Source organism: Streptomyces sp. 8N706 (assembly GCF_052245415.1).
GTDB lineage: Bacteria > Actinomycetota > Actinomycetes > Streptomycetales > Streptomycetaceae > Streptomyces.
In genome coordinates this window covers 1-57,671 of sequence record NZ_JBQQBW010000025.1, presented here as the reverse complement: position 1 = coordinate 57,671, position 57,671 = coordinate 1, and the positions used below count along the sequence as shown (strand labels likewise).

Genomic DNA, 57,671 nt, shown 5'->3' with positions numbered 1-57,671 from the left:
ACGGCGAGGCGGATGGGACGGAAGCGGTCCAGGCGGCGACGGAGGGGACGGATGCCGAGGGGGCGGTGCCGGGCCCTGCCGCGGTGGTCGCCGCCGTCGCGGACCTGCCCGGTGCGACCGTACGCCTCGCCGGCTGTTGTACGCCGGTGCCGCCCGACGCGGTCACCGGGTTCGCCGTCCGGGGCGGCGCCGTCACCGTGCACCGGGCGCAGTGTCCGGCGGTCACTCGCATGACGGTGGCCGGACGGCACCCGGTCGGGGTGCGGTGGCGCGGCCGGGGAGAGGGTTCCGCCGGCGACTGCCGGGTCACGCTCCTGGCTGAGGCGTTCGGCCGCCCGCACCTCCTCGCCGACCTCACCGAAGCCATCGCGCTGGAAGGCGCGGCCATCGTCTCCGCCGCCGTCGAGCCACCCCACGAACAGCGCGTCCGCCACACCTACACCCTCCAACTCCCCGACGCGGCGGACCTCCCCGCCCTGATGCGCGCCATGCTCAGAGTGCCGGGGGTCTTCGATGTGAGCCGTGCCCACTCTCCGGGCGTAGTCGTGCCCCCGGTGGGCGACACCGTGACCAGGCGAGGCCGGCAGAGGACGTGAGCAGCGGGCCGGCGGAGGACATCAGCACAAGGAGGCGAGCAGATGACATCGGCAGACGAGAGCAGCGGTCTGCGGAACTCATAGGCAGCGGTCTGCGGAACTCATAGGCGGGGGTGCCTCTATGTCCTTCGTCAAGCCTGTGTGGGTCATGCGGGGGCCGCTTCCGGGGTGCGTGACTCGTAGAAGGTGCCGTCGCGGAGTATGGCGAACAGGACACTGATGCGGTGGCGGGCGAGGCGGAGGGCTGCCGTTCGAGTGGGTGGGGGCGCGCGGCTCCGCCGGAGGCTTGCACGGCGCTGATAGCCGTAAGGGCATGATCCGCTCACGGCACCGCAGGGCGGCCTTCGCGGCTGCCGCCATGGCCACCCTCGTCGCTGCCGGTACGCCGTCACCGGCGGCGGCGGGGATCGGCGACCGCCTCTTCCCCCATCTCGGGAATCCGGGCTACGACGTCCTGGCGTACGACATCGCCTTCGAGTACTCCGGCAGCAACAGCAAGCCCCTGCGGGCGGTCACGGTGATCGAGGCCCGCGCCACAGCCCCACTGGCCGGGTTCCATCTGGACTTCGCTCGGGGCACGGTCACATCCGTCGAGGTGAACGGCCGTCCGGCCCGGTTCGAGTCCGTCGGCGAGGACCTCGCCCTCACTCCGGCCCGGCCCGTCCGGGCAGGAGCCCCGTTCCGGATCGGCGTCGTGCACACCAGTGACCCGAACGCGACGGACGGCGGCTGGGTGCGGACGGACGACGGTCTGGCGATGGCCAACCAGGCCGATGCCGCACACCGGGTCTTCCCGTGCAACGACCACCCCTCCGACAAGGCCCGGTTCACCTTCCGCGTCACCGCACCGAAGGGGATCACGGTCGTCGCGGGCGGGCTCCCCCTGTTCCGTGAGCCGGGGGATGCCACGACCACATGGGCGTATCGCACGGCCCACCCGATGGCCACCGAGCTGGCGCAGGTCTCCATCGGACGCTCCGCGGTGCTGCGGCGCACCGGACCGCACGGTCTGCCCGTACGGGACGTCGTGCCCGCGGCCGACCGCGAACGGTTGGCGAGGTGGACGGCCCGCACCCCCGGGCAGATCGCCTGGATGGAGAGGAAAGTCGGCCCGTACCCCTTCGAGACGTACGGCGTGCTGATCGCCGGGGCCCGGACCGGGTTCGAACTGGAGACCCAGACGCTCTCACTCTTCGAGCGCGGACTGTTCACGGACCCGCGCTTCGCCGAGCCGTATGTCGAATCGGTCATGGTGCACGAGCTGGCCCATCAGTGGTTCGGCAACAGCGTCAGCCCCGTGCGGTGGTCGGACGTCTGGCTCAGCGAGAGCCACGCCACCTGGTACGAAGCCCTCTACGCCGAGGAGCGCTCAGGGGCCCGGCTCTCCGAGCGGATGCGCCGGGCGTACGGCCTGTCCGACGCCTGGCGCGCCGTCGGCGGTCCGCCTGCCGCGCCCGCGCCGCCGGCTCCCGGACGGAAGACCGACATCTTCCGGCCGGTCATCTACGACGGCGGCGCGCTGGTGCTCTACGCGCTGCGCGAGCGGATCGGCGCAGCGGCCTTCGACCGTCTGGAGCGGACCTGGGCGGCACGCCACCGGTACGGCCATGCCTCCACCGCCGACTTCATCGCGCTGGCCTCCGAGGTCTCCGGGCAGGACCAGACGGCCTTTCTGCGGTCGTGGCTGTACGACGCCAGGACGCCGGCCATGCCCGGTCACCCCGACTGGAAGGCCGACGGGGCCGTACCGCAACCGGCTGCTGCCGCACCACAGCAGGGTGGGAGGGATCCCCACCGGCACGGAAAACCCGCGTGACGGCCGCCCGCGGGCATGGGACCATTTTCGGGTCGGCAGATCGGCGGGATTTCAGGCCGGCAGGCCGGCACGGTGGCAGGGCGGCCCGGGCAGGGGAATCCTCCGGAGTCCCCCGGTGTTGTCACCGATGAGAGTTTCCATCGACGTAAGGATCAAATGACCTCCTCTTCTTCCCCTTCCCAGGATGCCCAGAGCTTTTCGACAAGCCTTCGGGCCGACGCCCTGATGGAAGAGGACGTCGCCTGGAGTTACGAGATCGACGAGGAGCGTGACGGCGACCAGTACGACCGCTCCGACCGGGCGGCACTGCGTCGTGTCACGGGCCTGTCCACCGAGCTCGAGGACGTCACCGAGGTCGAGTACCGGCAGCTGCGCCTGGAGCGCGTGGTGCTGGTCGGCGTCTGGACGTCCGGCACGGTGGATGACGCGGAGAACTCCCTCGCCGAACTGGCCGCACTGGCCGAGACGGCCGGCGCGGTGGTCCTCGACGGAGTGATCCAGCGCCGCGACAAGCCCGACCCGGCCACGTACATCGGCTCGGGCAAGGCTCAGGAGCTGCGGGAGATCGTGCTCGAGAGCGGAGCCGACACCGTCGTCTGCGACGGTGAGCTCACCCCGGGGCAGCTCATCCACCTCGAGGACGTCGTCAAGGTGAAGGTGGTCGATCGCACTGCCCTGATCCTCGACATCTTCGCCCAGCACGCCAAGTCCCGAGAGGGCAAGGCGCAGGTCTCGCTGGCCCAGATGCAGTACATGCTGCCGCGGCTGCGTGGCTGGGGTCAGTCGCTGTCCCGGCAGATGGGTGGCGGTGGCTCCGGTTCGTCGGGCGGCGGTATGGCCACCCGCGGCCCCGGTGAGACCAAGATCGAGACGGACCGGCGGCGCATCCGCGAGAAGATGGCGAAGATGCGCCGGGAGATCGCGGACATGAAGACCGGCCGTGACATCAAGCGGCAGGAGCGCCGTCGGAACAAGGTACCTTCGGTCGCCATCGCCGGATACACCAACGCGGGTAAGTCCTCGCTCCTGAACCGGCTGACGGGTGCGGGCGTCCTGGTGGAGAACGCGCTGTTCGCCACCCTCGACCCCACCGTGCGCCGGGCCGAGACGCCCAGCGGCCGGCTCTACACCCTGGCCGACACCGTCGGCTTCGTCCGGCACCTGCCGCATCACCTGGTGGAGGCGTTCCGCTCCACGATGGAGGAGGTCGGGGACTCCGATCTGATCCTTCACGTGGTGGACGGTTCACACCCGGTGCCCGAGGAGCAGCTGGCGGCAGTGCGCGAAGTGATCCGCGACGTGGGCGCGGTGGACGTGCCCGAGATCGTGGTGATCAACAAGGCGGACGCCGCCGACCCGCTCGTACTGCAGCGGCTGCTGCGGATCGAGAAGCACGCCATCGCGGTGTCCGCCCGTACGGGCCAGGGCATCGACGAGCTGCTGGCCATGATCGACGAGGAGCTGCCGCGGCCGCGGGTCGAGATCGAGGCGCTGGTGCCGTACACGCACGGTCAGTTGGTCTCGCGGGCGCACGCCGACGGCGAGGTGATCTCCGAGGAGCACATCCCGGAGGGCACGGTGCTCAAGGCGCGGGTCCATGAGGAGCTGGCGGCCGAGCTGCAGCCCTATGCACTGGCCGGGCAGCGCTGACCCCGGAGCCCCACATGCGGCGCTGCGGCTGAACGTCGGCAGTTGAACGACCACAGAGGGCCCGCCCCACCGGTTGGTGGGGCGGGCCCTCTGCTACGGACGCGGCAGCTGCTACGGACACCTCGGCTGCTACTGGCCGGCGAACTTCCTGCTGACGGTCTCGTACAGGCTCTTCGCCTCAAGACCCAGATGCGGACCGGCGAGCCATGTGGCCGTCGCCGGGCCGATGGAGGTGTTGGACACCAGTGCCGGCTTGCCGTCGGCTCCGTTGGCGAACCAGCCTCCGCCGGACGAACCGCCTGTCATCGTGCAGCCGATGCGGTACATCGTCGGCTGCGACGAGGCCACCGAAAGGCGGCCGGGCTTGTCGACGCAGGAGAACATCCTGCTGCCGTCGAACGGCGGGGCGGCGGGGTAGCCCCAGGCTCCCATGTTCTCGATGGTCTTGACCGCGGGGGCGTTGAAGTCGACCGGCAGGGCCGCGCCGACGGTCTCCTCCAGGGAGGTGCCCTCGCTGCCCTTCACCGGCTTCACATGGAGCACGGCGAAGTCGTACGGAGCACCGCTGCCGCCCGTGGCGGCACCCTGGGAGATCCACTGGTCGGAGGTGGAGGCCCAGTCGGCCCACCAGACGCCGTACGGGGCGACCTGCTCACGGGGGGCGCTGTTCAACTGGTCGGCGGAGGCCCCGTTGTCGTTGAAGGACGGGACGAAGGCGATGTTGCGGTACCAGCCGCCGTTCTTGCCCGCGTGGACACAGTGACCCGCCGTCCAGACCATGTTGGACTTCCCCGGGTTCGCCGGGTCCTTCACGACGGTGGCGGAGCAGACCATGGAGCCCTCGGGGCCGTCGAAGAAGACCTTGCCGACGGGAGCCGCGTTGTCGTGGTACGGCGTCTCGACCGCCCCGGCCTCCACGGGTGCCGGCTCGGGATCGGTGACCCCTTGATCAGCGGAGACGTCGGCGGGGACCGTCTTCTGCGGGTCCTCGGCGCCCTTCATGCGCTCCGGCTTCCAGAGGTCCTCGATGATCGGGTTGACGAAGTCCCCGGCCTCCCGCAGCCAGTCGTCCTTGTTCCAGTTCTTCCACTCGCCGTTCTTCCACTTGTCCAGGTCCAGACCCAGCTCCCTCAGCCGCTCCTTGATGTCCTCGGGCGCGGTGGCGTCGTTCTGTCCCTGCTGGCCCGCGGAGACGCCGGACTGGTCGCTCGCACTGTCGTCCGTCGGGCCGCACGCGGTCGCGGTCACCGCGAGCACAGCGGCGAGCGCGGCCGCGGCGAGGGCAGGCCGTCGTATGGATGGCATGGGTGGAACTCCCCCTGGATGTCTACGAACGTGCGATGGACTTGTCATGCGAGAGGCGCAAGGCCCCACTATGCCCGTGCCGTTGGGGACGGCCACGCGCGGGGCCGCGGTTCCCGATCGCACGCGGGCAGGGCGGCCAAGGATCTTGCGGGTGCCCGTGATCCGCTGCGCGCGGCGTCGTTGGTACGTACGGCGGGCAGCCGAGCAGCGTTCACCAGGAGGCAGGAAGAGCCGGGGGCCGCCTCCGAAGAGGCCCGGCCGGGTACCCACCGGCGCTCCCCGCCGGAGCACCCGTGCACCGGGCCCCGGCCCCGCCGAGCAACGGTGAGCCAGGAGCACACCGACCGCGGCAGGTATGCCCAGTCCAGCGAACCGACAAAGGAGGGAGGCGCCCGCTTCACGGCCAGATCGCCGGGATCACGGCGCCGACGAGACCATGAACGCATACTCCGGCCACGACGCCACAGCGACCACCGTCGAGCACGCCGTGCCCCCGCAGGCCGGCCCTGCCGGTGCCGCCTCGACCAGTCCTGACCCGCTGGATCACCCCGATCCTCGTATCGCTGCCGACGCGGCGGGCGTCGAGAATCTGTTGCGTTGCTGGACGCGGGAGACGGGCACTCCACCGCCGTGCGGTGACACGCTTCGTATCGCCCTCACCGCGAGCGGCACCGCCCTGCTGGTCCCCATCCGCTACTGGTCGGCCACCGGGTGGCACCGGTTCGGCAGCCCCGCCCTGGAGAGCGCGCCGGCCGGCGCCCCCGCCGTGGACGCCGTCACCCTTGCCGCCCTCCTCGGCCGCGAGACGGCCCAGGCCGCCCCCGGGACGGGGGAGAGCGGAGCCGAGCTCGTCGGCCGCGTGGCCGACTCCGTGCACCGCACCACCGCGTTCATCGCGGGCCGACGGGCCCACCCGGCCGTGCCGCTCGCTGGAGATCTGTTCCTCGACGGGGAGCAGTCACTCATTCTCGGCCATCCGCTCCATCCCACTCCCAAGAGCCGTGAGGGGCTCTCCGACGCTGAAACCCAGGCCTACTCGCCCGAGCTGAGGGGCTCCTTTCCCCTGCACTGGCTGGCTGTCGATCGTGCTGTGCTGGCCACCGACTCCGCCTGGACCGAGCGGGGCCGCCCTGTGCACGCCGAGCAGTTGGCCACCGAGCTGGCGGGGGCCGGTCTCGAATTGCCGGACGGAACCGTGCCGCTGCCCCTCCACCCGTGGCAGGCGCGCGAGATCCGGCACCGTCCGGCAGTGGCGGAGCTCCTGGACGCCCGGCTGCTGCACGATCTGGGGCCGTACGGCGACCTTTGGCACCCCACCTCCTCCGTACGAACCGTGCACCGGCCCGGTGCGGCCGCCATGCTCAAGCTCTCCCTCGGCCTGCGGATCACCAACTCCCGTCGTGAGAACCTCCGTAAGGAACTCCAGCGCGGTGTCGAGGTGCACCGACTGCTGCGCAGCGGCCTCGCCGAGCAGTGGCAGAGCGTTCACCCCTGCTTCGACATCGTCCGTGACCCGGCCTGGCTCGCCGTGTCCGGACGGGACGGTCAGCCGATTCCCGGCCTCGACGTCGTCGTCAGGCACAACCCGTTCGCCCTCGGCGACGATGCCGTCTGCATCGCCGGACTGACCTCACCCCGTCCCTTCCCGGGCACTCAAGCATCCGGCCACCCCCTGATGCGGTCCCGGCTCGCCGCCCTCGTGGCCCGGCTCGCCACACACACCGGGCGTCCCCTCGGCGCCGTATCCACCGAGTGGTTCCTGCGCTACCTCCAAGCTGTGGTACGACCCGTACTGTGGCTCGATGGCGAAGCCGGGATCGCGCTCGAGGCACACCAACAGAACACCCTGGTGCTTCTTGATGCCGATGGCTGGCCGGCCGGCGGCCGCTACCGCGACAACCAGGGCTACTACTTCCGCGAGTCGCACAGGACCGGCCTCGAACGTCGGCTGCCCGGCATCGGTGGTGAGAGCGACACGTTCGTCTCCGACGAGGTCACCGACGAACGTCTCGCCTACTACCTCGGCATCAACAACGTGCTCGGCCTCATCGGAGCGTTCGGTGCCCAGGGACTCGCCGACGAACGCGTCCTCCTGGCCGCCTTCCGGCGTTTCCTCAGAGAAGCCGCGTCGGGCCCCGCGAAGCTCCGCTCCTCGCTACCCGGCCGCCTCCTCGACACCACCACACTGCGCTGCAAGGCGAATCTGCTCACCCGGCTGCACGGCCTCGACGAGCTGGTCGGCCCGGTCGACACCCAGTCCGTCTATGTCACCATCCCCAACCCCCTTGCCACTTCCGCGGGATGACCTCCTGGACCCATGGGACGCAACAGAATCCAGCGGACTCACCGGGCTCCGGAGAGGAGAGCGCCGAAGTGCCGTCGACCGAATCCAGCACCAGCTCCAGTACCGACGACACCCTCGACCTGCAGCTGTCGGACGAGCTCACCGCCCTGGTCGCCGAAGAGCGGGTCCTCCTCGCTCGCACGGCTGCCAAGACCCGCGCCCCCGGCCGTCCGGACCTGACGACCGGCCACGACCTGCTCGACGCCGTCGCCACATGGGGCCCCGCCACCACCTCCTCAGGAGCCTTCCAGCTCGTCCCCGTCGACATCGGCCGCGACCTGCCGCTGGTCTCCTGCTGGATGAACGACCCGGCCGTCGCCGCCTTCTGGGACCTCGCGGGCCCGGATGAGACAGCAGCGGCCCATCTGCGTACCCAACTCCAGGGCGACGGACGCAGCGTGCCCTGTCTCGGCGTCCTGAACGGCACGCCGATGAGCTATTGGGAGGTCTACCGCGCCGATCTCGATCCCCTGGCCCGCCACTATCCCGCGCGGCCGCATGACACCGGCCTCCATCTGCTCATCGGTGCCGTCGGCGACCGTGGCCGGGGAGTCGGGACATCGCTGCTCCGCGCCGTCTCCGATCTCGTCCTCGACCACCGCCCCTCCTGCGGCCGGGTCATCGCGGAGCCCGACCTCCGCAACACCCCGTCCGTAGCAGCCTTCCTCGGCGCCGGCTTCCGCCTCACCGCCGAGGTTGACCTGCCCGACAAGCGAGCAGCTCTGATGATGCGCGACCGTGCTCATCGCCACCTCCTGTGATCAGGCCCTCTGGCACCGCTGATCTCTCCACTGCTTTCCTTACACCGCTCGGCCCGTCCCCGTTCCCGTTCCGAGGAGCCCAGACTTTTGCGCCCGTCACCGCAGCAGCGTCAAGCCGCCTGGAACCAAGCAGCCCGCCGCCTGCTCGCCAAGATGCTCGCGGAATTCGCGTATGAAGAAGTGATCACCCCTGAGCCCGAGGGAGGCGACCCGCAGGCGTACCGGCTCACGGTGACCGACAGCACCACCTATCGCTTCCGTGCCCGCCGCAGCGCATACGGGCACTGGCGGGTGGACCCGGAGTCGATCACCCCGTCCGGGGATCCGCTGCGGTTCATCGCCCTCGCCCACGACACCGTTCTCGGGCTGACCGGCGACACGACCGGACACCTCGTCCGGGAGCTCACCGCCACTCTTGCGGCCGATGCCTGCCTCGGCTCGACCCCGCACAGCGCCGCGGACCTCGCCGACCTCGGCTATGCCGAGCTGGAAGGCCACCAGACCGGTCACCCCTGGATCGTGGTCAACAAGGGGCGGCTCGGGTTCTCCGCCGCCGACACGGCCCAGTGGGCTCCGGAGGCGCGCATGGCGCAGCGCCTTCCCTGGCTCGCCGTCCACCGCGACCTCGCGCAGTACCGCGGCGTCCCCGCGCTCGGCACCCCCGACCGGCTCTACGCCGAGGAACTCACCCCCGAGACCCGCGCGGCCTTCGCCCGCACGGTCGCCGACCAGGACCGTGACCCCGCCGACTACCTGTGGCTCCCAGTACACCCCTGGCAGTGGGACGAAAGCGTGGCGCCGCTCTTCGCACCACAGGTGGCCGACGGAACGATAATCCCGCTCCCGGCGGACGAGGACCTCCGGCTTCCCCAGCAGTCGATCCGTACCTTTTTGAACACGAGCCGTCCGGGCGCGCGCACAGTCAAACTCCCGCTCTCCATTCTCAACACCCTGGTGTGGCGAGGACTCCCCACCGAGCGCACCATCGCCGCACCGGCCGTCACCAGCTGGGTGCACGCGCTGCGCGACGGCGACCCCTTCCTCCGGGACGAGGCCCGTGTCGTTCTGCTCGGTGAGACGGCCTCCGTCGCGGTCGAGCACCCGCTCTACGACCGGCTTCCCGGCGTCCCGTACCAGTACCGGGAACTGCTGGGCTGCATCTGGCGCGAGCCCGTCTCCCAGTACCTCGACCCCGGGGAGCGCGCGCGTACTCTGGCAGCCCTCCTCCTCACGGATCCGCAGGGCCGCTCCTTCACGGCGGAGATCGTCCGGCGTTCCGGCCTCGATCCGGCGGACTGGCTGAGCCGTCTCTTCGCTGCCCTGCTACCGCCTCTGCTGCACTTCCTCTACCAGTACGGCACGGTCTTCTCGCCGCACGGAGAGAACGCCATCGTCGTCTTCGACGACCGGGACGTGCCCGTCCGCCTGGCGGTGAAGGACTTCGTCGACGATGTGAACGTCAGCGCCGAGCCGCTGCCCGAGCACGACACCATGCCCGACGAGGTACGTGAGGTCCTGCTCACCGAGCCGCCGGGCTTTCTCACCCAGTTCATCCACTCCGGCCTCTTCGTGGGCGTCTTCCGCTACCTCGCGCCGCTCTGCGAGGAGCAGCTCGGAGTGCCCGAGAACGAGTTCTGGTCGCTGGTCCGGGCCGAGATCGTCCGGCACCAGGCGCGGTTCCCCGAACTCAAGGACCGGTTCGAGACCTTCGACCTGCTCACACCGCGTATCGAGAGGCTGTGCCTCAACCGCAACCGCCTCCATATGGACGGCTACCGCGACCGCCCGGACCGGCCCCACGCGGCCGTCCACGGTACGGTCCCGAACCCCCTCCACCAGCCGTGACGGCGGTCGATGTCAGTGGAGCCCCGTAGGGTGGTGGCGCTATGACGAAGCCCTCCCTTCCCGAGCTGCTGCACGCCGCCGTCACCGCCGTCGGCGGCACGGAGCGCCCTGGTCAGGTCACCATGGCCGAAGCCGTCGCCGAAGCCGTCGACGACGGCTCCCACCTGCTGGTCCAGGCGGGCACTGGTACCGGCAAGTCCCTCGGGTATCTGGTGCCGGCGCTGGCTCACGGCGAGCGCGTCGTCGTGGCCACCGCGACCCTCGCGTTGCAGCGGCAGCTCGTCGAGCGCGATCTGCCGCGCACGGTCGACGCTCTGCACCCGCTCCTGCGGCGCCGCCCCGAGTTCGCCATGCTCAAGGGGCGCTCCAACTACCTGTGTCTGCACCGTCTGCACGAGGGAGTGCCGCAGGAGGAGGAAGACGGGCTGTTCGATCCCTTCGAAGCCGCGATGCCGGCCAGCAAGCTCGGCAAGGATCTCCTGCGGATGCGGGACTGGGCGGACGAGACGGAGACCGGCGACCGGGACGATCTCACCCCCGGCGTCTCGGACCGGGCCTGGTCCCAGGTGTCCGTCTCCTCCCGCGAGTGCCTGGGCGCGTCGAAGTGCGCGTACGGCGCGGACTGCTTCGCCGAGGCCGCACGCGAGCGTGCCAAGCTCGCCGATGTCGTCGTCACCAACCACGCCCTGCTGGCGATCGACGCGATCGAAGGTGCGCCCGTACTCCCCAGCCATGAGGTGCTGGTCATCGATGAGGCCCACGAGCTGGTCTCCCGGGTCACCGGCGCCGCCACCGGTGAGCTCACCCCCGGATCGGTGAACCGCGCGGTGCGCCGCGCCGCCAAGCTGGTCGACGAGAAGGCGGCGGACTCCCTGCAGACCGCGGCCGAGACCTTCGAACGGCTGATGGAGCTGGCCCTGCCCGGTCGCATCGAGGAGATTCCGGAGGATCTCGGCTACGCCCTGATGGCGCTCCGTGACGCGGCCCGCACGGTCATCACGGCCCTGGGAAACACCCGTGACAAATCAGTTCAGGACGAGGACGCGGTACGCAAGCAGGCCCTCGCCTCCATCGAGAATGTCCACGCGGTGGCGGAGCGCATCGCGAACGGCTCGGAATACGACGTCGTCTGGTACGAACGCCACGACCGTTTCGGCGCCTCGCTGCGTGTCGCGCCGCTTTCGGTGGCCGGCCTGCTCCGCGACAAGCTCTTCACCGAGCGTTCCGTGGTGCTGACCTCGGCGACCCTCAAGCTCGGCGGCGACTTCAACGGTGTGGGGGCCTCCCTCGGCCTGTCGCCGGAGGGGGTGCAGGGTGAGGACATCCCGCAGTGGAAGGGCCTGGATGTCGGCTCGCCCTTCGACTACCCGAAGCAGGGCATTCTCTATGTGGCCAAGCATCTGGCGCAGCCGGGCCGCGAGGGGAGTCGCACCGACATGCTGGACGAATTGGCGGAGCTCGTGGAGGCCGCAGGCGGCCGCACTCTCGGTCTCTTCTCGTCGATGCGGGCGGCCCAGGGCGCCGCGGAGGCCCTCCGGGAACGGCTGGAGATGCCGATCCTGCTGCAGGGTGAGGAGACCCTCGGTGAGCTGATCCGCACCTTCGCGTCCGACGCGCGGACCTGCCTCTTCGGCACCCTGTCGCTGTGGCAGGGCGTCGATGTCCCCGGGCCGAACTGCCAGCTGGTCGTGATGGACCGGATTCCCTTCCCGCGGCCTGACGACCCGCTGATGAGCGCTCGGCAGAAGGCCGTGGAGGAGGGCGGCGGCAATGGCTTCATGGCCGTTGCGGCCACGCATGCGGCGCTGCTGATGGCGCAGGGCTCCGGACGACTCGTACGGGCGTCCGGCGACCGCGGGGTGGTCGCCGTACTCGACCCCCGGCTTACCACGGCCCGATATGGCAGCTTTCTGAGGGCGTCGATGCCGGACTTCTGGTATACGACGGATCGCAATCAGGTCCGCCGCTCGCTGGCCGCGATCGACGCGGCTGCCGAGGCCGCCCGGAAGCAGAGCTCTGTGCAGAGTTCTTAGTCCCTCGGACCGCAGAGCAGGGCCCCGGAACCGGCGCAGTGGTTCCGGGGCCCGGTCGTGAGGGGCGTGTCAGACCCGCCGCAGCACCGCCACCACCTTGCCGAGGATGGTCGCATCATCGCCGGGAATCGGCTGGTACGCGGAGTTGTGCGGGAGCAGCCAGACATGGCCGTCCTCCCGCTTGAAGCGCTTCACGGTGGCCTCACCGTCGAGCATGGCGGCCACGATGTCACCGTTCTCCGCGACGGGCTGGCGGCGCACCGTCACCCAGTCGCCGTCGCAGATCGCCGCTTCGAGCATCGAGTCGCCGACGACCTTCAGGACGAACAGTTCGCCGTCACCCACCAGTTGGCGGGGGAGCGGGAACACGTCCTCGACCGATTCCTCGGCGAGGATGGGACCACCGGCCGCGATACGGCCGACCAGCGGAACGTAGGACGCGGCGGGTTTGCCCGTCGTATCCGTCGGCTGGGTGCTCGGCCCGTCCGAGCCGCGAACCTCGTACGCCCGCGGGCGGTGCGGGTCGCGGCGCAGGAAGCCCTTGCGCTCCAGGGCCATGAGCTGATGGGCCACGGAGGAGGTGCTCGAGAGCCCCACCGCCTGGCCGATCTCACGCATGGACGGTGGGTAACCGCGCCGCTGCACCGAGTCCCGGATGACTTCGATGACCCGACGCTGCCGGTCCGTGAGGCCGGAGCTGTCCGCCCGGATTCCTGGAGGTCGTCCGGGCAGCGAGCGGGCGGGCTTCTGCCCCTCGGAATTCATGGATGCATCATTCATCGGGTGCGTCTGGTCGACTCGGTGCTGGGAGCGGTCCTGGGCGGTGATGGTGGCGCTGTCTGCGGTGGTGGTCACGTCGGCCCCTCTCGAGATGTTCTCCCTAGTGGGACAACGGTAGTTGGTTTCGAAAGGTTGCGCCAAACACACGTTCGAGTGAAATTTCGCAATTCGCCTGACGGGATCAGGGGGGCACATGTATGGGCGGAGGGTTGATCCCCTCGTGACGGTATCCCGCACCCCGCCGGGATGCGGGTGAGGTGTGCGTGGAGTGTCGCACGGCCGTCACTCAGTGTGGCACCTGTGACCCGCCGCTCGGTGTCCGGCGTCCCTCCCGTACTCTCATGGGCGCCGCACAGCGCGACACGCGGTCGATGTGCTTGGCGGTCAACCACCAGATCTAGTGGTTTGATGAGGGCGAGTCACCCACAAGTTGTGGTTCGGCGTCGTTCGCAGCAGCGGATATCGCCTATGCTTGGGGGTGCTCCGCACGGCCCGTCCAGGGCTGGTGAGGCCGTTGCAGCTGTGCTTGCTGTGTCGTACCACGTTCAAAGGGTTCAAGGAGGGTAGGGATCATGCACTGCCCCTTCTGCCGACACCCGGACAGCCGAGTGGTGGACAGCCGTACCACCGATGACGGGACCTCGATCCGCAGGCGTCGCCAGTGTCCCGACTGCTCCCGCCGCTTCACCACGGTGGAGACGGCGTCACTGATGGTGATCAAGCGGAGTGGCGTCACCGAACCCTTCAGCCGCGACAAGGTCATCTCCGGGGTGCGCAAGGCGTGCCAGGGGCGGCCCGTCACGGAGGACGCGCTCGCCAAGCTCGGCCAGCGTGTCGAGGAGGCGGTGCGTGCCACCGGCAGCGCCGAGCTCTCGACCCATGACGTGGGGCTCGCCATACTCGGCCCGCTCCAGGAGCTCGATCTCGTCGCCTATCTGCGCTTCGCGTCCGTCTACCGGGCGTTCGACTCGCTCGAGGACTTCGAAGCTGCAGTCGCGGAGCTGCGTGAGCAGCGACCCTCGGCCGACACCGGCGGGCCCGCCGGGGACTCCGAGGTCCCCGCGCCCGCTGCCGCCGACTAGCGGCGCACACCAGACCTGCCCGGAGCGCATCGAGCGCCCGGGCGCCGGACAGACACCGTGCCTACGGGAAGAAATGGGCACATCAGGGCGTTTTAGCCCGCACAGGGAGGCGGCATGACAGAGACGACGAGCGGCCCGGCACGAGGCTCCCGCGCCAAGGGCAGCAAGGCGAGCAAGGGGCTGCGCATCGAGCGCATCCACACCACCCCCGGCGTGCATCCGTACGACGAGGTGGTCTGGGAGCGCCGTGACGTCGTCATGACCAACTGGCGCGACGGTTCGGTCAACTTCGAGCAGCGCGGCGTGGAGTTCCCCGACTTCTGGTCGGTGAACGCGGTCAACATCGTGACGAGCAAGTACTTCCGGGGAGCGGTGGGGTCCCCCGAGCGTGAGTCCAGCCTGAAGCAGCTCATCGACCGTGTGGTCAAGACGTACCGCAAGGGCGGCGAGGACCACGGCTACTTCGCCTCCCCCGCGGATGCCGAGATCTTCGAGCAGGAGCTGGCCTACGCGCTCCTCCACCAGGTGTTCAGTTTCAACTCGCCGGTATGGTTCAACGTCGGCACGAAGCAGCCGCAGCAGGTCTCCGCCTGCTTCATCCTGTCGGTCGACGACTCGATGGAGTCCATCCTCGACTGGTACAAGGAAGAGGGGATGATCTTCAAGGGCGGCTCCGGCGCCGGCCTGAACCTCTCCCGGATCCGCTCCTCCAAGGAGCTGCTGTCCTCCGGTGGCAACGCCTCCGGTCCAGTCTCCTTCATGCGCGGCGCGGACGCGTCCGCAGGCACGATCAAGTCGGGCGGTGCCACCCGCCGCGCGGCCAAGATGGTCGTTCTCGATGTGGACCACCCGGACGTCGAGGCCTTCATCGAGACCAAGGTGAAGGAGGAGGAGAAGATCCGCGCCCTGCGGGACGCGGGCTTCGACATGGACCTCGGCGGTGACGACATCACCTCCGTCCAGTATCAGAACGCCAATAACTCCGTCCGGGTGAACGACGAGTTCATGAAGGCCGTGGAGACCGGCAGCACGTTCGGGCTGCGGGGACGGATGACCGGCGAGGTCATCGACGAGGTCGACGCCAAGGGCCTCTTCCGGAAGATGGCCGAGGCGGCCTGGGCCTGTGCCGACCCGGGGATCCAGTACGACGACACGATCAACCACTGGCACACCTCGCCGGAGAGCGGGCGGATCACTGCGTCGAACCCGTGCAGCGAGTACATGCACCTGGACAACTCCTCCTGCAACCTCGCCTCGCTGAACCTGATGAAGTTCCTGCGCGACGACGACCAGGGCAACCAGACGTTCGAGGCGGAACGCTTCGCCAAGGTCGTCGAACTCGTCATCACGGCGATGGACATCTCCATCTGCTTCGCCGACTTCCCGACCCAGAAGATCGGCGAGACCACCCGCGCCTTCCGCCAGCTGGGCATCGGCTACGCCAACCTCGGCGCCCTGCTGATGGCCACCGGACATGCCTACGACTCGGACGGCGGGCGCGCCCTCGCCGGTGCCATCACCTCGCTGATGACCGGTACCTCGTACCGGCGCTCCGCAGAGCTGGCCGCGGCCGTCGGCCCGTACGAGGGCTATGCCCGGAACGCGGAGGCCCACAAGCGCGTCATGCGGCAGCACTCCGACGCCAACGGCGCGGCCAAGCGCATGGACGACCTGGACACCCCGGTCTGGGCCGCGGCCACCGAGGCCTGGCAGGACGTCATCCGCCTCGGCGAGAAGAACGGCTTCCGCAACGCTCAGGCGTCCGTGCTGGCCCCCACCGGCACCATCGGTCTGATGATGGACTGCGACACCACGGGCGTCGAGCCGGACCTGGCCCTGGTCAAGTTCAAGAAGCTGGTCGGCGGTGGCTCGATGCAGATCGTGAACAACACCGTCCCGAAGGCGCTCAAGCGGCTGGGCTACCAGCCGGAGCAGGTCGAGGCGATCGTCGCCCACATCGCCGATCACGGCAATGTCATCGACGCGCCCGGCCTCAGGCCGGAGCACTACGAGGTCTTCGACTGCGCCATGGGTGAGCGCTCCATCTCGCCGATGGGCCATGTACGGATGATGGCGGCGGCACAGCCGTTCCTGTCCGGCGCGATCTCCAAGACGGTGAACATGCCGGAGTCGGCCACCGTCGAGGAGATCGAGGAGATCCACTTCGAGGGCTGGAAGCTGGGGCTGAAGGCGCTCGCGATCTACCGCGACAACTGCAAGGTCGGCCAGCCGCTCTCGGCCAAGAAGAAGGAAGAGAAGGCCGAGCCGCAGGCGGAGAAGGTCGTCGAGTACCGGCCGGTCCGCAAGCGGCTGCCGAAGGGGCGCCCCGGAATCACCACGTCCTTCACGGTGGGCGGTGCCGAGGGCTATATGACCGCCAATTCCTACCCGGACGACGGCCTCGGCGAGGTCTTCCTGAAGATGTCCAAGCAGGGCTCGACCCTCGCGGGCATGATGGCGCCTTCTCCATCGCCGTCTCGGTGGGCCTGCAGTACGGCGTGCCGCTGGAGACGTACGTCTCGAAGTTCACCAATATGCGTTTCGAGCCGGCGGGCATGACGGACGACCCGGATGTGCGGATGGCGCAGTCGATCGTCGACTACATCTTCCGCCGACTGGCGTTGGACTTCCTGCCGTTCGAGACTCGCTCGGCGCTCGGCATCCACTCCGCCGAGGAGCGTCAGCGCCACCTGGAGACCGGTTCGTACGAGCCGAACGACGACGAGGTGGACGTGGAGGGGCTCGCCCAGTCCGCGCCCCGCCATGTCGAGCTTCCGAAGTCGTCGACGGCCAGGCCCGAGGCGGCCGCCGCAGTGCCCGCGCCCAAGGAGGCGCACAGCTCCACCGAACTGGTGGAGATGCAGCTCGGAATGAACGCGGACGCTCCGCTGTGCTTCTCCTGCGGTACGAAGATGCGCCGCGCGGGCAGCTGCTACCTGTGCGAGGGCTGCGGCTCGACCAGCGGCTGCAGCTGAGACCGAGCGCGCTTCGGGTGTGAGGTAACGGCCGGGGCGGGGAGTCGGCGGAATGTCGGCTCCCCGCCCCGGCCGCGGTTGCACACAAGGCCGGAGCGGCAGCCCGCTCGCCGCCCCCGACCCATGCGACGATCAGAAGGAATTGCTTCCCATCGTGGCGGCGAAGGAGTCCGGGTCGACGTCGAACCCGCGGACGGCCGGGCGGAATCGCCATTCCCCGGAAGCGTCACGCACGAACTCGGCGACGGTCGCGGCTGTGGCCCCGGAAACCTTCGCGAAGTCGTCCCGCGCCAGTTCCTGGTGACCCTCAAGAATCCGGACGCCGGTATTCGCTATCTCGCCGAACGTCCTGCGCCCCTCGCGCTGCTGGATGGCCACCCCCACGACGACGCGTGCGTACGTGAGGGCCAACCGATCGAACTCCAGGGTCATGACCTCGTCGGAGCCGAAGCCCTGACCGGTACGGCTGTCCCTGTTGAGGGTGATGGTGCCGTCAGGCGACCGGCTGTCGAAGTGCACGAGGTACGCGGGCTCACCGTACGGGCCGTCCGCGGGGTAGGTCGCGGCGATGATGTCGAGATCATTGTCCGGAGCACCGGAGGGACTGGGGTCCCATCTGAGCGTCACCTCGACTTTTCCGAGTCCCTTGTTGAGACTGCTCACCAGACTTCCCTTCCTCGGAACAGCGCCGATGTGGACTGAGTCCGCGTTCTGCCACGGCGTCGGCGGACCTGACGAAGCGGATCCCGACCGCAGAGGGGCCCCGATCCCGGTGGGGAACAGCGGAACAGGTCGCACCGCATGATCACGTCCGTAACTGCCGTGGGTTCGTGGGTGGTTACCCATGGTGCCACGGCCGTATCCCACGTCACGAGGCGAATTGCCTCCTCCCTGCCCTCGCTGCCCACGCCGCCGGATGATGTCCGCGTAGCCCGAGGCTGCCGTGGCGGCAGTGGGCAGTGGGCAGTGGGCAGTGGCGACAGCCGGACAGGCGGGGTGGGCCCCCACCCGGCAGGGAGTGATGCAGAGCACTCCTGGGGCCGTACGATGGCGCGGTGCTGGTCAAGTGGATTCGCTGCACCGTGGTGGACCGCCGCGGTTTCGAACGGGGGCAGCGAAAATGGGCGGGGCTGCTCGGCGAGCCGGGCTTCCGGGGGCAGGGCGGGGGATGGAGCCGGGCGCGCCCGGGCGTGGCGCACCTCTTCACCTTCTGGGAGAGCCGGGCGTTCTACGACTCCTTCATGGCGCGGTCGCACGACCGGCTCGCGGCTGCGCAGTCCGGCACCTTCAAGGACGCCCACATACGCCTCTTCGAGCACCGCTTCGATGTCAAGGTCGGGTTCCAGCCGGACTTCTCCGACGCGGATGTGGCACGGGTGGCCCACTGCCGGGTCCGTACGGAACGCGTGGAGCACTTCACCCTGATGCAGGAGAAGGTGTGGAATCCGGCCATGGCCGGGTCGCCCGGCATGCTGCGCGGCTTGTTCGGGGAGGCGCCGGGGAGCGAGTTTCTGGTCCTGTCACTGTGGGACTCCGCCGCTGAGCACGGAAAGTACCGGGCGGAGCGTGTGGAGCGGCTGGCCCTGAGGGCGCAGATCGAGGCCGATGTCTCCGCGCTCGCGGGTGATGTCGTGGCTCTCGAACCCTCCTGGTCGGTGTGACCTGCGACCTGCTGCATCGGTTCCGCGCCGAGGCCCGGCCCGTACAGGACCTCCGCAGGCTGTGGCCGTACCGCCGCCGGGGGTAGCCGTACCGGATGAGCGGATCACGGAGCGAGGAAGATCGCGTGGCTCACCGGTGTCACCGCGACCGGGGTCGGCGAGCTCCCGGGGAGCGATCTATGGTGGCCGCATGGCACGGCCGCGGCGCATCGTCCTCATCCGGCACGGAGAGTCGGAGGGCAATACCGACGACACGGTCTACGAGCGGGAGCCGGACCATGCGCTCCATATGACGGAGACCGGGTGGCACCAGGCAGCGGAGTCCGGGCGGCAACTGCGCGACGTGTTCGGCGAGGAGCGGATCAGCGCGTATGTGTCTCCGTACCGACGGACACACCAGACCTTCCGGGCGCTCGGTCTCGACCCCAGGCTGGTGCGGGTACGAGAGGAGCCAAGACTCCGGGAGCAGGACTGGGGCAACTGGCAGGATGCCGAGGACGTGCGGCACCAGAAGGTCTACCGCGACGCGTACGGACACTTCTTCTACCGATTCGTCCAGGGGGAGTCCGGAGCGGATGTCTACGACCGGGTGGGCGCCTTCCTGGAGAGCCTTCACCGGAGCTTCGAGGAACCCGACCACCCGCCGAATGTGCTTCTGGTCACCCACGGCCTGACCATGCGGCTCTTCTGTATGCGCTGGTTCCACTGGACCGTCGCGGAATTCGAGTCACTGTCCAACCCTGGGAACGGCGAGTTCCGGATGTTGCTCCTCGGCGCGAACGGCCGGTACCACCTGGACCGTCCGTTCGAGCGCTGGTGCACACCCGAGTCCTATGACGTCACCGGTTAGAGTGCAGGCGATGAGCGCTGATCCTCCTCTCATGCGACGCCGCGAGCGAGCCCTCGCCAGCCTGCGCGGGCTGGCCGTGGGCGACGCACTGGGTTCCCAGTTCTTCGTGCCGTCGAACTATCCCGCGCTCAAGCGACGCGCTCTGCCGCCTGGCGTCTGGCAGTGGACGGACGACACGGAGATGGCGTGTTCGGTGCTTGCCGTCCTGGTGGACCACGGCCGCATCGACCAGGACGCGCTCGCCCGGTCCTTCGCAGAGCATCATGACGTCGACCGTGGCTACGGCCCGGCCGTGAACCGGATGCTGCGACTGATCCGAGAGGGCGGGGACTGGCGTGAGCTGGCCTCCGCGCTGTTCAACGGGCAGGGGTCCTGGGGCAACGGCGCCGCGATGCGGATCGCTCCGCTCGGCGCGTGGTACGCGGGCGAACCGGAGCAGGCCACGCACCAGGCGGAGATCTCCTCCTACATCACCCACCAGCACCGCGAGGCAGTCGCCGGGACGATGGCAGTCGCGGCCGCCGCGGCCCTGGTGGCCCGCCCGGACGGCTGCGGCGGCGGCGAAGCACTCCTGGGCAGGGTGATCGAGCTCGTACCGCGCAGCGCCGTCCAGGCAGGGCTGCGCCGCGCCCTGGACATGCTCGACTACGGCGACGCCGGAACCGTCGCCGCGGTCCTCGGGTCCGGTCGCCGCACCAGTGCGCACGACACCGTGCCGTTCAGTCTCTGGGCCGCCGCCCGTCACCTCGGAAACTACGAGGAGGCGTTCTGGACAACCGCGCAGGTCGGCGGCGATATGGACACCACCTGCGCCATTGTCGGAGGAGTGCTGGCCGCGGCAGAGGGAGGCGCCCCGCCGGGCGACTGGCAGGAGCGCACCGAGCCGCTCCCCGGCTGGGCCCCGGCCGCGTCCGCCTGAGCCTTCCCACCGGTCCCCGTCACGGCTGCTCGGGCGCTTCCCCCTCCGCCCCTGCCCTACGCGATGCGGGTGGCCTACGCGATGCGGGTGGCCTACGCGATGCGGGTGGCCTACGCGGTGCGGGTGCCCTACACGGTGCGGGCCAGCGCACGGCCCGTCCTCTCAGGCGACGGGACCGCCCGCTCCTGCCGCGCCGCTGAGCGCCTCCAGGCCGCTCTTCCGTACCCGGATGACCGTCACCGCGGTGACCAGCGCCAACAGGACCAGTCCGGCCGCTGCTATGAACGCGGTGGATATGCCTTCCGTCAGCACGTGGTGTCCCCATGGAGGCGGAAGCTCCTGGGACTTGGCGAACGGGCCCGCTGCGGGCGTGGCCAGGGCCAGGAAGGACGGAACCTGCTTCTTGGGCTCGTCGCGGCCGGCCGTGCCGAAGACCGTCACCGGAAGGGACAGGCCCGGTGAACCGCCCACCTGCTGCATCGCGTTGAGAAGGCCTGACGCGGCGCCTGCCTCGCGCTGCGCCACACCGGACACCGTGGTCAGGGCCGGCGTCACGAAGTTGCGCCCCCTCCCCAGGCCGAACAGCAGCATCGGCCCCAGCACCCCGCCGAGCTAGCCCCGTACTCGAGCGCGCGATCCTGGATGCCGCGCTCGATCCTGGATGCCGCGCTCGATCAGCTGAGCACCGTCGGCTGGAGCGGCCTGACGATGGAAGGAGTCGCGACCGCCGCCCAGACGGGGAAAACGGCTGTCCACCGCCGCTGGTCCTCCACGGAAGATCTTGTCGCCGACGCCTTGCGGGCGGGGCTGCCCCGGCTGATCGGGCCCCCGGACTCCGGCAGCGTACGCGGGGATCTCATCCACCTGTGCTGCGCGCTGCGGGACGCGATGTGCTCCCGGTCCGGGTCCCGCACTGCGCTCCGTCGTTCACGAATGCGACAGCACCACCACGGAGCCCTTTCTCGAGGTGATTCTCGACGGTGTGGTCCTGCGGGGAAAGCAGCTCATCGGCGAGATCGTGCGGCGTGGAATTGCGCGGGGGACGTGCCTCCCGATGCCACCGGCGACCTCGTCGCAGATGTCTTTCCAGCGATCATGATGTACCGAGCGAAGGTGTGCGGCAGCGAACTTCCCAGGACGAGGTGACCGATCAAGTGATGCTTCCGCTCCTGCGTCGGCACTTCGGCTGATCCCCGCCTGCCCTGCTCCGGCTCCGGCGGCGTAATCTGACTGCGCCATGCCGTACGAACCACCTACTCACAGCGTCGAGCGGTCACTCCGCGCCACCACCGGTGCCAAGGTCGTCGCCGGGGTCGACGAGGTCGGGCGCGGCGCCTGGGCCGGTCCGGTCACCGTGTGCGCCGCCATCACCGGTCTTCGCCGGCCCCCCGAGGGGCTGACGGACTCCAAGCTGCTCACACCCAAGCGGCGCACGGAGCTGGCCGGGGTCCTGGAGGGGTGGGTCACCTCCTACGCCCTGGGCCACGCCTCGCCGCAGGAAATCGACCGGATGGGGATGACGGCGGCGCTGAGGCTTGCCGCGCTGCGAGCACTGGAGGTGCTGCCCCTCCGCCCCGACGCGGTCATCCTGGACGGTAAGCACAACTACCTGGGCGCGCCTTGGATGGTCCGCACGGTCATCAAGGGCGACCAGTCGTGCGTCGCGGTCGCCGCCGCCTCGGTGATCGCCAAGGTGCGCCGGGACGCCATGATGGCCGAACTGGGAGCGGGCTGTCCCGACTTCGAGTTCGTCGACAACGCGGGCTATCCCTCGCCCGTGCACCGCGCCGCTCTGGAGGAACTGGGGCCCACGGAGCACCACCGCATGTCCTGGGCCTATCTGGATGCGCTGCCGCGCTGGCAGCATCTCAAGCGCGAGCGGATCGTGACGGAAACCGTGTCCCTGGAATCCGGGGGGCAACTCGGCTTCGACTTCTGAGCGGCCGCCCCGCAACCACCCCCGCTGGTGCGTATCGCACCAACGTTTGATAGACATCAGCTCATGCCTCTCATCCCCGAGGAGCCTCAGATTCACGAGAGTGTCCCGGGTCCCCGCGTAACTCCGGCCCCCGGCCGCACCGCGTCGACCCCCCGTCCCGTCCCTGGCCCCGGCCCCCGTCCCGCGATGTCGCGGCCCGGCCGCCCTGGTCCGCAGCGTGGCCCGGCCACTCCGCCGACGCAGCGCGGGCCGCGTGAGACCGCCAAGAATGCGGCGCCTGCCACCCCGGCTCCGCAGATCCAACTGATCCCCGCCTCCGCTGAGGGCGCGCTGGACGCGGCCGAGGAAGCGGTCGACCTGCTGCTGGACTCCGGTCGTGCACCGCACGATGTCCTCGTGCTGACCACAGGTGAGCAGCACCCGTGGGCCGCGCACGAGTTGTCGTTCGGCGAGGCCTCCTACTGGGCGCAGCACGACGCTCGCGATGACGTCTTCTACGTCGACGCCGCCGCGGTCGGCCGCGCCTCGAACCGTGCCGTCGTGGTCGTCGCGGTCAACGGAGGCACGGACGACGCAACCGCCCGTGCGCTGCCAGCAGCCACGGCCAAGGCCGGGGCGCTGCTGATCGTCTGCGGGGACCCGCAGCGGATCAACTCGCTCATGGGCGCCGGGGTCTGACGACCCGGGAGTCCTTGGAGCCGGACCACGGTGCCGGACTGTCCTGCCGATGGGGCCGTCCGGTGCCTGCTTCCGGCCGAGGCGCGACGGAGGCCGTCAGCGTGCCGCCGTGCGGGACGTCAACTCCGTTGGCCCGTCGGAAGCGTGCCCGGGGTCGGCGAAGATGCGGTTCCACGGCCCTCTTCGTGTCGGCTGTCTCCGTCCCGGTCCGCCTCGGACCGGGGGACCGCGTGCGGGTGCCGGCCGCCGCGTCCCTCCCCGAGCACCTGCCAGCCGTCCTGCGTCAGCGTGATGTACGAGCCGCAGCGCAGTCCGTGCAGGGTGCAGGCGTCACGCAGTCCCCACATCCACGCGCCGTCCTCCTCCGTCCAGCCGCCGTCTCCGTCCCGGCAGGAGAGGAGCACCGCTGTGCGCACGGGTACGCGACGTCGAAGATCGTGCGGAATGATCCGGCGCAGCTGTGCCAGCAGGGCGTTACGGAACACCCAGCCGTCGGCTTCGGTCGCGTGATGGCCGAAGGAGGCGCTCGCGGTCACCCTTTCGTCCGTGTCGAGGACGGCGACGACGGTGCTCATGGGCACCGGCAGATGGAGGTCGTGCAAGCCCGTGACGACCTCTCGCGGGCTGCGCAGCAAGGGGATTCCGGCAGCGGCCCACTCCGCGGGCTCGAGCATTCGGCCCAGCCGGGATACGGCGGCCGCGGCCGTGGAGAACGGAGTGGCCGGAGGCCGAGCGAAGCCGGAGGTCACGGTCCTCCTTTGGTCTGCACGGCCGACACCGGGCAGGGTTCGGTCAGGGGGTGCCCCGCGGCACCGCACGACCGAACCGTGGACGGGCCGGGTGCGGGGGAGCACTGCCAATTCTTGCGGTCCTCCGGGCAAGCGGCAATGAGCAGTTGGCGACGCGGACCGGTATCGGACGGTCCGCGGCCTATGTTCCCCACCGGCTTCCTCCGGCTCACCCCTGTACGGCGAGGACCAGCGGAAACACTTCCTCCGCGCCTGCCCGGCGCAGCAGTCGCGCCGCAACGGCAAGGGTCCAGCCTGTGTCCGCCAGATCGTCCACCAGCAGGACGGGACCAGGAGTCTCGGACAGAGCCTCGGACAGCTCGGGCGGCACGGTCAGAGCGCCGTGCAGAGCCCGTAGCCGCTGGGCGCTGTTGGAACGCGGCACCCTGGTGTCCACGTCTGCGTCCGCGTACGAGACGGAACCCAGCAGAGGCATCCTGCCGACGGCCGCTATACGTTCTCCCAGTGTCCGGATCAGCTGTGGACGGGACCTTGACGCGACGGTGACGACTCCAACGGGCCGGACTGGGGCATCCGATGCACCGGAGGCCCAACCCCCCGGTCCCTTCGCCCAGTCGGCGAGAACCGTCACCACCGCGTTGGCCACATCGTCGGGTACCGGCTCGTCCTGGGCCTGCGGGGAGAGCATCGGCCGCAGCCGGTTTCCCCACCCGATGTCGGAGAGCCGTCCCAGAGCCCGTCCGGGCGCGGCCTGCTCCGTGGCGGGGATACGGCCCTTGAGCTCCACACCGACAGCCGCCAGCCCCGTGGGCCACATCCGACGCGGTTCCACCTCGACGCCCGGCCGGCCGAGCTCACCCCGGGCCGCGTCCAGAGAGTCCGTGGAGACCTCGGTGGTGAAACGGGCGCCCGCGCAGTTGTCACAACGACCGCAGGGAACCGCCGCGTCGTCGTCCAGCTGCCGCCGCAGGAACTCCATCCGGCAGGCGTCCGTCGCGGCGTAATCGCGCATCGCCTGCTGCTCGGCCTCGCGCTGCCGGGCCACCCAGGCATAGCGCTCGGCGTCGTAGGCCCACGGCCGCCCCGTGGCGGTCCAACCACCGCGCACCCGGCGCACCGCACCGTCCACGTCGAGCACTTTGAGCATGGTCTCCAGTCGCGACCGCCGCAGATCGACCTGCGGCTCGAGCGCCGGAAGGGACAGCGGACGCCCGGCTTCGGCGAGCACATCGAGGGTACGGCGCACCTGCTCCTCGGCCGGGAAGGCGAGCGAGGCGAAGTACCGCCAGATCGCCTCGTCCTCGCGGCCGGGCAGCAGCAGCACCTCGGCATGCTCTACGCCACGCCCGGCGCGCCCCACCTGCTGGTAGTAGGCGATGGGGGAGGAGGGAGAACCGAGGTGGACGACGAAACCCAGGTCCGGCTTGTCGAAGCCCATCCCCAGCGCCGAGGTGGCGACCAGTGCCTTGACGCGGTTCGCGAGCAGATCCGCCTCCGCCGCCCGGCGGTCGGCGTCCTCGGTCCTGCCGGAGTACGAGGCCACGGTGTGTCCGCGCTGCCGCAGGAAGGCCGTCACCTCCTCGGCTGCCGCCACGGTCAGGGTGTAGATGATTCCGGATCCCGGGAGCTCACCGAGGTGGTCGGCGAGCCAGGCGAGCCGGTGAGCGGCATCCGGCAGCGGGAGCACGCCGAGGCTGAGGCTCTCGCGGTCGAGTGGTCCGCGCAGGACGAGGGCTTCGGACGTCCCCTCTCCGGTGCCGAGCTGTTCGGCGACGTCGGCGGTGACGCGTGCATTGGCCGTGGCGGTCGTGGCGAGGACCGGTACACCCGGGGGCAGGTCCGCGAGCATCGTGCGCAGCCGCCGGTAGTCCGGCCGGAAGTCGTGCCCCCAGTCGGAAATGCAGTGGGCCTCGTCCACCACAAGCAGTCCGGTGCTCGCTGCGAGTTTGGGCAGGACCTGATCACGGAAGTCGGGGTTGTTCAACCGCTCCGGACTGACCAGCAGCACATCCACCTCGCCGGCGGTCACTTCCGCCTGGACCGCGCCCCACTCCTCGGGGTTGGCGGAGTTGATGGTGCGAGCGCGGATGCCCGCCCGCTCGGCCGCCTCGATCTGGTTCCGCATGAGGGCGAGAAGCGGTGAAACGATCACCGTGGGTCCGCTGCCGCGCTCCCGCAGCAGCGCAGTGGCCACGAAGTACACCGCCGACTTGCCCCAGCCGGTGCGCTGCACCACCAGGGCCCGGCGGTGGTGCGCGACCAGCGCTTCGATCGCCCGCCACTGATCATCACGGAGCGTGGCTTTCCCGCGAGGGTCCCCGACGAGACGGGCGAGTACGGCGTCGGCCGACGACCGGAGGTCTTCGTTGCTCATGGCCCCATGCAACCCGATGGCACGGACATCGCGCGAACGCGACGGTGCGGCCTGTGGACAAGACATCCACAGCATTAGTGCGACAAGAAGCGAGAGTTATCCACAGGGGTGGCGGCGTCGGGCAGCTGACCGGCACCGTCGTGGCATGACCCAGCACAGCGAACCGTCCCAGCCGTCCACCGAAGAGCAGATCACCCTGCGCAGCCCGGGGGAGCTCGCCGACGCCCTGCCGTATCTCCTTGGATTCCACCCCGACGACAGCATCGTCATGGTCGCGCTGCACGGCGACCGCGGCCGATTCGGCGGCCGCCTCCGACTCGGTATCCCGACCAGCCGGGAGGAGTGGCCGGATGTCGCCGACCAGCTTGCGGAGTGCCTGGTGACCGGGTGCGAGAAGCGCGGCAGCCGGCCCGAGGCCATCCTCGTTTTTCTGTGCCAGGACCCTCCTGTGCCCGGCGGGGAGAAGGGGCAAGAGGTGATGGAGCGGCTCCGGCCGCTGGCCCAGTGCTTGCGTACGGCATGCGGTGAGCTGGACGTGCCCGTGCTCGAGGCGCTGTGCATCTCGGGGGGCCGGTTCTGGTCGTACTGCTGCCCTGACGCTCGCTGTTGTCCCGTGGAGGGCACCCCACTGGCCCTGCCCGGCACGTCCGTGATGGCGGCGGCCGCCACCTATGCCGGGATCCAGGTGCGCGGATCACTCCGCGAGATGGAGGCCAGACTCGCCCCGCTGACATCGGCCGCCACGCGGGCACAGGAAGAGGCATCGGACGCGGCCACTGCCGAGCTGGTCCCGAGGATCCTCGGGGGAGTGGGGCGGGAGACGGTCGGCCAGGAGACGCTCGTACTCGTCCGGCGGCTCCTGGACCGGTTCGGGGACACGCCGCCGGTCGGCAGCGATCATGAAGCCGACTCCCGCGACGACGCCCTTGTGACCGACGAGGAGGCTGCCGCGATCATTCTCGGGCTCCAGGACCGGACGACGCGTGACCGGGCCGCGGAATGGATGGAGGGGCGGGAGGCGCCGGCGGCCGTGCGTGTGTGGAGGGCGATCGCCCGGCGCTGCGTCGGGGCATATACCGACCATGCGGCGGCCCCGCTCACTCTGGCCGGGTGGGTGGCCTGGTCCACCGGGGACGAGCCTGCGGCCCGGGTCGCGCTGGGGATGGCTCTGCGGGCCGACCCCGACTACCTGTTCGCCAAGCTGCTGCACCAAGGAGCGAACGAAGGTCTGGATCCGGAACTGCTCCGCCGTTGTCTCCGCGAGGAGCGGGTGGCCCGGGCCGACGGGCGGTCGAAGCGGGTGCCCAAGCAAGCACCGGATGGCGGTCCTCGGGGCCGGACCAGGCCCTCCGGGCGTGCGGACCGCAGCGGGACGCGCCGCCGCACCGGACAGCGCGGAGCAAGGAGCAGCGGATGAGGACACCGCTCGGGGACCTCGGGGTACCGGGAGCTTCGCCGTGATGGGCGCCGAGTGCCCGCGGCATGCCCCCGGCCCCGGTCCACCGGATGGGCCCACGGGCGTGCCTGCCGGATGGACGCCCGGGCGCGGGCTGTGTGTCTCAGACGCACCTTGCGCTGTGGCCCGCCAGAGCACTCCGGGCCACCGGGCCGAGCGCCTCGGAGCGGCCGTTCTCCGCTCCGGAGCAGTGGCGGACCAGCTGGTCGGGCACGGCCGCGGCCGAGGAGTGATCGCGGCACTCCGGGCGGGTGCGGGAGGCCGATGAAGTGGCCGTTGAAGGTCCTGATTATCGTCAGGCAGACGACTATGATCGCCGCATGTCGCCCTACGACCCGTCGGCTTTTCCGCCTTTCGCTGTCACCGTCGACCTGGTCGTGCTCACCGTGCGTCGGCATGCGCTGTGTGCGTTGGCCGTGCGCCGCGGAGAGCCGCCGTTCCAGGGACGTTGGGCGCTTCCGGGCGGCTTCGTACGGGCCGATGAGGACCTCGCGACGGCCGCGGCCCGGGAGCTCGCCGAAGAGACCGGGCTCCTGGCGCACGATCCCTCCGGCCCGGCGCCCGTCAACGGAGCCCATCTCGAACAGCTCGCCACCTACGGCGAGCCCAAGCGCGATCCCCGGATGCGGGTGGTCAGCGTGGCGCATCTGGTGCTGGCCCCCGATCTGCCCGCCCCGCGCCCTGGCGGTGACGCGCACAGCGCGCGGTGGGCTCCGGTGGAGGATCTGCTCGGCCGGGAGGGCGGCTTCGGCCGCGAGGGGGAGGAGGTGGCTCCGCTCGCTTTCGACCACGCCAGAATCCTTGCGGACGGTGTGGAGCGCGCGCGCTCCAAGATCGAGTACTCCTCTCTGGCCACCGCCTTCTGCCCCCAGGAATTCACCGTCGGCGAGCTGCGCAGAGTCTATGAAGCCGTGTGGGGCGTCGCCCTCGATCCGCGGAACTTTCACCGCAAGGTGACCGGCACACCCGGCTTCCTCGTGCCGACCGGCGGTACGACGACCCGTCAGGGCGGCCGTCCCGCTCAGCTGTTCCGCGCCGGCGGGGCGACACTCCTCAACCCGCCCATGCTCCGCCCCGAGGTCTGAGCCCACATCAGGCCCCGGTCGGCCCACACCGGGACGCCAAGGGACACACGGTCGGCGGTCATGCCCCGCGTGCTGCATGGAAAATAGGACATGTCGCGTTATCTTGCTCCGGTACCTGCCGCACCTGCCGACGAGCGGTCTCCCGTCCCGCGAGAGAAGCGATGATCCAGGCCATCGGACTGACCAGCGCCCCCCGACGCAGTGACCCGCCCGCTGTCGACGACCTGACCTTCGATGCCCGTCCGGGCCTCGTCACCGTACTGCTCGGTGCTGCAGGCGCAGGCAAGACGACGGCTCTGCGGCTCATGCTCCAACTCCAGCCCGGCCGCGGCGTCGCCCTCTTCCGCGGCCGGCCCCTGCACCACATTCCGCATCCCTCCCGGGAGGTCGGGGTGATGCTGGGAGACGTACCCGGCCATCCCGCACGCACGGCCGTCAGCCATGTGCGCATGCTCGCCGCCGCGGCCGGAGTCCCCACGGAGCGCGCGGACGAAGTGCTCGATGTCGTGGGCCTCAGCGGTCTCGCCGAGCAGCGCCTCGGATCGTTCTCGCTGGGCATGGATCGCAGGCTCGGCCTGGCGGCTGCTCTGATCGGCGATCCCCACACTCTCGTACTCGACGAGCCCACCCATGGGCTCTCGGCCCGCGAGAGGCTCTGGCTGCACAAGCTGCTGCGCGACTTCGCCGCCGAGGGCGGCACCGTCCTGGTGGCCGCCGACGACCCCAAGGAGGCGGCGCGCCTCGGGGACCAGGTGGTCACCATGGACCTGGGTCGCCTCGTCGCCGACCAGCCCGTGGCCGACTTCGCTCGCACACGCCTGCGGCCGCGTGTTGCCGTCCGCTCCCCGCACGCCGCCCGGCTCGCCGCCCTCCTCACCGAGGAGAGTGCTGCCGAAGGCGCTGTCAGGGAGGTCGTACGGGAAGGCGGAAGCCGTCTCTCCGTCTACGGCAGCACTTGTGCCGCAGTGGGCGAGACCGCCTTCCGGCACGGCATCCTCGTCCATCAGCTCGCGGACGAGGTCGGTGACATGGGTCCCGTCGCCGCCCTCCGCCGGGCCGACGGCCGCCCGGAGGTATCCGGTACCCGGTCGGACGTGCCCGAAGCGGCCGCTGCGATTCCCCGGACGCCACCGCCCGGACCGGCCTGGCCCTTGCGCTACGAACTGCGTCGCGCCGCCGGCGTACGCACCGGCTGGCTCGTGGCGGGCGTCACCATCGTGGCGTCCCTCCTCGCTTCCCTGCCCTTGGCGCGCTCCGGCGACGTGTCCACCGCCCGGATGCTCGCCGGGTGGCCGGCGCAACTGCCGCTGCCACCGGCGGCGTTCGGAGCCGGACTGCTGGGGGCTCTGGCGTTCGGGCAGGAGTTCCGCTATCCGGTGCTCGCGCACGGCCACAGCCCGGTTCCGCGGAGGCTCGGGCTGCTGACCGCCAAACTCGTGGTCTGCACCGTCGTCGCCGCAGTGCTGGGCATGGTGTCGGTGGCCGTCAACGTCGCGGTGCTGCGGCTCATTTTCGGCGGAGACGTCATCGGTCTGCCCCACGACTGGCCCGTGGCGGCCCTGGGGTGGGCGGACCTCGTCATGGGATGCGCCTGGGCCGGACTCCTCGCGGCCGGACTCTTCCGTTCCACAACGATGGGGCTGGCCGCGGTCCTGTCGGTGCCGGTGCTCGTCATGCCCGCCGTGCGGACTGTGCTGGAACGCCCCGCCGCGCGCTCACTCGGCGGGTTGCCCGGGCGCCTCAGATCCGGCTCGCTGATGCAGTGGCCCACCGGAGCCGACCACTGGGTCTCCGGGGCGTTCCGACTCGGATCCCAACCCGTCGGCCAAGCCCTCGCGTTGTCACTCTGCGCGCTGCTCTGCGCCTACCTGATCGTGGTCTTGCGCGGCAAGACCCGCTGGTGGCCGTGATCATCGGTACACACGGTGTGAACTGCCCACACCCCAACGGAGCCAGTCCGTTTGCTTCCGATTAGGCGTCAATTATGAGGTGATGGGCGATCACCCTTTCGTGTGCTTTTCACCAAAGACCTCAAGGGTGCACGAAGCGTCGCCGACAAAGGATGCGTGAGTACCCTTGCGCACACCATGATGACCGCGGCTCGCCCCGTCGACTCCGGCCTCCCCGGTCCGGGCGAGCTTGACCGCTACCCCTACGGCGAAGCCCCGGGCACCGACCGCCCCGGCAGTCCCTCCTGGGACGGGGCCGACACGGAGATGGGACGAGTCGGCCGGCGGGCGGCCGGCAGTCGCGGCCGTGGGCTGCACGGACAACTCGTCCAGCAGCTGGGCCAAATGATCGTCTCCGGCGACCTCGGCGCCGACCGCCCGCTCGTACCCGAGGAGATCGGCCAGCGCTTCGAGGTCTCCCGGACCGTCGTCCGGGAGTCGCTCCGTGTCCTCGAAGCCAAGGGCCTGGTCAGCGCCCGGCCCAATGTCGGAACCCGGGTCCGGCCGGTGAGCGACTGGAATCTCCTCGACCCGGACATCATCGAGTGGCGGGCGTTCGGTCCACAGCGCGAAGACCAGCGGCGGGAGCTGTGCGAGCTGCGCTGGACGATCGAGCCGCTCGCCGCCCGGCTCGCCGCCGGACACGGCCGGGAGGACGTACAGCAGCGCCTCGCCGACATGGTCGAGATCATGAGCCACTCCCTGGCCCAGGGGGACACCGTCACCTTCTCCCGCGCCGACACCGAGTTCCACGCCCTGCTGCTCCAGCTCGCGGGAAACCGGATGCTGGAGCACCTCTCGGGGATCGTGTCCTCCGCTCTCCAGGTCTCCGGAGGGCCGGCCACCGGCTGTGACCGCCCCAGCGAGACCTCGGTGGGAAACCACTCGCGCATCGTCGAGGCCATCGGTGCCGGAGACGCTCCCGGGGCGGAAGCGGCGATGCGGCAGCTGCTCACCGTCCACCTCGAGGTGGAGCGCGTTGTGCCCGCGCCGCGTGAGCACTGACCGCGGGAACGGCCGGCGTGCCGCCGGATCCCGGCGAGGGATCCGGCGGCCTCGACCGGGGGGCGTGGCGGGCCGACGCCCATGTGTGCGGCAATCACGGCTTTGCTCCTGTTTGTGGTCGGTTCGGAGCCGCTGTGCGATGTGACTCGGGCCACGCGGATCGGGCGTAACACTCTTCAGGGAAGCGCGATGACCTAAGAGGTGACAGTCGCTGAGGGAATACGGATGTCGTTCACGACGCTGTGTTGCTCTGCGGTTCCGCCCGCGCCGTCGGCCCATCCCCGCCGACGGTCTTCGGCTCCGGTCCACTGTGGACGGGGTCGGAAGCCGTTTCCATCGTTCCGAGAGGTTGTTCGTGTCGGCCAGCACATCCCGTACGCTCCCGCCGGAGATCGCCGAGTCCGAGTCTGTCATGGCGCTCATCGAGCGGGGAAAGGCTGAGGGGCAGATCGCCGGCGATGACGTGCGTCGTGCCTTCGAGGCTGACCAGATTCCGCCAACCCAGTGGAAGAATGTTCTGCGCAGCCTCAACCAGGTCCTCGACGAGGAGGGTGTGACGCTGATGGTCAGTGCCGCAGAGGCGCCCAAGCGCACCCGCAAGAGCGTCGCAGCGAAGAGCCCGGCGAAGCGCACCGCCACCAAGGCCGTCTCGGCCAAGACGGCCCAGGCCAAGAAGACCACCGCCCCCGCTGAACCGGCCGCCGAGGCCGAAGCCGAGGCCGGTATCGCCGACGAGACGGCGGCGCCCGCCAAGAAGACGGTCGCGAAGAAGACCGCCGCCAAGAAGACGGTCGCGAAGAAGACCGCCGCCAAGAAGACCGTGGCCAAGAAGACCGCCGGAAAGAAGGACGCCGACGAGCTCCTCGACGCCGACGAGGGCATCGATGAAGCCCCCGCGCCCGGCAAGGCCGGTGCCGAGGGCGGCGAGGCCGAGCCCGAGAGCCAGGGCTTCGTGCTCTCCGACGAGGACGAGGACGACGCTCCGGCGCAGCAGGTCGCCGCGGCCGGCGCCACCGCCGACCCCGTGAAGGACTACCTCAAGCAGATCGGCAAGGTCCCGCTGCTCAACGCCGAGCAGGAGGTGGAGCTCGCCAAGCGCATCGAGGCCGGACTGTTCGCCGAGGACAAGCTGTCGAACTCCGACAAGCTGGCACCGAAGCTCAAGCGCGAGCTGGAGATCATCGCTGAGGACGGCCGCCGCGCCAAGAACCACCTGCTCGAGGCGAACCTCCGTCTCGTGGTCTCCCTGGCCAAGCGCTACACGGGCCGCGGCATGCTCTTCCTGGACCTGATCCAGGAGGGCAACCTCGGTCTCATCCGTGCGGTCGAGAAGTTCGATTACACCAAGGGCTACAAGTTCTCCACGTACGCCACCTGGTGGATCCGCCAGGCGATCACCCGGGCGATGGCCGACCAGGCCCGCACCATTCGTATCCCGGTGCACATGGTCGAGGTCATCAACAAGCTCGCGCGAGTGCAGCGCCAGATGCTCCAGGACCTGGGCCGTGAGCCCACCCCTGAGGAGCTGGCCAAGGAGCTCGACATGACCCCCGAGAAGGTCATCGAGGTCCAGAAGTACGGCCGCGAGCCGATCTCGCTGCACACCCCGCTGGGTGAGGACGGCGACAGCGAGTTCGGTGACCTGATCGAGGACTCCGAGGCCGTCGTTCCCGCCGACGCGGTCAGCTTCACCCTTCTGCAGGAACAGCTGCACTCGGTCCTCGACACGCTCAGTGAGCGCGAGGCGGGCGTGGTGTCCATGCGCTTCGGCCTCACGGACGGCCAGCCCAAGACGCTGGACGAGATCGGCAAGGTCTACGGCGTGACGCGTGAGCGCATCCGTCAGATCGAGTCCAAGACGATGTCCAAGCTCCGGCACCCGTCCCGCTCCCAGGTGCTGCGCGACTACCTCGACTGATCGGCGCGTCACGAGCCGCCTCTCGGCCCGGAACCCTTCGTGGGTTCCGGGCCGATTGCTGTTCGGGCGTGTCAGTCCTGGTGCGTCGACCGCCCTCTTGGGTCACTCTGGGTGTGCACGAGGGCACCACAGAGTCAGGAGTGAGTATGCGTCCCATCTCCCGAGTGCTGGTCGGCGCGCTGGCGCTGGCCTCGTCCGCCGCTGTGGCGCTGCCTCTGGCGGTGCCCACTCCCGCCGTCGCGGACAGCGTGATCATAGGGGGACGGACGGTGGCGGTTGCCCAGAGCCCCTGGGCCGTGGCGCTGGCCAGTCGCGACCGGTTCGGCTCCGGCAGGTCCGGCCAGTTCTGTGGCGCGGTCGCCATCGGACGGACGAAGGTTCTCACCGCGGCTCACTGCATGAGCCGGGAAGTGCTGGGGACGGACCGGAGCGCTGTGCATGATCTTCGGGTGATCGCCGGGCGCGACAATCTGCGGGGCGCCGAGGGCAGAGAGATCGCTGTGGGCGGGGTGTGGGTCAACCCGGACTACAACGCCGTGACGAACGCCGGCGACGTCGCGGTGCTGACCCTGGCCGAGGCGCTCCCCGAGAGCCATGTCGCCCCCATGGCACTGAGCGGTGACAGCGCGTACAGCCCGGGCACGGCGGCTACGGTGTACGGCTGGGGGGACACCACGGGGCGGGGCACGTACGCGTCGACACTGCACGCGGCGACCGTGCAGGTGCTCGATGACGCGGTCTGCCAGAGGGCCTATCCAGGCACCCTGGACGGCCGCTACGAGGCGGACTCCATGGTGTGCGCCGGGGAGCCCGGCGGTGGCCGCGACGCCTGCCAGGGAGACAGCGGAGGGCCTCTGATGGCCGAGGGGCGACTGATCGGCCTGGTCTCGTGGGGCAGTGGATGCGGGGAGGCGGGCCAGCCGGGCGTCTACACCAGAGTCTCGGCAGTGGCCGGGCTGGTGGCCGCTCAGTCATGACCGCCATGTCCCGTCGTGGTCATGGTCATGGATCGCGTGACGCACAGTGGTCGATTCCACACTGAGAGACACAGGGGCGGAGGGCAGAGAACGAGAAACAGGCGGTCGCCCCAGTGTGTGAGGGGCGACCGCCCGCCGACCGGCCCTGGGCCGGCACTGGCTCGTCGGTGTGCGAGGTGTCAGCGTTCCTCTTGTGGCGCAGACGCCGGAGCGGCGGTGAGGCGCTCCGTCTCGTCCTGTATTTCCGCGGCGATCTTCTTGAGTTCTGGCTCGAACTTACGTCCATGGTGGGCGCAGAAGAGCAGTTCACCGCCGCTCATCAGGACGACGCGCAGGTAGGCCTGGGCGCCGCAACGGTCGCAGCGGTCAGCGGCCGTCAGCGGGCTCGCGGGTGTCAGAACAGTAGTCACGTCGCCTCTTCTCTAGCTCGACGAGCTGTCGTACCAGGGTCAACATCCAACCAGGCCGAAAACGTTCCCGCTCGTGCCTTTTCCTCGAAACTTCCTTCCGAGTCGATCGGATGCTGCCGGTTGGCGGCGAATGAGCCGTATTGCATCGGTTACGCATTCATCGCGCTGGTCTTGGTCTGTCCTTCCGGCTGGCTTGCCGGCTTGTTCATGAGGACGTGCCCGGAGCCTAAATGGTTCATGCCTGGAAGGGAACGTGATGTACGCGTCACCCGATTGAGGTATCGAACATACGAGCGAAAATCGACTACCATGGAGTTTCTCTTGGGTGGCGGCACAGGCGCTCTATCAGGCCTCGGTACCCTCTGACGGGCGACCCAGCCACCATTGAGTCCGGAAGCGGACCAACCAGAAATTCAGCGAGGAGCGAACCGCGTGACCGCCGAGACGTCCGTGCCGTCCACTGCGCTGCTGACGGGAGCAGACCGAGACGGTTCCAACTACACAGCGCGGCACCTGCTCGTCCTGGAGGGACTGGAGGCGGTGCGCAAGCGGCCCGGTATGTACATCGGCTCCACCGACAGCCGTGGCCTGATGCACTGCCTCTGGGAGATCATCGACAACTCCGTCGACGAGGCGCTCGGCGGCCACTGCGACCGTATCGAGGTGATTCTCCACGACGACGGCTCGGTCGAGGTCCGGGACAACGGCCGCGGCATTCCGGTCGACGTGGAGCCGAAGACCGGCCTCTCGGGCGTGGAAGTGGTGATGACCAAGCTGCATGCCGGCGGAAAGTTCGGCGGCGGTTCGTACGCGGCCTCCGGTGGTCTGCACGGTGTCGGCGCCTCCGTCGTCAACGCCCTCTCCTCGCGGCTCGACGTCGAGGTCGACCGCGGCGGCCACACGCACTCCATCAGCTTCCGCCGCGGTGTCCCGGGCATCTTCACCGAGTCGGGCCCGGAGGCGCCGTTCGACCCGTCCAACGGCCTCCTCAAGACCAAGAAGGTCACGAAGAGCCGCACCGGCACGCGCGTCCGCTACTGGGGGGACCGCCAGATCTTCCTCAAGGACGCCAAGCTCTCCCTGGAGACGCTGCACGCCCGTGCCCGGCAGACGGCCTTCCTGGTGCCGGGGCTGACCCTCGTCGTACGGGACGAGCGGGCCCTCGGCGGGCCGGAGGGCTCCGAACGGCCGAGCGAGGAGACCTTCCGCTACGACGGCGGGATCAGTGAGTTCTGCGAGTACCTCGCGCAGGACAAGGCCGTGTGCGACGTGCTCCGGCTCAGCGGGACCGGCACCTTCAAGGAAACGGTGCCGGTCCTGGACGACCGCGGGCATATGACGCCGACGGAGGTCACGCGCGAGCTCGGGGTCGATGTCGCGCTGCGCTGGGGCACGGGCTACGACACCACGGTCAAGTCGTTCGTGAACATCATCGCGACACCCAAGGGCGGCACTCACGTCGCCGGCTTCGAACGCTCCGTCACCCGGACCGTGAACGAGGTGCTGCGCGCCGGCAAGCTGTTGCGCGTCGCCGAGGACGATGTCGTCAAGGACGACGCGATGGAGGGGCTCACGGCGGTCGTCACGGTGCGGCTGGCCGAGCCCCAGTTCGAGGGGCAGACCAAGGAGGTGCTCGGTACCTCCGCGGCGTCCCGGATCGTCTCGGCGGTTGTGGCCAAAGAGCTCAAGGCCTTCCTGACCTCGACCAAGCGTGACAGCAAGCAGCAGGCCCGGTCGGTGCTGGACAAGATCGTCGCGGCGGCCCGTACGCGGATCGCGGCGCGGCAGCACAAGGAGGCGCAGCGGAGGAAGACGGCTCTGGAGTCCTCCTCCCTGCCGGCGAAGCTGGCGGACTGCCGCAGCGACGACGTGGACCGCAGCGAGCTGTTCATCGTGGAGGGGGACTCGGCGCTCGGTACCGCCAAGCTCGCCCGGGACTCCGAGTTCCAGGCGCTGCTGCCGATCCGGGGGAAGATCCTCAACGTCCAGAAGTCGTCGATCTCGGACATGCTCAAGAACGCCGAGTGCGGAGCGATCATCCAGGTCATAGGAGCCGGATCCGGCCGTACCTTCGACATCGACCAGGCGCGCTACGGCAAGATCGTGCTGCTGGTCGACGCCGATGTGGACGGCGCCCACATCCGCTGTCTGCTGCTGACCCTCTTCCAGCGCTACATGAGGCCGATGGTGGAGGCGGGGCGAGTCTTCGCGGCCGTGCCCCCGCTGCACCGGGTCGAGCTGACGCATCCGAAGAAGGGGCAGGAGAAGTACGTCTACACGTACTCGGACAACGAACTGCGCTCCACGCTGCTGGAGTTCCAGCGCAAGGGGATCAAGTTCAAGGACTCGATCCAGCGGTACAAGGGTCTCGGCGAGATGGACGCGGACCAGCTGGCGGAGACCACCATGGATCCGCGGCACCGGACCCTGCGCCGGATCAACATCGGTGATCTGGAGTCGTCCGAGCAGATCTTCGACCTGCTGATGGGCAACGAGGTCGCCCCGCGGAAGGAGTTCATCACCAGCTCCGCGGCGACCCTGGACCGGTCGCGGATCGACACCTGAGACCGGGCCGTCGTCCCGGCAGCGCAGAAGCGCTGGAGCCCTGCCAGGCGAGGGCGGGGGCCCTTGAGGCAGGATCCGTCCGGTCGGCTCCGCAGTGCAGCGAGGTCCCGTCCGGGCTCGGTCCGCCCGGACGGGCCCGGACGCTCCGCAGCGGGGCGAGGTCCCGCCCCGGCGTTCTCCGGGCTCCTGAGCCATGGCCTGCTGCCTGCGGAGACGGTCTCGGATGCCCGCGGCCGGGCGCCGGGGGCATCCGTCACCTGATGGTGTGAAGGTCCGGGATTGTGCAGCCCGGATCTTCCCGCTCTGTCCATCCTTGTGATGCGTGGCCAACGGGGCTGCGGAACAAGGAGACTTCGGGTGGAGAAGCACGACGGGCGGGAAGCCGGATCCATCCGGCTGGACGATCCCTGGTACGACGTGATCGCCTCGGGCTGGGGCGAGTCCGCCGACGGGAGCGCGGAGCCGGAGGGGCAGGTTGCTGCGGCGACGCCGCCACCGATGACCGAGCCGGAGGAGTACGGGGACGAGGCGGCCCAGCGTGCTGCGGCCGGGCCGGACGCCGCCGATGTCTATCTCGAGGTGCAGCGCAGCGCGGCGTTCCAGGAAGTGCGCAGCCGCTACCGCCGCTTCGTACTCCCCGCCTGTATCGCCTTCCTCACCTGGTACTTCGCCTATGTGGTCGCGGCCATCGCCGCTCCCGGTCTGATGGCCCGGCCGGTGGCCGGGTCGCTGAACGTCGCGATGCTGGCGGGGCTCGCCCAGTTCGCCACAACGTTCCTGCTGACCTACGCCTATGCCCGCCATGCGCGGCTCCGCCGGGACCGGCTGGCGCTGGACCTTCGCTGGATCGTCTTCGAACAGAACAGACAGCAGGAATCCACGCGGGGGCGGGAGAGTTGACCGGCGAGGGCATGACGACCCGGATGATGACGACGGCACCCGACGTGCCGGCCCAGCCGCTGATGCCCCACGCCTTCACGGCCCAGACCCTGACGACGGAGCACCAGGCCTTGGCGCTCGTGCTGTTCAGTGTCTTCGTCGCCGCGACACTGGCGATCACCACCTGGGTGAGCCGTAAACGCCAGGGCTCCGAGGTGGAGTTCTACACCGGTGGACGGCTCTTCTCGCCCATGGAGAACGGATTCGCCATCGCGGGCGACTACATGTCCGCCGCCTCCTTCCTCGGCATCTCCGGGCTGATCGCGCTCTTCGGGTATGACGGAATGCTCTACTCCGTGGGCTTTCTCGTTGCCTGGCTCGTGGTTCTGCTCCTCGTCGCCGAACTCGTCCGTAACTGCGGGCGCTTCACCCTCGCCGATGTCGTGGCCGCCCGGATGCGGGAGCGTCCCGTGCGGATCGCCCTGGGCACCTCTTCGGTCACCGTCTCCGTCCTCTATCTCGTCGCCCAGATGGTCGGTGCGGGCAGCCTGGTCGCGCTGCTGCTCGGCGGCTCGGGCCGGCATGCTCCCGGGCATTCGGCGTTCGGGGACCCCAGCACCTGGACGGTGGTCGGCGTCGGCGCCCTGATGGTCGTTTATGTCGCCTTCGGCGGCATGCGGGCCACCACCTGGATCCAGATCGTCAAGGCCGTGCTGCTGATGGGTGGGACCATCGCGCTCACCGTCTTCGTGCTGGTGCGCTTTCACGGCGATCTGGGAGTCCTGCTCACCACCGCCGCGGAACGCAGCGGCCACGGCGGGGACTTCCTCGTACCGGGCCTGAAGTACGGCGGCGACTGGACCGCCCGGCTGGACTTCATCAGCCTCGGTCTCGCGCTCGTCCTGGGCACCGCGGGGCTGCCGCACATCCTCTCGCGCTTCTACACCGTACCGACCGCCCGTGCCGCCCGCCGTTCCGTCATCTGGTCCATCGGGCTGATCGGCGGCTTCTATCTGATGACGATCGTGCTCGGCTTCGGTGCGGCAGCGGTTGTCGGTACCGACGCGGTGCGCGCCTCCAACCCGGCCGGGAACACCGCCATTCCGCTGCTCGCCCTGGATCTCGGCGGTGGGGAGGGATCCACGGGCGGTACGGTGCTCTTCGCCGTGGTCGCGGCTGTCGCATTCGCGACCATTCTGGCCGTGGTCGCCGGTATCACCCTCGCCTCGTCCGCCTCCGTCGCTCACGACCTGTACGCGTCGCTGCGCCGCCACCGGGCGAAGCGGCGCGGTGAGCGGAGCGAGGTGGCGGTGGCGCGGGCCGCCGCCGTGGGTATCGGTGCGGTGGCGATCGCCCTCGGTCTGCTGGCCCAGGACCTGAACGTGGCGTTCCTGGTCGGTCTGGCCTTCGCCGTCGCGGCCTCCGCCAACCTCCCGGCGCTGCTCTACGCCCTCTTCTGGAGCCGCTTCACCACCCGGGGCGCGGTGTGGGCGGTCTACGGCGGGCTGGTGCCCGCGGTCGTGCTCGTCCTGCTCTCCCCGGTGGTCTCCGGCAGCCCTGAATCGATCTTCCCGGGTGCGGACTTCCAGCTCTTCCCGCTGCAGAACCCCGGCCTGGTCTCCGTACCGCTCGGCTTCCTGGCGGGCTGGGTGGGCACGGTCACCTCGGTCGAGACTCCCGAGCCCGCGAAGCATGCGGAGACGGAGGTACGGGCTCTCACCGGTGCGGGCGCCGCGTAGGCCCGGCCGGGCGGTCCTCGGGGCCGGGATAGCCCGGTCCACCGGTAGTGCTGCTCGCTGGCCTCAGGGACGTACGACGACGATGTTCAGCGCAGGCCACAGGCGTAGCGGGTGCATCGATGAGGTCCGGTAGGGGGCTCAAGCCCGGTTCCATGCGTAGCGGTGCTCGGGACGGCCGGTCTCGCCGTACTTGAGGCTCATCCGCACCCGCCCGGCCCGCTCCAGCAGCTTCAGATAGCGCTGCGCGGTCTGTCTGCTGAGTCCCGACCGATCCGCGACCTCCTGCGCCGAAAGGGGGCCCTCCGCGCCCCGCAGGACCTCCCGCACGAGATCGGCCGTCAGCGCGGAGTGGCCCTTGGGCAGCTCCGCGGGGCCGGTGGAGGCTCCGCCGAGGGCGCCGAAGATCCGGTCGACCTGGTCCTGTCCGGCGTCGCCGCCGTCCGCGAGGGCGCGGCGCAGCGCCGCATAGCCGTCGAGTTTGGCGCGCAGCCCGGCGAAGGTGAAGGGCTTCACCAGGTACTGCAGGGCGCCATGACGCATGGCGTCCCGCACCGTGGCGATGTCGCGTGCCGCCGTCACCATGATCACGTCGGTATGGCGGCCGAGCTGGCGCAGCTGCCGCACGAGCGCCAGCCCGGTCTCGTCCGGCAGATAGTGGTCCAGCAGCACCAGATCGACCTCGTGCCGGCGGAGGAACGCCAGTGCCTCGCCGGCGGTATGTGCCGTGCCCGCGACCCGGAAGCCGGCGACCTTGGTCACATACGCGGCGTTGATCTCCGCGACCCGCATGTCGTCGTCCACCACCAGTACGTCGATCATCGCGTGTCTCCCCTCACCGCCGCGGCCTCGTCCAGCTCATGCGCCAGGGCTTCGGGCAGGACGACCGTGAACTCGGCGCCTCCCCCCTCCCGGGCCTCCACGCGCGCACTGCCGCCCTGACGCTCGGCCAGCCGTCGTACCAGCGCAAGCCCGATGCCCCGCTGTCCGTGCCGGGGCGGCTCCTTGGTGGACCAGCCCTCGGTGAAGATCAGCTCGCGGTGTTCCGGCGCGATGCCGGGGCCCGAGTCACTGACGCGCAGCACCGCCGTACGGCCCTCTGCCCGCAGCTCGACCTCGACCCGTGGCTGGGCAGTCCCCGCGGTGGCGTCCAGGGCGTTGTCCACGAGGTTCCCCAGCACGGTCACCAGGCCCCGGGGGTCCACCACACGGTCCGGCAGCAGGGTGTCAGCGCCGATCGTCAGCGGAACCCCGCGCTCCGCCGCCACCGTCGCCTTGCCCACCAGCAGGGCGGCCAGCATCGGGTCCCGCACCTGTTCGGCGACCTGCTCCGCCGTCGCCCGGTGCACCCCGACGACCTCGGTGACGAACTCCACCGCCTCCTCGTGCAGCCCGAGTTCGAGCAGCCCGAGCAGGGTGTGCATCCGGTTGGCGTGCTCATGGTCCTGGGCGCGCAGCGCGTCGATCAGCCCACGGGTGCCGTCGAGTTCGCGCCCGAGCCGCTCGAGTTCGGTGCGATCACGCAGAGTGGCCACGGCTCCGCCGTCATCGGTCGGCATCCGGTTCGCGACGAGTACGCGGTTGGCCCTGACGGTCAGCAGATCGTCGCCGGTCACCCGCCCGGCGAGGACGTCGGTGGTCCGGCCGGGGCCCAGCGCCTCGTCCAGCGGCCGCCCGGTGTGCTGGGGGCCGAGCCCCAGCAGCCGCTGCGCCTCGTCGTTCATCAGCCGGATCCTCCCGCGGTCGTCCAGGGCCACCACGCCCTCGCGAATGCCGTGCAGCATCGCCTCGCGTTCGGCCAGCAGCGCGGAGATGTCGGAGAAGGCCAGGTCGTGCGTGCGGCGCTGAAGCCGGCGGGAGACCACGTACGAGGCGAGCGCGCCGACGGCGAGCGCACCCCCCGCATGGACCAGCAGACCGGGCACGATCGAGACGAGCCGGTCGCGCACGCTCTCGTATGCGATGCCGACCGAGACGGCACCCACGATCTCTCCCGTGTGATCGCGCAGCGGTACCTTGCCGCGGGCCGACCGTCCCAGAGTGCCGTTGTCGATCTGCATGACCTCATGGCCGGCGAGCGCCTCGCTGGGGTCCGTCGAGACATGGCGGCCGATCCGGCCCGGTGAGGTGTGCGACCAGCGCACTCCGCGGTCGTCCATGATCACCACATACTCGGCGCCGGTGGACCGGCGGATGCGTTCCGCCTCCGCCTGGACGGGGCCCTGCGGGACGGGCTCCGTCGACCCGAGCGTCTCCGCGAGGCCGGGACGAGCAGCGGTGGTCTGTGCGATGGCGAGGGCGCGGCGCATCGCCTGGTCGTCGAGCTGGGCGCTGAGAGGCGCGAGGAAGAGGCCGGTGGCGAGCGCGGTGACCCCGGCGGCGATGGCGAGCTGCATGAGCAGCACCTGGGAGAAGACACGGCGCGGCCACCCGATGCGCATCCGTCTGCCTCCGTCCCGTCGCTCACCGCTCCGGAGCGGAGCTCCCTCTTCCGATTCGGTCATACGGACGAAGGGTAAGGGGCCCGCGCGGTGACCTGGATCGCGTTGCGCTCCGGCCGGTGCGGTACGGACGCGCTCGCCGGCCCGGCGTGAGCACACCCGACGTTGTAGCGGGAGCGGAACCGGCGCACCAGGGATATGTCAGAACGCACTGCCGGCCACTTCCTGTACGGCCAGGACCGCCATCCGCGCCGGGGTGCCCGCGGTGGCGCCGCAGCTCTCCGGACGCGGTGGTTCCGCCGTCTCCTCGGCGACCTCGACGTGCCAGCTGCGGCCGTCGGTATGGGTGAGGGTCACGGTCCAGCGGGGAGCCGCGGCCTCAGCCGTCACATGGGTCCCCGTGCCCGTCACCGGGGGCGGCGCCTCGGTCCGTACGGCGGACGGCGGCCGTACGTCGGTCCCCACGACGTCCAGCGCGTCCTCCTGCTCTTCGCCGGTCAGCTCGCGGACTGCGAGCTCGGCCGCCTGGCCCGGCCGGTCCCAGGCCGAGCGGCTGCGGGAGCCCGCGGTGACGATCCGGCCGTCGCGCACCGCTTCGAGGGCGCCCTTGACGGCGTGGGCGGTGGCACGGCCGTACGCATAGCCGTAGGGGAGGAGGAAGAGCGTGGGAGCGAAACGGTGTCCGCCCATGTGGGTGACTTCCCAGATGCTCTGGCCCCAGTCGGCCGCCAGCTCGGCCGCGAGCGGGCGGCCGAGCAGCGCGCAGCAGCGGTCACGCTTGCCGTTCGTGCAGACGAAGGCGAGCGGCGCACCGTCGTACGCCTGCCACAGCCCCTCGTGCCGTCCGGCGCCCAGTCCGGCGAAGTCGAGGGCGAGGAGCTCCTCGGGCCCGCTGCCCGCGTCGCCGACGGTCAGCTCGGTCGTACGGATCCAGGAGCGGCCGGGGAGTGTGTGCGCGGCGTAGACCCTGCGCCGGGTGGGGCTGTGGCGGTCCGCGTGCCGTCCGGGCCGCCGGATCAGCGCGATGCGAACGCCCGTGCCCTTGGCGGCTCGCTCCAGGGCACGTCCGAGTTGCGGGTCGAGGTGGCTGGAGGTGAGGGCCTTGGCGCCCCAGGGGCCGGGCTGTTCGATCAGGAGCCAGGTCCGGGCGGTGGCAGAGGTGCCCGCCAGTGGTTCGGCCAGCTCCCTCGAGGCGCTCGCACACGTACTCACACAGGTGAGCCTAATCCCGCCGGGATCGGTGATCCGCGCGGAGGGGGCGTCGGGCTGGTACGGCGGTCGGCCGCGAGGCGGCCGGTGAAGGGCGCATCCGGTCGGGAGCGCTGTCCGTCGCACGGAGAACCCACGGCGGGTGGTGGCCCGCCGCGGCGCGGCCGGGGCCGGGGGACCGGCCGCCAAACGGAGTCCGGGGGGAGCACTGTGGGCCGGGCGGGGAGCACCGTGGGCCGGGCGGCGTGCGCCGGAGGGGCCCGGGGCCCGTCCCGGTCAGGGCAGCGGCTGGGGCGGGCGGGGGCCGCGGTACTGGCCGCGTGGACGCATCCTCAGCGGCCGCTCCGCGTACTCCTCCAGGGCGTGGGCGATCCAGCCCGCCGTACGCGCCACGGAGAAGACCGTCTCGCCCGCCTCGGCGGGCATCCCCGCGGAGACCGAGAGCACGGCGAGCGCCAGATCCACATTGGCGTGCAGCGGCACATGGCGGGCCGTGGTCGCCGCCACCTCACGGGCCGCCTCCAGTGCCGGGGCGGCCTCCGGTACGGCTTCCAGCAGCCCGAACAGCGCCTGGGCGCGCGGGTCCTCGCCCGGGTAGAGCCGATGGCCGAGCCCCGGCACCCGCCGTCCGCCCCGGAGATGGTCCGCGACGACCGCCGCCGCGCTGCCGCGTGCCAGAACCTCCGTCAGCATCCGGTGCGCCAGCCCGCCCGCGGCGCCGTGCAGCGGCCCGTCGAGCGCCCCGAGGCCCGAGGACACCACGGCGTACGGATGCGCCCGGGCGGATGCGGCGACGCGGGCGGCCAGCGTCGAGGCGGCGAGATCGTGATCGATGAGCAGGACGAGGGCGCCGTCGAGGGCCCGGACCGAAGCGTCGTCGGCGGGGGCCGGGGACAGCCGTGACCACAGCCGCCGGGCGAGCCCCGCTCCGTCCGCGGGCTCGGGCCCCGCCGGCGGGAGGGAGGTCACCAGTGTGGCGATCAGGCCGCGCGCGGTGGCGAGCACCGTGTCCTCCGACAGGTCGAACCGCAGCGGATCGGCCGCGGCCGCCGCGACGGCCGCCACCCGCAGCCGGTCCATCGGACCGCTGTGCGAGGGCAGTGCCTCGACCGCCCGCCGGGCCGCCGAGAGGGCTTCCGCGGGTGCGGTGAACCGGATGCCGGGTGTCATCGTCCCGGTCCACAGCCACTCGGCGACCTCCTCGAAACCATGGCGCCGGGCGAGAGCGGTGGGGTCCACGCCCCGGTAGTAGTACCCATCGCGGTCGATCAAGGTGATGCCGGTGGTCACGGCGGGGGCGCCACCGGTGGCTTCAGGATCTGCGCCGGGTGGGTCCTGGCCCCTGCGGCCGTGCCGGACGAGCGCGTCGACCTCCTCCGGATCGAAAGTGCTGCCGCGCCCGCCGGGCGTACGGCGGCTGGTCAGCAGCCCGCGGCTGACATACGCGTACACCGTCTCGGGCTTCACGCCGAGCCGCTCGGCGGTCTCCCGTGTGCTCAGCCGACCCCGGCGTGCGGCTCCCGCTGTGTCGTCCGTCATGACTCCATCCCACCTCATCTCGATCACGCCCAGGGCATTCACATTGATTCAATCAACATTGACACATATTGAATCAATCATGGATGGTCGTATCAAGTTGATGGAGGAGGACCGCATGACAACCGCGTCGCCCGTATCCCCGATCGAGGTGCCCCGTGGCCTCAAGGGAGTCGTCGTCACCGACACCGCGCTCGGTGACGTCCGGGGAAGCGAGGGCTTCTACCACTACCGCCAGTACTCGGCAGTCGAACTGGCGCGCACCCGCACCTTCGAGGACGTCTGGCATCTGATGCTGTACGGCACCCTTCCGGACCGGGACGAGCGGGCCGACTTCGCCGCACGGACGGCGGCTCTGCGGCATCTGCCCGAGGACGTGGCCGCCGCGCTGCCCGCGATCGCCCGCTCCAGCGCGCTCTCCGGCCCGCTCGCCGGGCTGCGCACCGCACTGTCCCTGCTCGGAGCGTCCGCGGGGTTCCGGCCGCTGTACGACACCGGGGCCGACCGCCGCCGGGCGGACGCCCTCGCCGCCAGTGCCGCCGTGCCCACCCTGCTGACCGCACTGCACCGGCTGTGCCAGGGCCTGGAGCCGGTCGGACCCCGCGACGACCTGCCGTACGCCGCCAACTACCTGTTCATGCTGACCGGGACGGAGCCGGACCCCGGTCGTGTACGCGCCGTCGAGCAGTACCTGATCTCCACGGTCGACCACGGCTTCAACGCCTCCACCTTCACCGCCCGGGTGATCGCCTCCACCGGCGCGGACCTCGCCGCCTGCCTCGCCGGGGCGGTCGGTGCCCTCTCGGGGCCGCTGCACGGCGGGGCGCCGAGCCGCGCCCTGGACACGCTGGACGCCATCGGCACCCCGGAGCGGATCGACCCCTGGATCCGGGAACGGGTCCTGGCCGGTGACCGGATCATGGGCTTCGGCCACCCCGTGTACCGCACGGAGGATCCGCGCTCGCGGATGCTGCGGGACATCGCCGAGGAGTTCGGCGGTCCCCTGGTGGAGTTCGCCGTACAGGTGGAGCGGCGGGTGGAGGCCATCCTCGCCGAACTCAAGCCGGGCCGGGAGCTGCACACCAATGTGGAGTTCTACGCGGGCGTGGTGATGGAACTCTGCGGCATTCCACGGGAGATGTTCACCCCGACCTTCGCCGCGGCGCGGGTCGTCGGCTGGAGCGCCAACATCCTGGAGCAGGCCGAGGACAGCAAGATCATCCGCCCTGCCGCCCGCTATGTCGGGCCGCCTCCGCCGCAACCGGTACCGGCCGCCCAGCGTCCCGCCGGTTAGCGAACCGCCGCGCAGCCCCCGCCCCGCCGTCACAGCACCCCACCACGCCGTACAGGGATCCGGCGCGCCCGCCGTGGAGGGAGCCGCCGTACAGCGCACGGGTGTTCGGGGCGGGGCACTGCGCGCCGCCACCGGCCGTACGGCATCCCGGCCGTTTCAGCGGCACGGACGGTTGGTTACGATCGGCTGCCGTCCCCGCACTGCCTGCCGCCGCCCGCACCATGGAGGCCGAGCCCGTGGCCAAGAAACAGATCCCGGTCATCGTTCTCGCGGGCTTCCTCGGGTCGGGGAAGACCACCGTGCTCAACCATCTTCTGCGGAACAGCAGGGGCAGCCGGATCGGCGCGGTCGTCAACGACTTCGGGAGTATCGGGATCGACGCCATGACCGTCGCCGGGCAGGTCGACGCGATGGTCTCCCTGGGAAACGGCTGTCTCTGCTGCGCCGTCGACACCAGCGACATGGATGAGATCCTCGACCGCCTGGCACGTCCCTCGGCGCGCCTCGACGCGATCGTCGTCGAGGCGAGCGGACTGGCCGAGCCGGAGACCATGGTCAGGATGGTCCTGTCCAGCACCGATCAGCGCATTGTCTACGGCGGACTGGCCGAGGTCGTCGACGCGGCGGAGTTCACCGCCACGCGCACACGGCATCCGGAGATCGACCGGCATCTGGGCGTCGCCGATCTGGTGGTGCTGAACAAGACCGACCGGATCGACGAGGAGGAACGGCTGCGCATCCTGGGGCTGCTCCGGGAGCTGAGCCCGGGCACTCCCGCCGTCTCCGCCTCGTACGGGCGGGTGGACCCGGAGCTCTTCTTCGAACGGCAGTCGGGCGATGGGCCGGAAGAGGCCGTGCGGCAGCTCTCGTTCGACGAGCTGTGCACCGATGACGACGATCACGAGCAGCATCTCCACGCCGCCTACGAGAGCACCTCCTTCACCACGGAGGAGCCCATGGACCCGCGCCGCTTCATGGAGTTCCTGGACAACCGGCCCGACGGGCTGTACCGCATCAAGGGGTTCGTCCACTTCGGGGTGGCCGGGCACCGGCAGAAGTTCGCCCTGCACGCCGTCGGACACTTTCTGCGCTTCTACCCGGAGCCCTGGGCGCGGGGCGAACGCCGCACCACCCAACTGGTGCTGATCGGCTCGGACATCGACCCCGAGCCGTTGCGGAAGGACCTGGAAGCCTGCGCCGGGACCGGCTCCGAGGAAGCCGGTCCCCGCAGCATGTGGGGGGTCCTGCGCTACGTGCAGTCGTAGCCGGACGGCGCATACGGCTGCGCGCAGCCCGTACGGACGCCACGCGCACATGTGAAGCCCGGACGGCGGCGGCGTGGGTGAGCAGCGGCGGACGGCGGCTACCTGCAGGCGTTCCGGGGACGGCGGCTACGTGCAGGCGTTCGGGGGACGGCGGCTCGTGCAGGCGTGGCCGGACGGTGGCCACGCCTGTCGGGAGCCTCGGTGACTACGCGCTCTCGGAGCCGGGACGGCGGTCACAGGCGCATGTGAGCCCGGCCGGCGGCGGCGTGGGCGAGCAGCCCGGACGGCAGCTACGCGCTCTCGTAGCCGGGCGGCGGTCACAGGCACTCGTGGCCCGGACCGCCGCTCCCCGCATGTGCGGCCCGCGGCCCGGTCACACGGGCCCCGCGACCACCGACACCGCCTTGGCCAGCGGCAGCCCGGAGCCGTCCCGGCGCGGGTCGGCCTCGGGCAGGACCGCGGGGGCCCCGGTCGCCGTGGCGGCGCGAGCCGGTGTCGCCCCCACCCACGCCAGCACGAGACAGTCCTCGCCCTTGAGGAAGCGCTGGCAGCGCACACCGCCGGTCGCGCGGCCCTTGCGCGGATACTGGTCGAACGGCGTCAGCTTGGCCGTGCCCTGCTCGGTACCGCCCAGGGTGCCCTGCGCGCCCGCGACCGTGAACACCACGGCATCGGCCGCCGGGTCCACCGCGCCGAAGGAGATCACCTTCGCTCCGGCTGCCAGCTTGATGCCCGCCATACCGCCCGCTGCGCGGCCCTGCGGCCGCACCTGCCCGGCCGCGTACCGCAGCAGCTGCGCGTCGTCGGTGACGAAGACGAGGTCCTCCTCGCCCGTGCGCAGCTCGACCGCGCCGATGATGCGGTCGCCCTCGCGGAGCGAAATAACCTCCAGCTCCTCCTTGTTGGCCGGATAGTCCGGCACCACACGCTTCACCACGCCCTGTTCCGTGCCGAGCGCGAGGCCGGGCGAGGACTCGTCGAGCGTGGTCAGACACACCAGCGACTCGTCCGGCTCCAGCGACAGGAACTCCGCGATCGGCGCGCCGCCCGCGAGGTTCGGGGCCCGGTCCGTCTCCGGCAGCACGGGCAGATCGATCACCGGGAGCCGCAGCAGCCGCCCGGCGGAGGTCACCGCCCCCACATCCGCACGGGCGGTCGCCGGGACCGCCGAGACGATCACATCGTGCTTGGCGCGCTTGGCGTCACCCTCGCCGAGCGGCTCGCCGTTCGCCGTACGGGCCAGCAGCCCGGTCGAGGACAGCAGCACCCGGCACGGGTCGTCCGCGACCTGCAGCGGCACCGCCGTGACCGGCGCGTTCGCCGACTCCAGCAGGACCGTGCGCCGGTCGGTGCCGAACTTCTTCGCCACCTGGGCCAGTTCGCCCGACACCAGCTTGCGCAGCTCCGCGTCCGACTCCAGGATCCGGGTCAGCTTCTCGATGTCCGCGCCCAGCTTGTCGCGCTCGGACTCCAGCTCCAGCCGGTCGAACTTCGTCAGCCGGCGCAGCGGGGTGTCCAGGATGTACTGGGTCTGGATGTCGCTCAGCGAGAAGCGGGCGATCAGGCCCTCCTTCGCCTCCGCGGAGTTCTCACTCGACCGGATGATCCTGATGACCTCGTCGATGTCGATCAGCGCGATGAGCAGACCCTCGACCAGGTGGAGCCGGTCCCGACGCTTGGTGCGCCGGAACTCGCTGCGCCGCCGGACCACGTCGAAGCGGTGGTCCAGATAGACCTCCAGCAGCTCCTTGAGGCCCAGCGTCAGCGGCTGGCCGTCGACCAGGGCGACATTGTTGATGCCGAAGGACTCCTCCATCGGCGTCAGCTTGTAGAGCTGCTCCAGCACGGCCTCCGGGTGGAAGCCGTTCTTGATCTCGATCACCAGACGCAGTCCGTGCGAGCGGTCGGTGAGGTCCTTGACGTCGGCGATGCCCTGGAGCCTCTTCGCCCCGACCAGGTCCTTGATCTTGGAGATCACCTTCTCCGGACCCACCGTGAACGGCAGTTCCGTGACCACGAGGCCCTTGCGCCGCGCGGTGACGTTCTCCACGGCCGCCGTCGCGCGGATCTTGAAACTGCCGCGCCCCGACTCGTACGCGTCCCGGATGCCGTTCAGCCCCACGATCCGGCCGCCGGTCGGCAGATCGGGGCCCGGGACGTACCGCATCAGCGTCTCGAGGTCCGCGCCGGGGTGCTTGATCAGATGGCGGGCGGCCGCGATGACCTCGCCCAGATTGTGCGGCGGCATATTGGTCGCCATGCCCACGGCGATCCCGGACGCGCCGTTGACCAGCAGGTTCGGATATGCGGCCGGCAGGGTCACCGGCTCCTGCTCCTGGCCGTCGTAGTTCGGCGCGAAGTCGACGGTGTCCTCGTCGATCGACTCCGTCATCAGGGAGGTCGCCGAGGCCATCCGGCACTCGGTGTACCGCATCGCGGCCGGCGGGTCGTCATTGCCCAGCGAGCCGAAGTTTCCGTGCCCGTCCACCAGGGGCAGCCGCATCGAGAAGGGCTGCGCCATGCGCACCAGGGCGTCGTAGATGGAGGCGTCACCGTGCGGGTGCAGCTTTCCCATCACCTCGCCGACGACCCGCGCGCACTTCACGTACCCGCGCTCGGGGCGCAGGCCCATCTCGTTCATCTGGTACACGATGCGCCGGTGCACCGGCTTCATCCCGTCGCGGGCGTCGGGGAGCGCGCGCGAGTAGATGACCGAGTAGGCGTACTCCAGGAAGGAGCCCTGCATCTCGTCCACGACGTCGATGTCGAGGATGCGCTCCTCGAAGTCGTCGGGCGGCGGGGTCTTCGTACTGCGGCGGGCCATCTCGGCTGCTGCTCCTTAGAACTGCCTGAGCGGGTGCTGACGCGGACCATTGTGGACCCCGCCGGTGACAGCGCGATCCACGACCCGGCCGAGCGCGGCAGCGCCCGGCCCCGGCGGCGGGTGCGGCGCCGCCGGGCCCGCCGTGTGTCGTGGCGCGTCATGGCGGCGGCCGGAGGCCGCGCACGCCGGACGCCACGAGGTACGGAACGCCGGCGTCCGGGCTTCCCGAAAAATCGCCGATCGCGGAAGCGTAGCGGCCCCGCCGTCCGGGAACTTCGCCAGGCGTCAGCGCGCTTGCATACAGTGGCAGCATTTCTCCCCCAGCGATCGAAGGGACGTACATGCCCATGGGTCACACGGCCACGCAACAGGCCGGTTCCGGCGGCCTCACCGCGACAGAACACCGCCTGGCCAACGGCCTGCGCGTGGTGCTCTCCGAGGACCACCTGACCCCGGTCGCCGCAGTCTGCCTCTGGTACGACGTCGGCTCGCGCCACGAGGTCAAGGGCCGTACCGGCCTGGCTCACCTCTTCGAGCACCTGATGTTCCAGGGCTCGGCGAGCGTCAAAGGCAACGGCCACTTCGAGCTGGTGCAGGGCGCCGGCGGCTCGCTGAACGGCACCACCAGCTTCGAGCGGACCAACTACTTCGAGACCATGCCCGCCCACCAGCTGGAGCTCGCCCTCTGGCTGGAGGCCGACCGCATGGGAAGCCTGCTCTCCGCCCTCGACGAGGAGAGCATGGAGAACCAGCGCGACGTCGTCAAGAACGAGCGCCGCCAGCGCTACGACAACGTTCCCTACGGCACGGCCTTCGAGAAGCTGACCGCCATGGTCTACCCCGAGGGCCACCCGTACCACCACACCCCCATCGGCTCGATGGCCGATCTGGACGCCGCCTCCCTGGAGGACGCGCGGAACTTCTTCCGCACCTACTACGCGCCGAACAACGCCGTGCTGTCGGTCGTCGGAGACATCGACCCCGAGCAGACCCTCGCCTGGATCGAGAAGTACTTCGGCACCATCCCCTCGCACGACGGCAAGCAGCCGCCGCGCGACGGCTCGCTGCCCGGCGTCATCGGCGAGCAGCTGCGCGAGGAGGTCCACGAGGACGTCCCGGCGCGTGCCCTGATGGCCGCCTACCGCCTGCCGCACGACGGCACCCGGGAGGCCGACGCCGCCGACCTGGCGCTCACCGTCCTCGGCGGCGGGGAGTCCTCCCGGCTGCACAACCGTCTCGTGCGCCGCGACCGTACGGCCGTCGCCGCCGGCTTCGGCCTGCTCCGGCTCGCCGGAGCTCCCTCGCTCGGCTGGCTGGACGTGAAGACCTCCGGCGGCGTCGAGGTCCCGGCGATCGAGGCCGCGGTCGACGAGGAGCTGGCCCGCTTCGCCGCGGAGGGGCCGACTCCGGAGGAGATGGAGCGCGCGCAGGCGCAGCTGGAGCGCGAGTGGCTCGACCAGCTCGCCACCGTCGGCGGCCGCGCCGACCAGCTCTGCCGTTACGCCGTGCTGTTCGGCGACCCGCAGCTGGCGCTGACCGCCGTGCAGCGGGTCCTCGACATCACCGCCGAGGAGGTGCGGGCCGTGGCCGCCGCCCGGCTGCGCCCGGACAACCGCGCGGTCCTCGTCTACGAGCCGACCGGGGCCGCCGGCAACGAGGCCCCGGAGGCCGTCGAGACCGCAGAAGCCGCCGAGAACACCGCAGAAGAGGAGGCGGCCCAGTGACCGACGCCACCATGACCTTCCACCCGCAGCCGCAGGGCGGGACCGCCAAGCCGTGGGCCTTCCCGGCCCCGGAGCGCGGCACCCTGCCCAACGGCCTGACGGTGCTGCACTGCCACCGGCCCGGCCAGCAGGTCGTGGCCGTCGACGTCAACCTCGACGCCCCGCTGGACGCCGAGCCCGAGGGGCTGGACGGCGTCGCCACCATCATGGCGCGAGCCCTGTCCGAGGGCACCGACAAGCACACCGCCGAGGAGTTCGCCGCCGAGCTGGAGCGCTGTGGCGCCACGCTCGACGCGCACGCCGACCACCCCGGGGTCCGGGTCTCCCTGGAGGTCCCGGCCTCCCGGCTGGCCAAGGCGCTCGGTCTGCTCGCCGACGCCCTGCGGGCCCCCGCGTTCCCCGACAGCGAGGTGGAGCGGCTCGTCGCCAACCGGCTCGACGAGATCCCGCACGAGCAGGCCAACCCGGCCCGCCGCGCCGCGAAGGAGCTCTCCAAGGAGCTGTTCCCCGCCGAATCCCGGATGTCCCGGCCCCGGCAGGGCACGGAGGAGACCGTCGAGCGCATCGACGCCGCGGCCGTACGGGCCTTCTACGAGGCGCATGTCCGGCCCGCCACCGCCACCGCCGTGGTCGTCGGTGATCTGACCGGGATCGACCTCGCCGTGGTGTTCGGTGACACCCTGGGCGCGTGGACCGGCGGCACCGCCGAACTCCGCCCCCTACCGCCGGTGACCGCCGACGACACGGGCCGCGTGGTGATCGTCGACCGCCCGGGTGCCGTGCAGACCCAGCTGCTGATCGGCCGGATCGGTCCGGACCGGCACGACCGGGTGTGGCCCGCCCAGGTGCTCGGCGTCTACTGCCTCGGCGGCACCCTCACCTCCCGGCTCGACCGGGTGCTGCGCGAGGAGAAGGGCTACACCTACGGCGTGCGGGCGTTCGGCCAGGTGCTGCGCTCCGCCCCCGACGGCACGGGCGCCTCGCTGCTCGCCATCAGCGGTTCGGTGGCCACCGAGGTCACCGGGCCGGCCCTGGAGGACGCCTGGACGGTGCTGCGCACCCTCGCTGCCGACGGCCTGACCGACGCCGAGCGGGATGTCGCCGTGCAGAACCTCGTCGGTGTCGCGCCGCTCAAGTACGAGACGGCGGCGGCCGTCGCGGGCACGCTCGCCGACCAGGTCGAGCAGCATCTGCCGGACGACTACCAGGCACGGCTGTACGCCCGGCTCGCGGAGACGGGCACCGTGGAGGCGACCGCCGCGGCCGTCAGCGCGTTCCCGGTCGACCGTCTGGTCACGGTGCTCGTCGGTGACGCGTCGGTGATCGAGGAGCCGGTACGGGCCCTCGGGATCGGCGAGGTCAAGGTGGTCGGCGGCTGACCGTCGTCAACGCCCCCGGACCCGCGGCCCGTTCCGCCGCGGCACCGGCCGGAGGGCCTCGTCCCGGCGGCAGTTGACGCCGCGCAGGGCGGGGCCCCGGCAGGACCGGTACAACACGCCTCAGCAGGGCGGGAGATACCCCGGCGCCTTCGAAGACGCCGGGGTTCTCCTGTATGTCCCGTTTGTTGGTGAGACTGCCCGTTCATCTGTGGTGTGCGCTACAAAGAACCCGATTTCTTTGGCGATTGAAAGTTGTCCCGCTTAGCGTCGGTCCGGCTGTCCGACCGGACACCGGCCGCACCCGCGGCTCCGGGCAGTCATCGCCGAGTCCCCGTACGGCGCGAGCCAGGGGAGCCGGGGACCCGCCGTCCCGATGCCGCCTGCGGCGCGGGGCAAGTCCCTTGGGGTGAATCGGGCGCCTCCCCGGAGGGGCCCGTAGGAGACCTTCCTGCTCCGAACCCGTCAGCTAACCCGGTAGGCGAGAAGGAAGGAAAGGAGTACGCCGCACCCATGGCGTTCACCCGTGCCACCGGGAAACACCGCCGGCCGAGCCGTCTCGTCCGCTCCGGCGCGAACATCGCAGGCATAGCCACCCTCGCCACCGCGGGCGCCGTCGGCTCCGTGGCGCCCCCCGCGCTCGCCGCCTCCGGCGAGGCTCCGGCGGCCGAGCAGACCGGTCTGCGCCAGGCCATCGCCGCGGGCGACACCCTCGCCGACACGATCGGCGCCCAGGCGCGCGCCCAGCAGGAGGCCGCCGACGAGGCGGCCGCCAGGGCGAAGGCCGAAGCGGAGGCGAAGAAGCGCGCCGCCGAGGCCAGGCGCGAGGCGGAGGCCAAGGCGAAGAAGGCGCGTGAGGCCAAGGTGCGCGCCGCCCGTGAGGCGGAGCGCAAGCGGCTGAACGCCTTCGTCCTTCCGGTCCGGGGCAGTTATGTCTCGACCGGGTACCAGTCCTCGGGCGGGGCGTGGTCCTCCGGCAGCCACACCGGCATCGACTTCCACGCCTCGTCGGGCACCTCCGTCCACGCCGTCGGCGCGGGCACCGTCGTCGAGGCAGGCTGGGGCGGCTCGTACGGCAACAACGTCGTGATCAAGATGAAGGACGGTACGTACACCCAGTACGGCCATCTCTCCTCCGTCGGCGTCTCCGTCGGTGAGACGGTCACCCCGGGGAAGCAGATCGGTCTCTCGGGCAGCACCGGCAACACCACCGGTCCGCATCTGCACTTCGAGGCCCGTACGTCCCCCGACTACGGTTCGGACATCGACCCCGTCGCCTATCTCCGCTCGCACGGCCTCAGCGTCTGACCAAGCTCTGGCCAAAGATATACCCGGTCCGGGCGTCCTCGTCGGAAATTCCTCCGCATTGCAATAGAGTTCCTGAACAAGCGACAACCGAATGCGTTTCGCGGGGATTAAACGGAGGTCCGGCCATGCGGGGTCGAAGGTGAACGGCGATGCGGTGCCGGCGGCCAGGACGGGCATTCCCGCGCACGCGGTGTGCCAGGCGATCCGGGACGACATCGTGTCCGGGGCGCACCCTCCGGGCAGCCGGCTGACCGAGGAGGTCCTCGCCCGCCGGTACGGCGTCTCCCGGGTCCCGGTCCGCGAGGCCCTGCGCACGCTGGAGTCCGAGGGCTTCGTGACCACGCGCCGGCATGCGGGCGCCTGTGTCGCCGAGCCCTCGGAACAGGAGGCCGCGGACCTCCTGGACATCCGTGGCCTGCTCGAACCGCTGGGTGCGGCGCGCGCCGCCCAGCGCCGTACCGAAGCGCACCTCAAGGTGTTGCGCGGGCTCGTACGGCTGGGCCAGGAGCGTGCCAGGCGGGGGCACTTGACGGATCTGCGGCCGCTGGGCGACTGGTTCCACGAGACCCTGGCCCAGGCCTCCGGCAGCCCCAGTCTGGCGTCGCTGCTCACCCAGGTCCGCCGCAAGATCACCTGGGTGTACGCGGCGAACCCACCGGGGCGGCAGACCGAGTCCTGGGAGGAGCACGGGGCCATCGCGGACGCGGTGGCCCGGCGGGACGCGGATCGCGCCCGCGCGCTGATGGCCGCGCACACCGAGCGCTCGCTGGCCGCCTACCGGCTGCGCCGGCCGTCCCATGTGAGGCCTTCGAAACAGCCTGTCAACACAGCGAGTGCACGGAATTAACAGATATCCCGTATACAACTGTCGGGAATTCTTTTCCGGCTTCAGCCGTGCTTTCGGCTGCGCGAAAATAGGACGGAAGCCGGAGTGGAGCCCGGTGAGAAAGCTGCGCGAAAAAGAAAAGCAGAGCCGCGGTGCCCTGAATGGGCCACCGCGGCTCCGCCCTGCGTTTTTGCCTGTGGTACGTCTCCGGGAGCATTCGGGAGATTCGTCCGAGTGCCGCGTCGGCCAAGGTCTGCCCGGTAGCGAGGTGACCTGGTGCGGCCCCGGCCGACGCGGCACTACACCGTCTCCGGCAGCTCCTCCAGCCCCTCCGCGACCAGCTTCGCCAGGCGGTCCAGGGCGATCTCGGCGCCATCGGCCTCTGAGGAGAGGACGATCTCCTCGCCGCCCTGGGCTCCCAGGCCCAGCACGGCGAGCATGGAGGCGGCGTTGACCGGGTTGCCATCGGTCTTGGCGATCGTCACGGGGACGCCGGAGGCGTTCGCCGCACGGACGAAGATCGAAGCGGGCCGGGCGTGCAGGCCCTCGGCCCAGCCGACGGTGACGCGGCGCTCAACCATGGTGTTGCCCTTCGGGTCGTGTCCAGGTCTTGGCAGTGTGTGATGTTGTCTAGACCAGTCTTCCGGTCAGTCTCTCATGACGCGTCCAGTGCTCTCCTCGGCCCGGCGCCCGTACGCTGGCCCCATGGAAACGCCGTCGGAGCACGCCTACCCGACTCACTGGGAAGCCGACGTCGTGCTGCGTGACGGCGGCACCGCGCAGATCCGTCCCATCACCGCCGAGGACGACCGGCGACTCGTGAGCTTCTACGAACAGGTGTCGGACGAGTCGAAGTACTACCGCTTCTTCGCACCGTACCCCCGGCTGTCCGCCCGGGATGTGCGCCGGTTCACTCACCACGACTACGTCGACCGGGTCGGGCTGGCGGCGACGGTGGGCGGTGACTTCATCGCGACCGTGCGGTACGACCGCATCGACGGCCAGGGCAGGCCCGCTTCCGCCCCCGCCGACGAGGCCGAGGTCGCCTTCCTCGTCCAGGACGCCCACCAGGGGCGGGGTGTGGCCTCCGCCCTCCTCGAACACATTGCCGCCGTCGCCCGCGAGCGCGGTATCCGCCGCTTCGCCGCCGAGGTGCTGCCCGCCAACAACAAGATGATCAAGGTGTTCACGGACGCCGGATACACCCAGGAGCGCACCTTCGAGGACGGCGTCGTGCGCCTGGAGTTCGACCTCGAACCCACCGCCCGGTCGCTCGCCGTCCAGCGCGGCCGGGAGCAGCGCGCCGAGGCCCGCTCCGTCCAGCGGCTGCTCGGCCCCGGCTCCGTCGCCGTCGTCGGAACGGGCCGGCGGCCGGGCGGTGTGGGCCGCACCGTGCTGCGCAACCTCCTCGACGGCGGATTCACCGGCCGTGTCCACGCGGTCAACCACGCCTTCCCGGACGGCACCACCGAACTGGAAGGCGCCCCGGCCCACCGCTCCGTCCGGGACATCCCCGAGCCGGTGGACCTGG

42 protein-coding genes, 3 pseudogenes and 1 riboswitch (1 of these 46 running past the window's edge) are annotated in these 57,671 nt (G+C 70.5%); of the genes and pseudogenes, 31 read left to right on the top strand and 14 right to left on the bottom strand.

Annotation, left to right across the window (positions count from 1 at the left end; translation table 11 throughout):
• Positions 1–596 carry the 3' portion of a RelA/SpoT family protein gene (locus ACTWQE_RS12380; protein ID WP_443328942.1) on the top strand. It extends 1,636 nt beyond the left edge of the window, so the window shows 596 of its 2,232 coding nt (coding positions 1,637–2,232); its start codon lies beyond the left edge, outside the window; its stop codon occupies positions 594–596.
• A gap of 146 nt (positions 597–742) precedes the next feature.
• Here ACTWQE_RS12380 and ACTWQE_RS12375 read toward each other — a convergent pair.
• Positions 743–874: pseudogene (locus ACTWQE_RS12375) on the bottom strand (IS110 family transposase); the annotation flags it as partial.
• A gap of 35 nt (positions 875–909) precedes the next feature.
• Between ACTWQE_RS12375 and ACTWQE_RS12370 the strand changes: the two are divergent.
• A complete protein-coding gene (locus tag ACTWQE_RS12370) occupies positions 910–2,412 on the top strand; it encodes a M1 family metallopeptidase (protein ID WP_443328941.1) in 1,503 nt (500 codons plus the stop codon).
• A 156-nt stretch (positions 2,413–2,568) separates the two neighbouring features.
• Complete coding sequence (gene hflX / locus ACTWQE_RS12365; RefSeq protein ID WP_443328940.1) at positions 2,569–4,062, top strand: GTPase HflX; 1,494 nt, start codon at positions 2,569–2,571, stop codon at positions 4,060–4,062.
• A 129-nt stretch (positions 4,063–4,191) separates the two neighbouring features.
• Here hflX and ACTWQE_RS12360 read toward each other — a convergent pair whose 3' ends face one another.
• Positions 4,192–5,367 (bottom strand): trypsin-like serine peptidase, encoded by a 1,176-nt coding sequence (locus tag ACTWQE_RS12360; protein ID WP_443328939.1) that lies wholly within the window; start codon positions 5,365–5,367, stop codon positions 4,192–4,194.
• A 355-nt stretch (positions 5,368–5,722) separates the two neighbouring features.
• Between ACTWQE_RS12360 and ACTWQE_RS12355 the strand changes: the two genes are divergently transcribed.
• The 4 genes from ACTWQE_RS12355 (at position 5,723) to ACTWQE_RS12340 (ending at position 12,350) form a co-directional block, all read left to right on the top strand.
• Positions 5,723–7,672: an IucA/IucC family protein gene (locus ACTWQE_RS12355; protein WP_443328938.1), complete on the top strand. Its 1,950-nt coding sequence runs from the start codon at positions 5,723–5,725 to the stop codon at positions 7,670–7,672.
• 68 nt (positions 7,673–7,740) lie between these two features.
• Positions 7,741–8,472 carry a GNAT family N-acetyltransferase gene (locus ACTWQE_RS12350; RefSeq protein WP_443328937.1) on the top strand — a complete coding sequence of 244 codons (732 nt, stop codon included), beginning with the start codon at positions 7,741–7,743 and terminating at the stop codon, positions 8,470–8,472.
• Positions 8,473–8,559: 87 nt separating this feature from the next.
• Positions 8,560–10,317, top strand: a complete 1,758-nt coding sequence (locus tag ACTWQE_RS12345) for an IucA/IucC family protein (protein ID WP_443328936.1) — start codon at positions 8,560–8,562, stop codon at positions 10,315–10,317.
• A gap of 41 nt (positions 10,318–10,358) precedes the next feature.
• A complete protein-coding gene (locus ACTWQE_RS12340) occupies positions 10,359–12,350 on the top strand; it encodes an ATP-dependent DNA helicase (protein WP_443328935.1) in 1,992 nt (663 codons plus the stop codon).
• A gap of 69 nt (positions 12,351–12,419) precedes the next feature.
• Here the strand turns inward: ACTWQE_RS12340 and lexA are convergent, their stop codons facing one another.
• Positions 12,420–13,205, bottom strand: a complete 786-nt coding sequence (lexA, locus tag ACTWQE_RS12335; protein WP_443328934.1) for a transcriptional repressor LexA — start codon at positions 13,203–13,205, stop codon at positions 12,420–12,422.
• A 497-nt stretch (positions 13,206–13,702) separates the two neighbouring features.
• Here lexA and nrdR point away from each other — a divergent pair, with 497 nt between their 5' ends.
• Both nrdR and ACTWQE_RS12325 read left to right on the top strand, forming a co-directional pair.
• Complete coding sequence (nrdR, locus tag ACTWQE_RS12330; protein WP_443328933.1) at positions 13,703–14,212, top strand: transcriptional regulator NrdR; 510 nt, start codon at positions 13,703–13,705, stop codon at positions 14,210–14,212.
• A 114-nt stretch (positions 14,213–14,326) separates the two neighbouring features.
• Positions 14,327–17,187: pseudogene (locus tag ACTWQE_RS12325) on the top strand (vitamin B12-dependent ribonucleotide reductase).
• 132 nt (positions 17,188–17,319) lie between these two features.
• On the opposite strand, the gene ACTWQE_RS12320 reads toward ACTWQE_RS12325, so the two are convergent.
• Positions 17,320–17,850 carry a TerD family protein gene (locus tag ACTWQE_RS12320; protein ID WP_443328932.1) on the bottom strand — a complete coding sequence of 177 codons (531 nt, stop codon included), beginning with the start codon at positions 17,848–17,850 and terminating at the stop codon, positions 17,320–17,322.
• A 392-nt stretch (positions 17,851–18,242) separates the two neighbouring features.
• Between ACTWQE_RS12320 and ACTWQE_RS12315 the strand changes: the two genes are divergently transcribed.
• From ACTWQE_RS12315 to ACTWQE_RS12305, 3 genes are all read left to right on the top strand, one after another.
• Entirely contained in the window at positions 18,243–18,848 is a 606-nt protein-coding gene (locus tag ACTWQE_RS12315) for a YdbC family protein (protein ID WP_443328931.1), read from the top strand.
• Positions 18,849–19,038: 190 nt separating this feature from the next.
• The gene (locus tag ACTWQE_RS12310; protein ID WP_443328930.1) at positions 19,039–19,698 is read left to right on the top strand and encodes a histidine phosphatase family protein; all 660 of its coding nucleotides are present in this window, start codon (positions 19,039–19,041) and stop codon (positions 19,696–19,698) included.
• Between the two features lie 10 nt (positions 19,699–19,708).
• Entirely contained in the window at positions 19,709–20,617 is a 909-nt protein-coding gene (locus tag ACTWQE_RS12305; protein ID WP_443328929.1) for an ADP-ribosylglycohydrolase family protein, read from the top strand.
• Between the two features lie 162 nt (positions 20,618–20,779).
• Here ACTWQE_RS12305 and ACTWQE_RS12300 read toward each other — a convergent pair.
• Positions 20,780–21,229 (bottom strand): annotated as a pseudogene (locus tag ACTWQE_RS12300) (MFS transporter); the annotation flags it as partial.
• Between the two features lie 30 nt (positions 21,230–21,259).
• Between ACTWQE_RS12300 and ACTWQE_RS12295 the strand changes: the two are divergent.
• The 3 genes from ACTWQE_RS12295 to ACTWQE_RS12285 all read left to right on the top strand — a co-directional run bounded on the left by ACTWQE_RS12295 (position 21,260) and on the right by ACTWQE_RS12285 (position 23,234).
• Positions 21,260–21,763, top strand: a complete 504-nt coding sequence (locus ACTWQE_RS12295) for a TetR/AcrR family transcriptional regulator (RefSeq protein WP_443328928.1) — start codon at positions 21,260–21,262, stop codon at positions 21,761–21,763.
• A gap of 91 nt (positions 21,764–21,854) precedes the next feature.
• Positions 21,855–22,556, top strand: a complete 702-nt coding sequence (locus ACTWQE_RS12290) for a ribonuclease HII (protein ID WP_443328927.1) — start codon at positions 21,855–21,857, stop codon at positions 22,554–22,556.
• 63 nt (positions 22,557–22,619) lie between these two features.
• Positions 22,620–23,234, top strand: coding sequence for a hypothetical protein (locus ACTWQE_RS12285; protein ID WP_443328926.1), 615 nt, complete (start codon positions 22,620–22,622; stop codon positions 23,232–23,234).
• A 119-nt stretch (positions 23,235–23,353) separates the two neighbouring features.
• Here ACTWQE_RS12285 and ACTWQE_RS12280 read toward each other — a convergent pair whose 3' ends face one another.
• Together ACTWQE_RS12280 and ACTWQE_RS12275 are read right to left on the bottom strand one after the other, a co-directional pair.
• A complete protein-coding gene (locus tag ACTWQE_RS12280; protein ID WP_443328925.1) occupies positions 23,354–23,983 on the bottom strand; it encodes a hypothetical protein in 630 nt (209 codons plus the stop codon).
• Positions 23,984–24,191: 208 nt separating this feature from the next.
• Positions 24,192–26,357, bottom strand: coding sequence for a DEAD/DEAH box helicase (locus ACTWQE_RS12275; RefSeq protein ID WP_443328924.1), 2,166 nt, complete (start codon positions 26,355–26,357; stop codon positions 24,192–24,194).
• Positions 26,358–26,502: 145 nt separating this feature from the next.
• Between ACTWQE_RS12275 and ACTWQE_RS12270 the strand changes: the two genes are divergently transcribed.
• The 6 genes from ACTWQE_RS12270 (at position 26,503) to ACTWQE_RS12245 (ending at position 34,747) form a co-directional block, all read left to right on the top strand.
• Complete coding sequence (locus tag ACTWQE_RS12270; RefSeq protein WP_443328923.1) at positions 26,503–27,774, top strand: DUF4192 domain-containing protein; 1,272 nt, start codon at positions 26,503–26,505, stop codon at positions 27,772–27,774.
• 359 nt (positions 27,775–28,133) lie between these two features.
• A complete protein-coding gene (locus ACTWQE_RS12265; protein WP_443328922.1) occupies positions 28,134–28,898 on the top strand; it encodes an NUDIX hydrolase in 765 nt (254 codons plus the stop codon).
• A 161-nt stretch (positions 28,899–29,059) separates the two neighbouring features.
• Positions 29,060–30,808, top strand: a complete 1,749-nt coding sequence (locus ACTWQE_RS12260; protein WP_443328921.1) for an ABC transporter ATP-binding protein — start codon at positions 29,060–29,062, stop codon at positions 30,806–30,808.
• Between the two features lie 102 nt (positions 30,809–30,910).
• Positions 30,911–31,852 carry a FadR/GntR family transcriptional regulator gene (locus ACTWQE_RS12255; RefSeq protein WP_443328920.1) on the top strand — a complete coding sequence of 314 codons (942 nt, stop codon included), beginning with the start codon at positions 30,911–30,913 and terminating at the stop codon, positions 31,850–31,852.
• Between the two features lie 355 nt (positions 31,853–32,207).
• On the top strand, positions 32,208–33,770 hold the full coding sequence (locus ACTWQE_RS12250) for an RNA polymerase sigma factor (protein WP_443328919.1): 1,563 nt from the start codon (positions 32,208–32,210) through the stop codon (positions 33,768–33,770).
• Between the two features lie 146 nt (positions 33,771–33,916).
• Positions 33,917–34,747, top strand: coding sequence for a serine protease (locus tag ACTWQE_RS12245; protein ID WP_443328918.1), 831 nt, complete (start codon positions 33,917–33,919; stop codon positions 34,745–34,747).
• Positions 34,748–34,926: 179 nt separating this feature from the next.
• On the opposite strand, the gene ACTWQE_RS12240 is transcribed toward ACTWQE_RS12245, so the two are convergent.
• Entirely contained in the window at positions 34,927–35,157 is a 231-nt protein-coding gene (locus ACTWQE_RS12240) for a DUF7455 domain-containing protein (RefSeq protein ID WP_443328917.1), read from the bottom strand.
• 432 nt (positions 35,158–35,589) lie between these two features.
• Between ACTWQE_RS12240 and ACTWQE_RS12235 the strand changes: the two genes are divergently transcribed.
• The 3 genes from ACTWQE_RS12235 to ACTWQE_RS12225 all read left to right on the top strand — a co-directional run bounded on the left by ACTWQE_RS12235 (position 35,590) and on the right by ACTWQE_RS12225 (position 40,340).
• Complete coding sequence (locus ACTWQE_RS12235; protein WP_443328916.1) at positions 35,590–37,722, top strand: DNA gyrase/topoisomerase IV subunit B; 2,133 nt, start codon at positions 35,590–35,592, stop codon at positions 37,720–37,722.
• Positions 37,723–38,040: 318 nt separating this feature from the next.
• Positions 38,041–38,622, top strand: a complete 582-nt coding sequence (locus tag ACTWQE_RS12230) for a DUF485 domain-containing protein (protein WP_443328915.1) — start codon at positions 38,041–38,043, stop codon at positions 38,620–38,622.
• An 89-nt stretch (positions 38,623–38,711) separates the two neighbouring features.
• On the top strand, positions 38,712–40,340 hold the full coding sequence (locus tag ACTWQE_RS12225) for a solute symporter family protein (RefSeq protein ID WP_443328960.1): 1,629 nt from the start codon (positions 38,712–38,714) through the stop codon (positions 40,338–40,340).
• Positions 40,341–40,478: 138 nt separating this feature from the next.
• On the opposite strand, the gene ACTWQE_RS12220 is transcribed toward ACTWQE_RS12225, so the two are convergent.
• From ACTWQE_RS12220 to ACTWQE_RS12205, 4 genes are all read right to left on the bottom strand, one after another.
• On the bottom strand, positions 40,479–41,159 hold the full coding sequence (locus tag ACTWQE_RS12220; RefSeq protein WP_443328914.1) for a response regulator: 681 nt from the start codon (positions 41,157–41,159) through the stop codon (positions 40,479–40,481).
• The gene (locus ACTWQE_RS12215) at positions 41,156–42,841 is read right to left on the bottom strand and encodes an ATP-binding protein (protein WP_443328913.1); all 1,686 of its coding nucleotides are present in this window, start codon (positions 42,839–42,841) and stop codon (positions 41,156–41,158) included. The genes ACTWQE_RS12220 and ACTWQE_RS12215 overlap by 4 nt, the downstream gene beginning before the upstream one ends.
• 138 nt (positions 42,842–42,979) lie before the next feature.
• Entirely contained in the window at positions 42,980–43,990 is a 1,011-nt protein-coding gene (locus tag ACTWQE_RS12210; RefSeq protein WP_443328912.1) for a sucrase ferredoxin, read from the bottom strand.
• A gap of 273 nt (positions 43,991–44,263) precedes the next feature.
• On the bottom strand, positions 44,264–45,526 hold the full coding sequence (locus tag ACTWQE_RS12205) for a citrate/2-methylcitrate synthase (RefSeq protein WP_443328911.1): 1,263 nt from the start codon (positions 45,524–45,526) through the stop codon (positions 44,264–44,266).
• 115 nt (positions 45,527–45,641) lie between these two features.
• On the opposite strand from ACTWQE_RS12205, the gene ACTWQE_RS12200 reads away from it, so the two are divergent.
• Complete coding sequence (locus ACTWQE_RS12200; protein WP_443328910.1) at positions 45,642–46,817, top strand: citrate synthase; 1,176 nt, start codon at positions 45,642–45,644, stop codon at positions 46,815–46,817.
• A gap of 236 nt (positions 46,818–47,053) precedes the next feature.
• On the top strand, positions 47,054–48,082 hold the full coding sequence (locus tag ACTWQE_RS12195) for a CobW family GTP-binding protein (RefSeq protein WP_443328909.1): 1,029 nt from the start codon (positions 47,054–47,056) through the stop codon (positions 48,080–48,082).
• 373 nt (positions 48,083–48,455) lie between these two features.
• Here ACTWQE_RS12195 and ACTWQE_RS12190 read toward each other — a convergent pair whose 3' ends face one another.
• Positions 48,456–50,906 carry a DNA gyrase/topoisomerase IV subunit A gene (locus ACTWQE_RS12190; RefSeq protein WP_443328908.1) on the bottom strand — a complete coding sequence of 817 codons (2,451 nt, stop codon included), beginning with the start codon at positions 50,904–50,906 and terminating at the stop codon, positions 48,456–48,458.
• A gap of 341 nt (positions 50,907–51,247) precedes the next feature.
• On the opposite strand from ACTWQE_RS12190, the gene ACTWQE_RS12185 reads away from it, so the two are divergent.
• The 4 genes from ACTWQE_RS12185 to ACTWQE_RS12170 all read left to right on the top strand — a co-directional run bounded on the left by ACTWQE_RS12185 (position 51,248) and on the right by ACTWQE_RS12170 (position 56,161).
• A complete protein-coding gene (locus ACTWQE_RS12185) occupies positions 51,248–52,630 on the top strand; it encodes a M16 family metallopeptidase (RefSeq protein WP_443328907.1) in 1,383 nt (460 codons plus the stop codon).
• A gap of 11 nt (positions 52,631–52,641) precedes the next feature.
• Positions 52,642–54,009: a M16 family metallopeptidase gene (locus tag ACTWQE_RS12180; protein WP_443328959.1), complete on the top strand. Its 1,368-nt coding sequence runs from the start codon at positions 52,642–52,644 to the stop codon at positions 54,007–54,009.
• Positions 54,010–54,320: 311 nt separating this feature from the next.
• Positions 54,321–54,504, top strand: a riboswitch (cyclic di-AMP (ydaO/yuaA leader).
• Positions 54,505–54,519: 15 nt separating this feature from the next.
• Positions 54,520–55,314: a M23 family metallopeptidase gene (locus ACTWQE_RS12175; RefSeq protein WP_443328906.1), complete on the top strand. Its 795-nt coding sequence runs from the start codon at positions 54,520–54,522 to the stop codon at positions 55,312–55,314.
• 190 nt (positions 55,315–55,504) lie between these two features.
• Positions 55,505–56,161 carry a GntR family transcriptional regulator gene (locus tag ACTWQE_RS12170; RefSeq protein ID WP_443328958.1) on the top strand — a complete coding sequence of 219 codons (657 nt, stop codon included), beginning with the start codon at positions 55,505–55,507 and terminating at the stop codon, positions 56,159–56,161.
• Positions 56,162–56,439: 278 nt separating this feature from the next.
• On the opposite strand, the gene ACTWQE_RS12165 is transcribed toward ACTWQE_RS12170, so the two are convergent.
• Positions 56,440–56,721 (bottom strand): HPr family phosphocarrier protein, encoded by a 282-nt coding sequence (locus ACTWQE_RS12165; protein WP_443328905.1) that lies wholly within the window; start codon positions 56,719–56,721, stop codon positions 56,440–56,442.
• Positions 56,722–56,845: 124 nt separating this feature from the next.
• Here ACTWQE_RS12165 and ACTWQE_RS12160 point away from each other — a divergent pair.
• Positions 56,846–57,671, top strand: an 826-nt coding sequence (locus tag ACTWQE_RS12160) for a GNAT family N-acetyltransferase (protein ID WP_443328904.1), incomplete at its 3' end; no start/stop codon positions are given.

Excerpts from the sequence above, each read along its gene's own strand:
- ACTWQE_RS12370 (WP_443328941.1), top strand. The coding sequence starts at position 910 with ATGATCCGCTCACGGCACCGCAGGGCGGCCTTCGCGGCTGCCGCCATG.
- hflX (WP_443328940.1), top strand. The coding sequence starts at position 2,569 with ATGACCTCCTCTTCTTCCCCTTCCCAGGATGCCCAGAGCTTTTCGACA.
- ACTWQE_RS12360 (WP_443328939.1), bottom strand. The coding sequence starts at position 5,367 with ATGCCATCCATACGACGGCCTGCCCTCGCCGCGGCCGCGCTCGCCGCT.
- ACTWQE_RS12355 (WP_443328938.1), top strand. The coding sequence starts at position 5,723 with ATGCCCAGTCCAGCGAACCGACAAAGGAGGGAGGCGCCCGCTTCACGG.
- ACTWQE_RS12340 (WP_443328935.1), top strand. The coding sequence starts at position 10,359 with ATGACGAAGCCCTCCCTTCCCGAGCTGCTGCACGCCGCCGTCACCGCC.
- nrdR (WP_443328933.1), top strand. The coding sequence starts at position 13,703 with ATGCACTGCCCCTTCTGCCGACACCCGGACAGCCGAGTGGTGGACAGC.
- ACTWQE_RS12310 (WP_443328930.1), top strand. The coding sequence starts at position 19,039 with ATGGCACGGCCGCGGCGCATCGTCCTCATCCGGCACGGAGAGTCGGAG.
- ACTWQE_RS12305 (WP_443328929.1), top strand. The coding sequence starts at position 19,709 with ATGAGCGCTGATCCTCCTCTCATGCGACGCCGCGAGCGAGCCCTCGCC.
- ACTWQE_RS12295 (WP_443328928.1), top strand. The coding sequence starts at position 21,260 with ATGCCGCGCTCGATCCTGGATGCCGCGCTCGATCAGCTGAGCACCGTC.
- ACTWQE_RS12290 (WP_443328927.1), top strand. The coding sequence starts at position 21,855 with ATGCCGTACGAACCACCTACTCACAGCGTCGAGCGGTCACTCCGCGCC.
- ACTWQE_RS12285 (WP_443328926.1), top strand. The coding sequence starts at position 22,620 with ATGCCTCTCATCCCCGAGGAGCCTCAGATTCACGAGAGTGTCCCGGGT.
- ACTWQE_RS12275 (WP_443328924.1), bottom strand. The coding sequence starts at position 26,357 with ATGAGCAACGAAGACCTCCGGTCGTCGGCCGACGCCGTACTCGCCCGT.
- ACTWQE_RS12270 (WP_443328923.1), top strand. The coding sequence starts at position 26,503 with ATGACCCAGCACAGCGAACCGTCCCAGCCGTCCACCGAAGAGCAGATC.
- ACTWQE_RS12265 (WP_443328922.1), top strand. The coding sequence starts at position 28,134 with ATGTCGCCCTACGACCCGTCGGCTTTTCCGCCTTTCGCTGTCACCGTC.
- ACTWQE_RS12260 (WP_443328921.1), top strand. The coding sequence starts at position 29,060 with ATGATCCAGGCCATCGGACTGACCAGCGCCCCCCGACGCAGTGACCCG.
- ACTWQE_RS12245 (WP_443328918.1), top strand. The coding sequence starts at position 33,917 with ATGCGTCCCATCTCCCGAGTGCTGGTCGGCGCGCTGGCGCTGGCCTCG.
- ACTWQE_RS12230 (WP_443328915.1), top strand. The coding sequence starts at position 38,041 with ATGCGTGGCCAACGGGGCTGCGGAACAAGGAGACTTCGGGTGGAGAAG.
- ACTWQE_RS12220 (WP_443328914.1), bottom strand. The coding sequence starts at position 41,159 with ATGATCGACGTACTGGTGGTGGACGACGACATGCGGGTCGCGGAGATC.
- ACTWQE_RS12215 (WP_443328913.1), bottom strand. The coding sequence starts at position 42,841 with ATGACCGAATCGGAAGAGGGAGCTCCGCTCCGGAGCGGTGAGCGACGG.
- ACTWQE_RS12205 (WP_443328911.1), bottom strand. The coding sequence starts at position 45,526 with ATGACGGACGACACAGCGGGAGCCGCACGCCGGGGTCGGCTGAGCACA.
- ACTWQE_RS12200 (WP_443328910.1), top strand. The coding sequence starts at position 45,642 with ATGACAACCGCGTCGCCCGTATCCCCGATCGAGGTGCCCCGTGGCCTC.
- ACTWQE_RS12190 (WP_443328908.1), bottom strand. The coding sequence starts at position 50,906 with ATGGCCCGCCGCAGTACGAAGACCCCGCCGCCCGACGACTTCGAGGAG.
- ACTWQE_RS12185 (WP_443328907.1), top strand. The coding sequence starts at position 51,248 with ATGCCCATGGGTCACACGGCCACGCAACAGGCCGGTTCCGGCGGCCTC.
- ACTWQE_RS12180 (WP_443328959.1), top strand. The coding sequence starts at position 52,642 with ATGACCTTCCACCCGCAGCCGCAGGGCGGGACCGCCAAGCCGTGGGCC.
- ACTWQE_RS12175 (WP_443328906.1), top strand. The coding sequence starts at position 54,520 with ATGGCGTTCACCCGTGCCACCGGGAAACACCGCCGGCCGAGCCGTCTC.
- ACTWQE_RS12165 (WP_443328905.1), bottom strand. The coding sequence starts at position 56,721 with ATGGTTGAGCGCCGCGTCACCGTCGGCTGGGCCGAGGGCCTGCACGCC.